The sequence below is a fragment of the Actinocrinis sp. genome (assembly GCF_035650855.1).
Classification (GTDB): domain Bacteria; phylum Actinomycetota; class Actinomycetes; order Streptomycetales; family Catenulisporaceae; genus Actinocrinis.
In genome coordinates this window covers 1-46,427 of sequence record NZ_DASRGV010000030.1, presented here as the reverse complement: position 1 = coordinate 46,427, position 46,427 = coordinate 1, and the positions used below count along the sequence as shown (strand labels likewise).

The 46,427-nt window shown below is 69.5% G+C and carries 40 protein-coding genes and 1 pseudogene; 20 read left to right on the top strand and 21 right to left on the bottom strand.

The genetic code is table 11. The features are described 5' to 3' along the window. The 6 genes from VFB40_RS02735 to VFB40_RS02710 all read left to right on the top strand — a co-directional run. Nucleotides 1-793: ATP-binding cassette domain-containing protein (locus tag VFB40_RS02735; RefSeq protein WP_324847654.1), on the top strand; the 793-nt coding region annotated here is incomplete at its 5' end. Then, nucleotides 790-2,040, top strand: a complete 1,251-nt coding sequence (locus VFB40_RS02730; protein WP_324847653.1) for an ABC transporter permease — start codon at nucleotides 790-792, stop codon at nucleotides 2,038-2,040. The genes VFB40_RS02735 and VFB40_RS02730, both read left to right, overlap by 4 nt. After that, nucleotides 2,037-3,335, top strand: a complete 1,299-nt coding sequence (locus VFB40_RS02725; RefSeq protein WP_324847652.1) for an ABC transporter permease — start codon at nucleotides 2,037-2,039, stop codon at nucleotides 3,333-3,335. The genes VFB40_RS02730 and VFB40_RS02725 overlap by 4 nt, the downstream gene beginning before the upstream one ends. A gap of 27 nt (nucleotides 3,336-3,362) precedes the next feature. Beyond that, entirely contained in the window at nucleotides 3,363-3,761 is a 399-nt protein-coding gene (locus VFB40_RS02720; protein WP_324847651.1) for a cytidine deaminase, read from the top strand. 56 nt (nucleotides 3,762-3,817) lie between these two features. Beyond that, nucleotides 3,818-5,128, top strand: coding sequence for a thymidine phosphorylase (locus tag VFB40_RS02715; RefSeq protein ID WP_324847650.1), 1,311 nt, complete (start codon nucleotides 3,818-3,820; stop codon nucleotides 5,126-5,128). A 10-nt stretch (nucleotides 5,129-5,138) separates the two neighbouring features. After that, a complete protein-coding gene (locus VFB40_RS02710; RefSeq protein WP_324847649.1) occupies nucleotides 5,139-6,245 on the top strand; it encodes an adenosine deaminase in 1,107 nt (368 codons plus the stop codon). A gap of 132 nt (nucleotides 6,246-6,377) precedes the next feature. Here VFB40_RS02710 and VFB40_RS02705 read toward each other — a convergent pair whose 3' ends face one another. From VFB40_RS02705 to VFB40_RS02695, 3 genes are read right to left on the bottom strand one after another with little or no spacing between them, the layout of a single operon-like run. Continuing rightward, nucleotides 6,378-7,004, bottom strand: a complete 627-nt coding sequence (locus VFB40_RS02705; RefSeq protein ID WP_324847648.1) for a hypothetical protein — start codon at nucleotides 7,002-7,004, stop codon at nucleotides 6,378-6,380. After that, a complete protein-coding gene (locus tag VFB40_RS02700; RefSeq protein ID WP_324847647.1) occupies nucleotides 7,001-8,593 on the bottom strand; it encodes an ATP-binding protein in 1,593 nt (530 codons plus the stop codon). Before VFB40_RS02700 ends, VFB40_RS02705 begins: the two co-directional genes overlap by 4 nt. A 7-nt stretch (nucleotides 8,594-8,600) precedes the next feature. Continuing rightward, a complete protein-coding gene (locus VFB40_RS02695) occupies nucleotides 8,601-9,287 on the bottom strand; it encodes a response regulator transcription factor (protein ID WP_324842364.1) in 687 nt (228 codons plus the stop codon). A gap of 257 nt (nucleotides 9,288-9,544) precedes the next feature. On the opposite strand from VFB40_RS02695, the gene VFB40_RS02690 reads away from it, so the two are divergent. From VFB40_RS02690 to VFB40_RS02680, 3 genes are all read left to right on the top strand, one after another. Beyond that, entirely contained in the window at nucleotides 9,545-10,183 is a 639-nt protein-coding gene (locus tag VFB40_RS02690; protein WP_324842365.1) for a SigE family RNA polymerase sigma factor, read from the top strand. Between the two features lie 213 nt (nucleotides 10,184-10,396). Next, nucleotides 10,397-11,518 carry a hypothetical protein gene (locus VFB40_RS02685; protein ID WP_324847646.1) on the top strand — a complete coding sequence of 374 codons (1,122 nt, stop codon included), beginning with the start codon at nucleotides 10,397-10,399 and terminating at the stop codon, nucleotides 11,516-11,518. A gap of 154 nt (nucleotides 11,519-11,672) precedes the next feature. Then, entirely contained in the window at nucleotides 11,673-12,311 is a 639-nt protein-coding gene (locus VFB40_RS02680) for a hypothetical protein (RefSeq protein WP_324847645.1), read from the top strand. Between the two features lie 188 nt (nucleotides 12,312-12,499). Here VFB40_RS02680 and VFB40_RS02675 read toward each other — a convergent pair whose 3' ends face one another. From VFB40_RS02675 to deoC, 3 genes are all read right to left on the bottom strand, one after another. Beyond that, entirely contained in the window at nucleotides 12,500-13,354 is an 855-nt protein-coding gene (locus tag VFB40_RS02675; protein ID WP_349261317.1) for an aldehyde dehydrogenase family protein, read from the bottom strand. A 385-nt stretch (nucleotides 13,355-13,739) separates the two neighbouring features. Further along, nucleotides 13,740-15,254 carry an aldehyde dehydrogenase family protein gene (locus VFB40_RS02670; RefSeq protein WP_324847643.1) on the bottom strand — a complete coding sequence of 505 codons (1,515 nt, stop codon included), beginning with the start codon at nucleotides 15,252-15,254 and terminating at the stop codon, nucleotides 13,740-13,742. A 4-nt stretch (nucleotides 15,255-15,258) separates the two neighbouring features. After that, a complete protein-coding gene (gene deoC / locus VFB40_RS02665) occupies nucleotides 15,259-16,203 on the bottom strand; it encodes a deoxyribose-phosphate aldolase (RefSeq protein ID WP_349261316.1) in 945 nt (314 codons plus the stop codon). Nucleotides 16,204-16,539: 336 nt separating this feature from the next. On the opposite strand from deoC, the gene VFB40_RS02660 reads away from it, so the two are divergent. Next, on the top strand, nucleotides 16,540-17,343 hold the full coding sequence (locus tag VFB40_RS02660; protein ID WP_324847640.1) for a PH domain-containing protein: 804 nt from the start codon (nucleotides 16,540-16,542) through the stop codon (nucleotides 17,341-17,343). 32 nt (nucleotides 17,344-17,375) lie between these two features. On the opposite strand, the gene VFB40_RS02655 is transcribed toward VFB40_RS02660, so the two are convergent. The 3 genes from VFB40_RS02655 to VFB40_RS02645 are packed head-to-tail and all read right to left on the bottom strand — an operon-like array spanning nucleotide 17,376 to nucleotide 21,262. Further along, nucleotides 17,376-19,037 (bottom strand): phospho-sugar mutase, encoded by a 1,662-nt coding sequence (locus tag VFB40_RS02655; RefSeq protein ID WP_324847639.1) that lies wholly within the window; start codon nucleotides 19,035-19,037, stop codon nucleotides 17,376-17,378. A 54-nt stretch (nucleotides 19,038-19,091) separates the two neighbouring features. Then, a complete protein-coding gene (locus VFB40_RS02650) occupies nucleotides 19,092-19,916 on the bottom strand; it encodes a purine-nucleoside phosphorylase (RefSeq protein ID WP_324847638.1) in 825 nt (274 codons plus the stop codon). Beyond that, entirely contained in the window at nucleotides 19,913-21,262 is a 1,350-nt protein-coding gene (locus VFB40_RS02645) for an MFS transporter (protein ID WP_324847637.1), read from the bottom strand. Before VFB40_RS02645 ends, VFB40_RS02650 begins: the two co-directional genes overlap by 4 nt. A 521-nt stretch (nucleotides 21,263-21,783) precedes the next feature. On the opposite strand from VFB40_RS02645, the gene VFB40_RS02640 reads away from it, so the two are divergent. After that, nucleotides 21,784-23,193, top strand: a complete 1,410-nt coding sequence (locus tag VFB40_RS02640) for an NAD(P)H-quinone dehydrogenase (protein ID WP_324847636.1) — start codon at nucleotides 21,784-21,786, stop codon at nucleotides 23,191-23,193. Nucleotides 23,194-23,332: 139 nt separating this feature from the next. Here VFB40_RS02640 and VFB40_RS02635 read toward each other — a convergent pair whose 3' ends face one another. After that, the gene (locus VFB40_RS02635) at nucleotides 23,333-25,093 is read right to left on the bottom strand and encodes an ATP-binding protein (RefSeq protein ID WP_349261315.1); all 1,761 of its coding nucleotides are present in this window, start codon (nucleotides 25,091-25,093) and stop codon (nucleotides 23,333-23,335) included. A gap of 274 nt (nucleotides 25,094-25,367) precedes the next feature. Between VFB40_RS02635 and VFB40_RS02630 the strand changes: the two genes are divergently transcribed. Both VFB40_RS02630 and VFB40_RS02625 read left to right on the top strand, forming a co-directional pair. Further along, nucleotides 25,368-26,042, top strand: a complete 675-nt coding sequence (locus VFB40_RS02630; RefSeq protein WP_324847634.1) for a rhomboid family intramembrane serine protease — start codon at nucleotides 25,368-25,370, stop codon at nucleotides 26,040-26,042. A gap of 48 nt (nucleotides 26,043-26,090) precedes the next feature. Further along, nucleotides 26,091-27,674: an Hcp family type VI secretion system effector gene (locus VFB40_RS02625; protein WP_324847633.1), complete on the top strand. Its 1,584-nt coding sequence runs from the start codon at nucleotides 26,091-26,093 to the stop codon at nucleotides 27,672-27,674. A gap of 22 nt (nucleotides 27,675-27,696) precedes the next feature. On the opposite strand, the gene VFB40_RS02620 is transcribed toward VFB40_RS02625, so the two are convergent. Continuing rightward, nucleotides 27,697-28,707 carry a YncE family protein gene (locus VFB40_RS02620; RefSeq protein ID WP_324847632.1) on the bottom strand — a complete coding sequence of 337 codons (1,011 nt, stop codon included), beginning with the start codon at nucleotides 28,705-28,707 and terminating at the stop codon, nucleotides 27,697-27,699. Between VFB40_RS02620 and VFB40_RS02615 the strand changes: the two genes are divergently transcribed. Continuing rightward, complete coding sequence (locus tag VFB40_RS02615) at nucleotides 28,706-28,912, top strand: hypothetical protein (protein WP_324847631.1); 207 nt, start codon at nucleotides 28,706-28,708, stop codon at nucleotides 28,910-28,912. The genes VFB40_RS02620 and VFB40_RS02615 overlap by 2 nt on opposite strands. Before the next feature lie 16 nt (nucleotides 28,913-28,928). Here the strand turns inward: VFB40_RS02615 and VFB40_RS02610 are convergent, their stop codons facing one another. The 4 genes from VFB40_RS02610 to VFB40_RS02595 form a co-directional block, all read right to left on the bottom strand. After that, nucleotides 28,929-29,768 carry a polysaccharide deacetylase family protein gene (locus VFB40_RS02610; RefSeq protein ID WP_324847630.1) on the bottom strand — a complete coding sequence of 280 codons (840 nt, stop codon included), beginning with the start codon at nucleotides 29,766-29,768 and terminating at the stop codon, nucleotides 28,929-28,931. A gap of 65 nt (nucleotides 29,769-29,833) precedes the next feature. Further along, entirely contained in the window at nucleotides 29,834-30,598 is a 765-nt protein-coding gene (locus VFB40_RS02605; protein WP_324847629.1) for a Maf family protein, read from the bottom strand. 55 nt (nucleotides 30,599-30,653) lie between these two features. Beyond that, complete coding sequence (locus VFB40_RS02600) at nucleotides 30,654-30,929, bottom strand: acyl-CoA carboxylase subunit epsilon (RefSeq protein ID WP_324847628.1); 276 nt, start codon at nucleotides 30,927-30,929, stop codon at nucleotides 30,654-30,656. Continuing rightward, nucleotides 30,926-32,503, bottom strand: a complete 1,578-nt coding sequence (locus VFB40_RS02595; protein ID WP_324847627.1) for an acyl-CoA carboxylase subunit beta — start codon at nucleotides 32,501-32,503, stop codon at nucleotides 30,926-30,928. Before VFB40_RS02595 ends, VFB40_RS02600 begins: the two co-directional genes overlap by 4 nt. A gap of 154 nt (nucleotides 32,504-32,657) precedes the next feature. On the opposite strand from VFB40_RS02595, the gene VFB40_RS02590 reads away from it, so the two are divergent. The 3 genes from VFB40_RS02590 (at nucleotide 32,658) to VFB40_RS02580 (ending at nucleotide 36,298) form a co-directional block, all read left to right on the top strand. Further along, nucleotides 32,658-33,611 (top strand): biotin--[acetyl-CoA-carboxylase] ligase, encoded by a 954-nt coding sequence (locus tag VFB40_RS02590; protein WP_324847626.1) that lies wholly within the window; start codon nucleotides 32,658-32,660, stop codon nucleotides 33,609-33,611. A gap of 112 nt (nucleotides 33,612-33,723) precedes the next feature. After that, the gene (locus VFB40_RS02585; RefSeq protein ID WP_324847625.1) at nucleotides 33,724-34,245 is read left to right on the top strand and encodes a PH domain-containing protein; all 522 of its coding nucleotides are present in this window, start codon (nucleotides 33,724-33,726) and stop codon (nucleotides 34,243-34,245) included. Nucleotides 34,246-34,561: 316 nt separating this feature from the next. After that, complete coding sequence (locus VFB40_RS02580) at nucleotides 34,562-36,298, top strand: GGDEF domain-containing protein (RefSeq protein ID WP_324847624.1); 1,737 nt, start codon at nucleotides 34,562-34,564, stop codon at nucleotides 36,296-36,298. Nucleotides 36,299-36,483: 185 nt separating this feature from the next. Here the strand turns inward: VFB40_RS02580 and VFB40_RS02575 are convergent, their stop codons facing one another. Beyond that, entirely contained in the window at nucleotides 36,484-37,671 is a 1,188-nt protein-coding gene (locus VFB40_RS02575; RefSeq protein ID WP_324847623.1) for an endo-1,4-beta-xylanase, read from the bottom strand. 225 nt (nucleotides 37,672-37,896) lie between these two features. After that, entirely contained in the window at nucleotides 37,897-38,409 is a 513-nt protein-coding gene (locus VFB40_RS02570) for a MarR family winged helix-turn-helix transcriptional regulator (protein WP_324842388.1), read from the bottom strand. Nucleotides 38,410-38,561: 152 nt separating this feature from the next. Between VFB40_RS02570 and VFB40_RS02565 the strand changes: the two genes are divergently transcribed. Continuing rightward, nucleotides 38,562-39,392, top strand: a complete 831-nt coding sequence (locus VFB40_RS02565; RefSeq protein ID WP_324847622.1) for a methyltransferase domain-containing protein — start codon at nucleotides 38,562-38,564, stop codon at nucleotides 39,390-39,392. Between the two features lie 43 nt (nucleotides 39,393-39,435). Here the strand turns inward: VFB40_RS02565 and VFB40_RS02560 are convergent, their stop codons facing one another. From VFB40_RS02560 to VFB40_RS02550, 3 genes are all read right to left on the bottom strand, one after another. Then, entirely contained in the window at nucleotides 39,436-40,110 is a 675-nt protein-coding gene (locus VFB40_RS02560; RefSeq protein WP_349261311.1) for a TetR family transcriptional regulator, read from the bottom strand. A gap of 7 nt (nucleotides 40,111-40,117) precedes the next feature. Then, nucleotides 40,118-41,095, bottom strand: coding sequence for an acyl-CoA desaturase (locus VFB40_RS02555; RefSeq protein WP_324847621.1), 978 nt, complete (start codon nucleotides 41,093-41,095; stop codon nucleotides 40,118-40,120). A gap of 179 nt (nucleotides 41,096-41,274) precedes the next feature. Next, the gene (locus VFB40_RS02550) at nucleotides 41,275-42,459 is read right to left on the bottom strand and encodes a winged helix-turn-helix domain-containing protein (RefSeq protein WP_324847620.1); all 1,185 of its coding nucleotides are present in this window, start codon (nucleotides 42,457-42,459) and stop codon (nucleotides 41,275-41,277) included. Nucleotides 42,460-42,866: 407 nt separating this feature from the next. Between VFB40_RS02550 and VFB40_RS02545 the strand changes: the two genes are divergently transcribed. Both VFB40_RS02545 and VFB40_RS02540 read left to right on the top strand, forming a co-directional pair. Beyond that, complete coding sequence (locus VFB40_RS02545) at nucleotides 42,867-44,297, top strand: NAD(P)/FAD-dependent oxidoreductase (protein WP_349261312.1); 1,431 nt, start codon at nucleotides 42,867-42,869, stop codon at nucleotides 44,295-44,297. Between the two features lie 162 nt (nucleotides 44,298-44,459). Continuing rightward, entirely contained in the window at nucleotides 44,460-45,752 is a 1,293-nt protein-coding gene (locus tag VFB40_RS02540; RefSeq protein WP_324847618.1) for a class I SAM-dependent methyltransferase, read from the top strand. On the opposite strand, the pseudogene VFB40_RS02535 reads toward VFB40_RS02540, so the two are convergent. Further along, a pseudogene (locus VFB40_RS02535) lies at nucleotides 45,736-46,427 on the bottom strand (hypothetical protein); the annotation flags it as partial. The gene VFB40_RS02540 and the pseudogene VFB40_RS02535 overlap by 17 nt on opposite strands.

The window sequence follows — 46,427 nt, the reverse complement described above, 5'->3', positions numbered from 1 at the left end:
CGCCGGCTCGATCACCCTGGACGGCAAGGAGCTGGTCGGAGCCGGGCCACGGCAGACCCTGGACGCCGGAGTCGGCTTCATCCCCGAGGACCGCTTGCACGACGGGCTGGTCGCGGGCTTCACCGTCGCCGAGAACCTGGTGCTGGACCTGTACAAGACCAAGCCCTTCGCCGGCACCTTCTCGCTGGACCTGGACGAGATCGAGAAGAACGCGAAGGCGCGGATCGAGGAGTTCGACATCCGGCCGACCGACCACACTCTGCCGGCGGGCAACCTTTCCGGAGGCAACCAGCAGAAGGTGGTCGTCGCTCGCGAGCTGTCCCGGCCGCTGCAACTTCTGGTCGCCTCGCAGCCGACCCGCGGCGTGGACGTCGGCGCGCAGGAGTTCATCCACAAGCGGATCGTGGCCGAGCGGGATCTGGGCCGGCCGGTGGTCATCGTGTCCACCGAGCTTGACGAGGTACTGGGGCTGGCCGACAAGGTCGCGGTGATGTACCGGGGCAAGATCGTCGGCGTGGTGTCGCCGGACACCTCGCGGGAGGAGATCGGCCTGCTGATGGCCGGCATCACGGATGGCACTACGGCGGGCGGAGACGGCGCGTCATCCGGTGCCACGTCGCAGGCCGAGCCGTCGGGCGGCGCCGCACCAGATGGCGCGTCAGTAGACGGCGCCTCGGCAGACGGCGCGTCAACGGGCACAGCACCAACGCAGGCCGCGCCGGACAGCGCTTCGGCAGCGGACGCGCCGTCGGCTGACGCCGCGGACGCGGGTCAGGAGGGGGCAGGCTCATGACCACCGAGACCACCGAGCAGGAGACACCGACCCCCGAACCGTTCGGCGGACTGGGGCAGGCCGCCCGCAACGTGTTCAACGCGGAGAACTCGGTGCTGGTGACCTTCCTCGCGGTCGCCCTCGCGCTGGTCGCCGGAGCGATCCTGATGGTCGTCTCGGACACGACCACACTGGACAAGGCGAGTTACTTCTTCGCCTCGCCGGGCGATTTCTTCTCCGGGGCCTGGCACGACATCTCCTCCGGCTACAGCGCGCTGTTCAAGGGCGCGATCTTCGACCCGGCGACCGTCAACGGCACCCCCTCGCAGTTCTTCGGCCCGATCACCAACACGCTGCTGATGGCCACCCCGCTGATCTTCGGCGGCCTGGCGGTCTCGCTGGCCTTCCGGGCCGGCCTGTTCAACATCGGTGGCCAGGGCCAGCTGATCATCGGCGCGATCTTCGCCGCCTACGTCAGCTTCGCCTGGCACCTGCCGATCGGGCTGCACGTGGTGGCCGCGGTGCTGGCCGGCGCGCTGGGCGGCATGCTCTACGGCGCGGTGGTCGGCTGGCTCAAGTCCTGGCGCGGCGCGCACGAGGTCATCGTCACGATCATGCTCAACTACGTGGCGTTCTACCTGCTCGGCTACCTGCTCAACGCCAACGGCTTCCACGACCCGACCAAAGCCGGCCAGGCGGTCTCCAAGCCGGCCGACCCGAACGCGCGGCTGCCGCACCTGTTCGGCGACTCGGTCAACACCGATGTCGGCCTGGTCATCGCGCTGGCCGCGACCTTCGCCACGGCCTGGCTGCTGCACCGCTCCAAGCTCGGCTTCGAGGTACGCGCACTCGGCATCAATCCGCGCGCCGCGCGGATCGCCGGCATCAACGTCGCGCGCACCCAGATCCTCGCGATGTCCTTTTCCGGCATGCTGTTCGGCCTGGTCGGGGTCACCCAGACGCTGGGCACCACCAACCCGAACAACAACTCGCTGAGCCCCAACATCGACGCGGGCCTCGGCTTCGACGCGATCACCGTGGCGCTGCTCGGCCGCAACCGGCCGTGGGGCATCGTCGCGGCGGCGCTGTTGTTCGGCGCGTTCAACGCGGGAGCCTCGGTGATGCAGGCGAACGCCGGACTGCCGGTGGACATCGTGAACGTCGTGAAGGCGGTAATCGTGATCTTCGTCGCGGCCCCGCGACTCGTACAGGAGATCTTCCGGCTGCGCGCCCGCCGCGCGTCCGTCGCCACGGGAGGCCAGGCGTGACCGCCACCACCGCCCCAGTCGCCGCGCCCGCCGTGCGCGGCTTGGACCGCAACCGGCTGATCCCCGGCCTTGCGCAGGCCGTCGTCGGCGCGTACGCCCTGTGGGCCTTCGGGCTCGGCACGCGCACCCAGCACAGTGCCGAGGCAGCCGTGGGCATGGCGCTCAACCCGAACGCCGCCGGGGCGCTGGGCATGCAGCACTTCCCGGCCGCTCCGGTCGCGATCGTGTTCAGCGTGCTGTGCATCGCCTGCGGCCTGGCTCGCGCCTTCGTCCCGATTGGCCTGGCCGGCCGGCGCTGGCTGACTGTCGGCTACGTCGTCTCGTTCATCATCGCGTTCCTGGTCTGGGCCTCGGCCGGGACCGCGCAACTCGGTGGTGTCAGCCTGCCCGGGGTTCTCGACAACACGCTGATCGTGTCCGTGCCGCTGATCCTCGGCGCGATGTGCGGCATCATCTGCGAGCGCTCCGGCGTGGTGAACGTCGCGATCGAGGGCCAGTTCCTGTTCGGCGCCTTCTCCTCGGCGATGGCGGCAACGATGTCCGGGTCGGTCTGGATCGGCCTGATCGTGGGCGCGCTCGCCGGAGGACTGCTCGGCTCGCTGCTCGCGGTGCTGGCGAACCGGTACCACATCGAGCAGGTCGTGCTCGGCGTCGTGCTGAACCTGTTCGCGCTCGGCCTGACCACCTTCCTGTACGACAAGCTGCTCTCGCCGAAGGCCGCGGAGTTCAACCAGCCGCCGGTCTTCCAGGCGATCCGCATCCCGGGCCTGGCCTCCATCCCGGTGGTCGGCGACGTGCTGTTCGACCAGAACATCCTGTTCTACCTGACCTTCGTGATCCTCGCGGTCGTGCAGGTGGCGCTGTTCCGCACCAGGTGGGGCCTGCGCACCCGCGCGGTCGGCGAGCACCCGAAGGCCGCGGACACGGTCGGCATCAAGGTGCTCGGGACCCGGTACCGCAACGTGATCATGGCCGGCCTGATCTCCGGGCTCGGCGGGGTGTGGCTGACGATCGGTCAGGTCGGCTCGTTCACCACGAACATGTCCGCGGGCAAGGGCTTCATCGCCCTCGCGGCGCTGATCGTCGGACGCTGGTCGCCGGTCGGCGCGCTCGGAGCGGCGCTGCTGTTCGGCTTCGCCGGTGGCCTCAACAACGCGCTGGCGCCGCTCGGCACCCCGATCCCCGGCCAGTTCCTGTCCATGGCGCCGTATCTGGCCACGGTGTTCGTGGTCGCGTCCCTCGGCGGCATCGTGCGCGCCCCGGCCGCGGAAAACCAGCCGTACATCAAGGGATGACGCGACTATGACCAGGCTTTTGATCTGATGGCCGAGATCGACTGGCAGGCCCTGCGCGAGCAGGCCGGCGCCGCGATGACCAAGGCGTACGCGCCGTACTCCAAGTACCCGGTCGGTGCGGCGGCGCAGGTTGACGACGGCCGGATCATCACCGGCTGCAACGTCGAGAACGCCTCCTACGGACTGACCCTGTGCGCGGAGTGCGGCCTGGTCTCCGCGCTGCACCTGACCGGCGGCGGCCGCCTCGTCGCCTTCGCCTGCGTGGACGGCCAGGGCAGGACGCTGATGCCGTGCGGTCGTTGCCGCCAACTGCTCTACGAGCACGGCGGACCGGACCTGCTGGTGGACACGCCCCTGGGCGTGCAGCCGATGTCCGAGGTCCTGCCGCAGGCCTTCGGTCCCGAGCACCTCGACAGCCGCAGCTAGCAGCCCGCAGCCAAAAGCCCGCACCGAGAAGCACCGCACCGAGAACAGAGAGCGCCATGAACGTCATCGACGTCATCCGGGCCAAGCGCGACGGCGCGCGGCTGACGGACCAGCAGATCGACTGGGTGATCCGGGCCTACACCGACGGGACCGTCGCCGACGAGCAGATGTCCGCGCTGGCGATGGCGATCCTGCTCAACGGCATGGACCGGGGCGAGATCAACCGGTGGACCGACGCGATGATCGGCACCGGGATCCGGATGGACTTCTCCGCGCTGGACCGGCCGACCGCGGACAAGCACTCCACCGGCGGCGTCGGCGACAAGATCACCCTGCCGCTGGCCCCGCTGGTTGCCGCGTGCGGTGCCGCGGTGCCGCAGCTGTCCGGGCGCGGCCTCGGCCACACCGGCGGCACGCTGGACAAGCTGGAATCGATCCCGGGCTGGCGGGCCAGGCTCTCCACCGAGGAGATGCTGACCGTGCTGCGCGAGGTCGGCGCCGTGGTCTGCGCGGCGAGCGACGAGCTCGCCCCGGCCGACCGCAAGCTGTACGCGCTGCGCGACGTGACCGGGACCGTCGAGTCGATCCCGCTGATCGCCTCCTCGATCATGTCCAAGAAGATCGCGGAGGGCACCGGCGCGCTGGTGCTCGACGTGAAGGTCGGCTCCGGCGCGTTCATGAAGGACCGTCAGCAGGCCCGGCAGCTCGCCGAGACGATGGTCGCGCTCGGCACCGACCACGGCGTGAAGACCGTGGCGCTGCTCACCGACATGCAGGTTCCGCTCGGGTTGACCGCCGGAAACGCCCTCGAGGTGCGCGAGTCGGTCGAGGTGCTGGCCGGCGGCGGCCCGGCCGACGTGGTCGAGCTGACCCTGGCGCTGGCCCGCGAGATGCTCGCCGCCGCCGGGATCGACGGCGTGGACCCGGCCGACAAGCTCGCCGACGGCTCCGCGATGGACGCCTGGCGGCGGATGATCCGCGCGCAGGGCGGCGATCCCGAGGCCGAGCTGCCGTGGGCCAAGGAGCGGCACGTGCTGGCCGCGCCCGCCTCCGGAACGCTGACCCGGCTCGACGCGCTCGCGGTCGGCGTCGCGGCCTGGCGGCTCGGCGCGGGCCGCACCCGCAAGGAGGATCCGGTGCAGGCCGGAGCGGGTATCGAGCTGCACGCGAAGCCCGGCGACCCGGTGACCGCCGGCGCGCCGCTGCTGACCCTGCACACCGACACGCCGGAGCGGTTCGAGGCCGCGCTCGACGATCTGGCCGGTGCATTCACCATCGGCGCCGACGACGCCGGTGCCGATGACTTCGGGGGCCGCGCTGAGGACTTCGCCCCGCGTCCGCTCATCCTCGAGCGAGTAAGCGCGTAGGGTACTGCGGGTGACTGAAACGACATCGCTCACCACGGACGAGATCAGACAGGCGCCCAAGGTGGCCCTGCACGACCACCTCGACGGCGGCCTCCGGCCGCAGACCGTCATCGAACTGGCCGACGCCTGCGGCTACACTGACCTGCCGAGCCGTGACGCCGCCAAGCTCGGCACCTGGTTCCGCGACGCCGCCGACTCCGGCTCGCTGCCGCGCTACCTGGAGACCTTCGACCACACGATCGCGGTCATGCAGACCGCGGACGCGCTGCGCCGGGTCGCCGCCGAGACCGTCGAGGACCTGGCCGCCGACGGCGTCGTCTACGCCGAGACCCGCTACGCCCCCGAGCAGCACCTGCGCAACGGCCTGAGCCTCGACGAGGTGGTCGAGGCGGTCAACGCCGGCTGCCGCGAGGGCGAGGAGCGCGCCGCCGCCGCGGGCCACTTCATCAAGGTCGGCACCCTGGTGACCGCGATGCGGCAGAACACCGAGCCCGGCCACAGCCTGAAGATCGCCGAGCTGGCGGTGCGGCACCGCGACTCCGGGGTGGCCGGCTTCGACATCGCGGGGCCCGAGCTCGGCTTCGGCCCGGACCTGCACGCCGACGCGTTCAAGTACCTGCGTGAGCAGTTCTTCCGCTTCACCATCCACGCCGGCGAGGCCGACGGCCCCTCCTCCATCGCCGCGGCGCTGCTCAACGGCGCGGACCGGCTCGGCCACGGGGTACGGATCATCGAGGACATCGAGTTCACCGAGGACGACGCGAAGCTCGGCCGGATCGCCGCGTACGTGCGGGACAAGCGGATCGCGCTGGAGGTGTGCCCGTCGTCGAACCTGCAGACCGGCATCGCCGAGACGATCGCGCAGCACCCGGTCCAGAAGCTGTACGAGCTCGACTTCAACGTGACCGTCAGCTGCGACAACCGGCTGATGAGCGGCACGTCGATGAGCCGCGAATTCGGGCTGCTGGCGGAGAACTTCGGCTGGGACCTCTCCGACCTGGAGCTGGTCGCGCTCAACGCGATCGACGCCGCGTTCCTGGCGCACGACGTGCGCGACGCCATCGCGGACCAGATCATCAACGGCTACGCCGACCTGCGCGGCGACGAGGACGACTGAGCGCGTAAGCGCCTAAGCGCCACGGGCAGGGGTCTGCGTCGCATCACCGGACGCAGGCCCCCGTTCGGTACCAGGCTCCGTTCCGCGAGTAACCGCAGTCTTGGTCCTAGCTCTAACCGTGGCCGTGGCTCGTCAGCCCGACGGCACTACCCCGACCGCGGAGCCGTCCCCAGGCATCGGAACGTAGTAGTCGACCATGTCTGCGCACGCGTTCCAAGTCGGCTTCTCCGCGCCCTTGATCTGAATGCCCACCGAGATCGACTGATCCCAGTACTGCATCGTGCACAAGAACTGCGCCTTCGCCTTGGTGGTCAACGGCTGGGTGACCATGTAAGCGTCAGCCTGGCCGCTCGCGCGGGGCACCGCTATCAGGCCGGTCGGCAGCGCCGTGGACATGCCCTGCGCCGCCTCCTCCTTCGTCGGTCCCTGAAGCATCGCGCCGAGCACGGTTTCCTCGTTGGTCGTGCTGTCGCTGTTGCGGTACGTCGGGGTCAGCCGGCCGTCCTGGTAGAAGAACAGCACGTACTGCGAGGAGCCGACCTGCTGCGCAAGCGCCCGCTGCGCGGCGCCGCCCGACACCGCCGGCGCCGGGCCGAGGCTGGTGATTCCGGTGGGCTGGATGCCGCAGCCCGAGGCCGCGGGCAGCACGAGCGCGGCCAGCAGCCCGCCGAGCTTCAACGCCCTGCGCCGCACTGCTCGCCGCCCCGTCTCGTCCCGCTGGATTCCGGTCGCCGCGCCGCTCGCCTGCCCGCTGGTCACACACTCACCCCCTGCGTCCGGCCGTAGGGTCCCGATCCCGACAGGCCCGAGCTGCGATCGTCGGCTCCGTCCGCTTCCGAGAGCACGCCAATCTGTTGTTCTTTCGGGAACCTGAGCGTGAAGACGGCTCCGCCTTCGCTGCGGTTGCGTGCCGACAGCTGACCGCCGTGCATGCGGGCATTCTCGAAGGCGATCGACAGGCCCAGGCCGCTGCCTTCGGAGCGGCCGCGCGCCTTGTCCGCCTTGTAGAACCGGTCGAAGATGTGCGGCAGCGCGTCGGCCGGAATGCCGGGACCGGAGTCGGCGACCTGGACGATCACGTACTGCCCGTCGTCGAACAGGCTCAGCGCCACCGGCTCGCCGCCGTGCTTGAGCGCGTTGCCGACCAGGTTCGCGACGACCACGTCCATGCGCCGCGCGTCGATCCGGGTCGCCAGCAGCGGCGGCGCGTCGACCGTCACCTTGCTCGTCCAGCCGCGGGTGGCCAGGGTCGCCTCGATCAGCTCCGGCAGGTTGATGTCCTCGATCCGCATCGCCGCGGTGCCCGCGTCGAACCGGGAGATCTCCATGAGGTCCTCGACCAGCCGGGCCAGCCGCTTGGTCTCGTTCGCGATCAGGTGCGCGGCGGAGACGGTGGTCGGATCGGCGTCCTCGACGTCCTCCAGCACCTCGGTCACCGCGGTCATCGCGGTCAGCGGGGTGCGCAGCTCGTGCGAGACGTCCGCGACGAAACGGCGGGAGGCGGCGTCCATCGCGCGCAGTTCGGCGATCGAACGGGCCAGCGCCTCGGCGGTCTCGTTGAAGGTGCGCGAGACGTCCGCGATCTCGTCCGTGCCCTTGACCTCTAGGCGGACGTCCAGGTCGCCCTGGCCGAGCATCCGCGCCGCGTGCCCGAGCCGGCGGATCGGCACGAGCACGTTGCGGGTGGCCAGCAGCGCCACGCCGCCCGCGCCGAGCAGCGCGAGACCGCCGGAGACCAGGCCGATCGTCATCAGCTCGGTGAGGATCGCCTGTTCCGACTCCAGCGAGGTGAACAGGTAGACCTCGGGACCGTTCGGGTTGATCCGAGTGCCCGTCACCACGTACGGCGTGCCGTCTATGATCTTGCGCTCCTGCACGACCTGGTCGTGCGCCGCGGTCTGGAACGCCTTGGTGATGTCCTGGTTGGTGAACTGCGAGTCGCTGGCGACCGGGCCGCGCGTGGTGATCAGCAGGATCACGCCGCCGCCGTTCTTCGCCATGAAGTCCGCGATCGTGGTGTCGGTCTGCGCGGAGTTGGACTGCTGAAGCTGCGCGCCGTTCGCGTCCACGTCGGCGAGCAGTTGCGAGTGCGCGTTGGTGGCCACGCGGGAGACCAGCGCGTCCCGGATGAGGAAGTACGACGCGCCGGTGATGATCGCCGCGGTGATGGCGGCGACCGCGACGAAGCCCATGAACAGCCGGGGACGGATTCCGGAGAGCCGCAGCCTGCGCCGATGCGCCCCGGACCGGCGGCGGCGCTGATCGCGCCCGACGACCTCCGCCGCGGCCGGAGGGGTCGGGTAGGGTGCGGGTCCGCCGCGCGGCGGACCCGGCGTTTTTCGGCTCACCGCGCGGTCACCTCGGCGGATCCAGGCGATAGCCGATGCCGCGTACGGTTCGTATCAGCTGCGGCTCGGAGGGCACGACTTCGACCTTCGCGCGAAGCCGCTGCACACAGGCGTCCACGAGGCGTGAGTCGCCGAGATAGTCGTGATCCCAGACCAGGCGCAGCAACTGCTGCCTGGAGAGGGCCTGGCCGGGGCGGCGGGACAGCTCGACCAGCAGCTTGAGCTCGGTAGGCGTGAGTGAGATCGGCTCGCCGGCCCGGGTCACCGTCATCGCCGCGCGGTCGACCACCAAGTCGCCGAACACGGCCGTGTCCCCGGCATCCGGGACGCCGTTGCCGTGCCGCCGCAGCACCGCGCGAATGCGCGCGTCCAGCACCCGCGGCTGCACCGGCTTGACCACGTAGTCGTCCGCGCCCGACTCAAGCCCGACCACGACATCGATGTCATCGCTGCGCGCAGTGAGCAGGATGATCGGAACCTGGTCGGTGCGGCGGATGCGGCGGCAGATCTCGAAGCCGTCGATGCCGGGCAGCATCACGTCGAGGACCACCAGCTCCGGCCGCTGGCTCTGCCACATCTCCAGCGCCTCCTCGCCGGTGGCCGCGGTCGCGACCTGGTGACCTTGACGGGTCAGCGCGATCTCGATGGCCATCCGGATGGACGGGTCGTCTTCGACGAGGAGAAGGCTCGGCACCTACCCATTCTTACCTAACTCACACGTCCATGGTCGATACCACCGGCGGCTTTAGCAGTCCTTCACACAATCGCGCATCAGCCGTGGTGAATATATGTTCGAATTGTGACGCTGCCGGGTGAGCAGGTAACCCTGCGTAGTCAGATTTCGTCGATTCCCGCTGGAAGAGGCTGCGTGGGAGGGGTCGCGAAGGCCTGTGGCAATTCTGTGACGCGAGGCGTACGCGACGATGAAATGCGGGGGCCAGGCTAATCACCATGAGCTTCCAGACTCTGGCAACACTTCCGGCCCCCGCTAGGAGATTCGACGCGGGTTCGTCCGCGTCCGGTTCCAAGCACACGGGTGCCACTACATCTGACGCACCTGCGGATTTCGCGGCGTACGTCGCGGAACGCCGCTCTTCTCTGCTGCGTACCGCGCACCAGGTCGCGGGTGACCGCACCGAGGCCGAGGACCTGCTGCAGGAGGGCCTGCTCAAGACCTATCAGGCCTGGCACCGGATCGAGGACAAGGCGGTCGTCGGCTCGTACCTGCGCCGCACCATGACGAACCACCAGATCTCGCAGTGGCGCAAGCGCAGGGTGGAGGAGTACCCCACCGACGAGCTGCCCGAGCACGGCTACGACGGCGAGTCGATGTCGCAGGTGGAGATGCGCGTCGCGGTGGCGCGGGCGCTGATGCGGCTTTCGGCGCGGGACCGCGAGGCTCTGTCGCTGCGGTACTACGGCTCGTACACGGATACTGAGATCGCCGAGCGCATGGGCGTGTCGGTCGGCACGGTCAAGTCGGCGCTGTGGCGCGCGCTGCGTAAGTTGCGCGACGACCCGGCGCTGCGCCCGCTGGCCGGGTACGTGTCGCAGAACAGCGAATGGCTCGTCGAATCGCAGGCCGCATAGCCGAAAACCGGGGTTGTGGCCGGGGCGCGGCAGCCGCCGCGGCCGCTACGGCCGGTCACGGGGGTGCCCGTTCGTGGGCTGATGTCATGCGCCGATCGCGCCTGACGGGGATGAGGCGGCGTCCGCCACTTCAATCACGCTCGGTAATGTGGAAGTCTTGCGCCGAAAGACAGTCGGAAGACAAGCGGACTGACACGGGAGCGTTGCACTGCCATGCCTGAGACGTTGAAGAAGCTGCGCGAGCCGGCGGCGTTGGCCGCCGTCGTGTTCGCGGGGCTCACCCTCCTTGTCGCAGTGATCAATCTGCTCGCGCCCCCGTCCTCGAACGGGTTCTCCGAGCCCTTCGCCAATCGCGCGCACGACCAGGTCGGCACCTTCCTCGACGTAGTCGTCGCGGCGGCTGCGGCCTTCGCGGTCTACCTGGCCAACCACGTCACCCCGGCGCTGGCCAAGGCGCGGCTGATCACGCTCGCCGCGCTGGTGGAGATGGGCGTCGCGCTGCTGTTCGGATTGGTGACCGCGCTGGCCCAGTTCGGGGCGGACGGCATCGGCGGCGAGGGCAAGTTCCTCACCTTCGTGATGGCGATCGGCGAGGGCGTCGTCGTCGTGGTCGCGGCCCTGTTCGTGTGGATGACCTGGCAGATCCTCAACCCGCAGACGGCCCGCCCGTCCGGCCAGGGCAGCCAGTACGGCGGCGGCTGGACGGCCGGCCCGGGAGCGGGCACCGGCGCGGGCCAGGGCGGCCAGCAGTACGCGCAGCCCGGACCGCCCCCCGGCGGCTTCGGCTGGACCCCGCAGCAGGGTGCCGGTCAGCCGGGCCAGCAGGCCGGGCAGCCCGGACCGGCCGGTTTCGGCCAGCAGCCCGGCCAGTCGGGCCCGACCGCGTTCGGTCAGCAGAGCCAAGGGCAGGGCCAGAGCGCCGGCGCGGCCGGAGCGCCGCAGCCGTTCGGTTCGGACCGCACGCAGCTGCTGCCGCCGGTTCAGGGTGGCCAGCCGCAGGGCCAGAGCCAGCCCGGCGGCTACGAGCAGCACCAGCAGTCGCAGCCGTTCGGACAAGCCGCTAGCCCCAGCGGCACAGGTTCCCACCAGCCGCAGCCGCAGCCGCAGCCGCCGGTCCCGCCGACGATGCAGGACTACGCCGCCGCGCAAAATCCCTGGTCTCCGAGTGGAGTCGGTGGCTCCACTCCGCAGCCCGGGGCGCAGAACCCGGCCCACGGGCAAGGACTCGGGCAAGGCCAGGCGCAAGGTCAGGGCCAGCAGATTCCGTCGGCCCGCGCGGACGAGGCGGAGCCGCGCCAGGGCCCGTTCCAGATCGGCGACTGGCGCTCCGAGTAGCGATTTGATCAAGGACTTATTAGGGCAAAACCCTACTTAAGGCCTATTGTCCGCCAGGAGGGTGAGGCGGCGTGACTTCGGACTGGTATCCGAGTTGCCTCGGGTACCAGTCCGTTTTGCGCGGATCTCTGACCTCTGTGAGGGACGTTTCAAGATGCGTCAGTCAAGGACAGCCGGGCGAATCCCGGGCAGCGCGCGCCGCCTGGCGCTCACCTCGCTCGGCGCGGGCTTGGCGGTCGCGGCGGCGGCTCCGATGGCTTCGGCCGCGACGACGGCGGCCGAAGCCGCGTCACCGGTCTCAGGAGACGTCGCCGACACTGCGGCGCTCGGCTCCACGACGACCAGTGCGGACGCCATTCCGGTGACCTCAGCTGCGACGCACCAGCAGGCGCAGCAGGTGCAAGTGCAGGGGCAGCAGCAGGCGCAGGCGCAGGCGCAGAAGCAGGACACGCCGATGACCGCTGCCGCACCGGAGGCGGCTCCCGCCCCCGACGCAGCACTCGCGCCTGCTTCGGCCACTGTTCCGGAAGCCGCACTTGCGCCCGAGGCTGCCTCTGCTCCCGAGATGGCGCCCGTTCCCGCTGCGGCCCCGGCTCCCAACTGGTCGCGGCTCGGCCAGCTCAAGCTCTACCCGCTTGCCGGCACTGGCGTCGACCCGCTGTCGAACGTCGTGGACACCAGCCTCGGCGGCATCCCGGTCTCGACCCAGCCGGTGAGCGACACCTTCGCCGACGGTCTCCCGGTCTCCGACCTGCCGTTGATCGGAACGCTGCTCGGCGGACCGCACACCTGACCGGTCCTCAGATCGCGTGCCTGACCACTTCGCGGATCGCACGCCAATAGCGAGTGGGCTGTCCAGTCCACTACACACGTCCGGCGCCGATCGGCGGCTTCACGAGAGCCTGCCGAACGGCGCCGGATTCATGCGTGTCCGCTCCTGACTTGGGCCCGTGCCGAACCAGTCCGTGCTGGCCCTGCCGGTCAGACTCCGACGGGGTGCCAGACCGTCTTGGTCTCCATGAAGGACACGATCCGATCGAGCCCGGGATCGGCCGTCCAGTCCGGCTCGGGCTCCGGCCGGCGCAGCCGCTTGAGGTTTTGCGCGCCAGCCCGCTCCAACTCGGTCGCCAGTTCGGGATCCGTCACGCCGGACAGATCCAGCGCATCCACGTCGAGGTGGCTCGCGAGCGGCATGCCGAGCTCGGCGATCCGTCCAGTCAGGATGTTGATCACACCGCCGGGCAGGTCGGAGGTCGCCAGCACCTCCGCGAGCGTGATCGCGGGCAGGGCCGTTGGACCGGGTGCGACGACGACCGCCGTGTTTCCGGAGACGATCACCGGAGCGAGTACCGAGACCAACCCGAACAGCGACGGTCGCTCGGGCGCGAACACCGCCACGACGCCGGTCGGCTCGGGGGAGGAGACGTTCCAGTACGGTCCGGCCACCGGGTTCACGGTCCCGCGCACCTGGCTGATCTTGTCGGACCAGCCCGCGTACCAGACCCAGCGGTCGATCGCGGCGTCGGCCTGCGCGAGCGCGGAATCACGGGTGACGCCCTCGGCAGCGGACACCTCGTCGGCGAACTGCTCGCGTCGGCCTTCGAGCATTTCGGCGATCCGGTAGAGGATCTGGCCACGGTTGTACGCGGTCGCGCCGGACCAGCCGCTGAACGCCGACCGGGCCGCCCTGACCGCGTCGCGGGCATCCTTGCGGGAGGCCAGGGCGGCGTTCGCGACGAACGCGCCTTGCGCAGAGGTCACCTCGTAGCTCCGTCCGCTCTCCGAACGCGGGAAGGCCCCGCCGATGTAGAGCTTGTAGGTCTTGCGCACGGCCAGCCGGGTTCGCGTGCTGGGCCGCTCGGCGCTTTGCGTCTCGACGGCAGTTGCGTTCGATTCGGCGGGGACGCTAGCGGTGGTGGTGGAGCCGTTGGACGCACTGGCATCAGCGGATGTTGGCGGGGCGGCTGTCGGCGCGCTCGTCTCGGTGGATGCTGTGGTGACGGCGCGCTTGGCGGTGCCCTTGCCTGCGGCCGCGCCGCTCACGGCAGGCACTGCGGCTGCGACGCTGGCCTCCCTCGGCGAGCCTTGTGCCGCTGCGGTTTTCTTGGCTGCCGTCTTCTTCGCTGCCGGGTTCTTCGTGGCTGTCTTCTTGGCAGTCACCGTTTTCGCAGCCGCCTTCTTTGCCACGGTGGTCTTCGCCTTGCTGTCGGCACCGGTCTTGTCAGACATCGAGGTACGCCTCCAGACCGTGTGCGCCGCCCTCGCGGCCGTAACCCGACTCGCGGTAGCCGCCGAACGGCGAGGAGGGGTCGAACTTGTTGAACGTGTTCGCCCACACCACCCCGGCGCGCAGCTTCTTCGCGATCGCCAGCATCCGCGAGCCCTTCTCCGTCCAGATCCCTGCGGACAGCCCGTACGGCGTGTTGTTCGCCTTCGCCACCGCCTCCTCAGGGGTGCGGAAGGTCAGCACCGACAGCACCGGCCCGAAGATCTCCTCGCGGGCGATCCGGTGCGTGGCCGAGACGTTCGTGAACACGGTCGGCGCGAACCAGTAGCCGGTGGACGGCAGCTCACACGCCGGGGACCAGCGCTCGGCGCCCTCCGCCTCGCCAGCCTCGGTCAGCTCGGTGATCCTCGCCAGCTGCGCCGCCGAGTTGATCGCGCCGACATCGGTGTTCTTGTCCAGCGGATCGCCGACCCGCAGCGTCTCCATCCGGCGGCGCAGCGCGTCCATCAGCTCCGGCTCGATCGACTCCTGCACCAGCAGCCGCGAGCCCGCGCAGCAGACCTGCCCCTGGTTGAAGAAGATCGAGTCGATCACGCCCTCGACGGCCTGGTCGATCGGCGCGTCGTCGAACACGATGTTCGCCGCCTTGCCGCCCAGCTCCAGGGTGACCTTCTTCCGGCTGCCCGCGACGGCGCGCGCGATGCCGCGGCCGACCTCGGTGGAGCCGGTGAACGCGACCTTGTCCACGTCCGGGTGTCCGACCAGCGCGGCCCCGGTCTCTCCCGCGCCGGTCACGATGTTGACCACGCCGGGCGGCAGGTCCGCCTGCCGGCAGATCTCCGCGAAGGCCAGCGCGGTCAGCGGCGTGGTCTCGGCGGGCTTGAGCACCACGGTGTTCCCGCAGGCCAGCGCCGGGGCGATCTTCCAGGCCAGCATCAGCAGCGGGAAGTTCCACGGGATGACCTGCGCCGCGACGCCCAGCGGCTTCGGATCGGGTCCGTAACCGGCGTAGGAGAGCTTGTCGGCCCAGCCCGCGTAGTGGAAGAAGTGCGCGGCGACCAGCGGCAGGTCCACGTCCCTGGTCTCGCGGATCGGCTTGCCGTTGTCGATCGACTCCAGCACGGCGAGCTCGCGCGAGCGCTCCTGGACGATCCGGGCGATGCGGAACAGGTACTTGGCCCGCTCCGAGCCGGGCATCCGCGACCAGACCCGGTCGTAGGCCGTGCGCGCGGCGGCCACCGCGCGGTCCACGTCGGCCGCCGACGCGACCCCGACCTCCGCGAGCACTTCCTCGGTGGCCGGATTCACCGTCTTGAGCGCGCCGCCGGTGGCCGGGACGAGTTCGCCGCCGATGAACAGGTCGTAGCTCGGATTGATCTTGACGATGGCCCGCGACTCCGGCGCCGGGGCGTACTCGAACAGCTTCGCCGCCGAGGCGGTCGAAGCCGTGCTCGGCGTGTCCGCTGCCGCGGTGTTCTCGGGCAGTCGTGAGGATTTCCGCTGTGCCATCGGGTCAGTCCACCGTCACGTAGTTGGGCCCGGAGTAATAGCCGGCGGCCTGCTTCTGACGCTGCATCAGCAGATCGTTGAGCAGCGAGGAGGCGCCGAACCTGAACCACTGCGGGTCGAGCCAGTCCGGGCCGCAGGTCTCGTTGACCGCGACCAGATGCTTGATCGCGTCCTTCGCGGTGCGGATGCCGCCGGCCGGCTTGAACCCGACCATCCGGCCGCTCGCCGCCCGGAAGTCACGCACCGCCTCCAGCATGACCAGCGACACCGGCAGCGTCGCCGCGGGGGAGACCTTGCCGGTGGAGGTCTTGATGAAATCGGCCCCGGCCAGCATCGCCAGCCACGAGGCGCGCCGCACGTTGTCATAGGTGACCAGCTCGCCGGTCTCCAGGATGACCTTCAGATGCGCGTCGCCGCAGGCTCCCTTCACCGCCACGATCTGCTCGAAGACCGCGCCGTAGTGTCCGGCGAGGAAGGCGCCGCGATCGATCACCATGTCGATCTCGTCCGCGCCCGCCGCCACGGCCATCCGGGTCTCGGCGAGCTTGACCTCGAGGGAGCTGCGGCCGGAGGGGAAGGCGGTGGCCACCGAGGCGACCTTGATCGCGGTGCCGCGCAGCTCGTGCTTGGCCACCTCGACCAGGTCCGGGTACACGCACACCGCGGCGACCGAGGGACAGGTCGGGTCGGACGGATCGGGCCTGCGCGCCTTCGCCGCCAGCGATCGCACCTTCCCGGGGGTGTCCGCCCCCTCCAGCGTGGTCAGGTCGATCATCCGGATCGCCAGGTCCAGCGCGAAGCCCTTGGCGGTGGTCTTGATCGACCGGGTGCCGAGCCGAGCGACCCGGGCTTCCGCGCCGACCTTGTCCACCCCCGGCAGCCCGTGCAGGAAGCCGCGCAGCGCCGCCTCGTTGCCGGTGGCCGCGCGCAGGTCGAGCCGGTCGGGCACGTGGTGCGTCCCGGCCGGGTCCACGCCGGTATCCCGAGCCGCGGCTATGTCACGGCTCGGTCCGTCGTCTGGTCTCAGGCCCGGTTCGCGGGCCGGATCGGTGTGCGGCCGTTGCGCCGCTTCGGTCGTGCTGGTCACACGATCCAGCGTAAACGGCGGGGGCGGGCGCCGCCGGACCCGTCGTCCAGGTTGTGGATAACTTGTGCGATCCGCGCGCCGGCGGCCGACCGGATATCACCCCTCGATCGGAATCACCCCGTTATGCTGCTGTGACATGCTTTGAAACCGGCCACCCTACATGGACCGCACCCAGCCCGTGAGGCAGAATCCAGGGTCATGACTCCGCTCGCCACCGAATCCCGCTCGACCGCAGAAAAACCGACCGTGTACCGCGGCCCCGCCGCGCTCATCGGCGGCGCGTTGGTCGTGCTGTTCTGCGGATTCGGCGCGATCGACCTGTTGATCGAGTCCGGCACCCAGGACCTGGTCGCCGCGAGCGTCCTCGCGCTGGTGGCCGTCCTGGCGGGGCTTTACGGCGTCTATCCGGCGGCGTTCGCGTGGAATGACCGGCTTGTCGTGCGCAATCCGTTTCGCACGATTGAGCTGCCCTGGGACGCGGTGACCGATCTCAGTGCCCGGCTTTCCTTCATCGCGCACACGGAAAGCCGCCGTTTCACCGTGTGGGCCATCCCGGTCTCGCTGCGGGAGCGCCGCCGATCCGAGCGGCACCGTCTCAGGGATCTGTCGCAGGCGCAGCGCCTGGCCAAGCGCGGAGTCCCGGCCGACATGCTGCAGTCACGCAACCGCCGCCCCTACGACCCGGTCGATCGGCTGTCCTTCGCCGACCAGGCGATCGAGGAGATGAACGCGCGGCGCGAGGCGTACGCGGTCCAGGCGCGGTTCAAGGCCAAGGAGGCGGAGCAGGCCGCTGCGGCAGAGACGCAGCCCGCTACCGCGTCGTCGAGCGTGGACGTGTCGACGAGTGCTGAGTCCTCAAGCGACGCCGCAGCCGCGCAGAAGGCCGCGTCCGCCGTCGAGATCGCACCGACCGACTCGGGCACGGTGCACTGGTCCGTCCTGTCGTTCGCACTGCTCAGCGCTAGCGTCGTGTTCCTCATCGTCGCGCTGAGCATCCGCTGACAAGCCGACGGGCTCCTGCCGCAGGCGTGCCCTCAGTCCGTCGCCTTGAGCCGTTCCGCCAGGGCACCCTTGAGCGCGTCTAGCAGTGCGGCCGCGTCAGCCGCCGAACCGTGCGTTACGACTTCGATGTAGCACTTGAGCTTCGGTTCGGTGCCTGAAGGACGCACCACCACGCGTGCGCCGCCGTCGAGCGAAAGCCGCAGTCCGTCGGTCGGCGGCAGGCCGGGCGAGCCGAGCGACAGGTCGTCGAGCAGCGTCACCGCCAGGCCGGCCAGCTCCTTCGGCGGAGCGGAGCGCAGCGCGGCCATCATGCGCGCGATCTGCTCCAACTCGTCGACCCGGACCGAGAGCTGGTCCGTGGCGTGCCGGCCGTACTCGGCGGCCAGCCGCTCGAGTTCGCTCTCGACGCTGCGGCCGTCCGCCTTCAGCGTCGCCGCCAGTTCGGCGATGAGCAGCGCGGCGCTAATCCCGTCCTTGTCGCGCACGCCGTCCGGATCGACGCAGTATCCGAGCGCTTCCTCATAGGCGTACGACAGGTCCTCGACCTTCGTCAGCCACTTGAACCCGGTCAGCGTCTCGCGGTAGTCGATGCCGTGCCGCTGCGCGATCTTTCCGAGCAGAGAGGAGGAAACGATCGTCGTGGCGAAGGTGCGCGCGCCGCCGCGTTCGGCGAGGTACGCACCAAGCAGCGCCCCGACCTCGTCGCCGCGCAGCATTCGCCAGCCGTCCTGGCCTGACGCGCCGTTAGCTGCGCCGAGCGGAATCGCCACAGCACAACGGTCCGCATCCGGATCGTTGGCGATCACCAAGTCGGCACCGGACTTTCGCGCCAGCGCCAGCGCGAGGTCGATCGCGCCGGGCTCTTCCGGATTCGGGAAGGCCACCGTGTGGAAGGTCGGGTCCGGCTCTTGCTGCTCAGGCACTGCGATCGGCGTACCGAACCCGGCGCGCTCGAAAGCAGCCGCGAGTACCGCACCGCCGACGCCGTGCAGCGCGGTCGACACAACCCGCAGGTCCCGTGGGCCCACCGGGCTGAGCACACGCACTGCGCGATCGAGATACGCATCGAGGATCGAGTCGTCCAGCGTCTCCCACTCCGTGCCGCGCGGAACCGTGGCCAGCGGCCCGACCGCCGCAATCGCCGCCGCGATCTGCTCATCCGCCGGGGGAGTGATCTGCGAACCGTCGCCGAGGTAGACCTTGTACCCGTTGTCGCGCGGCGGATTGTGACTCGCCGTCACCATGACGCCAGCGCACGCGCCCAAGTACCGGATCGCGAACGCGAGCACCGGCGTGGGCAGCGGCCTCGGCAACACCAGAGGCCGCAGGCCGACACCGCTGAGCACCTCGGCCGTGTCGCGCGCGAACACGTCGGAGTTCTTCCGTGCGTCGTAGCCGATGACGACGGCCTCTTCCACGTGCCCGTTGTCCAGCAGATAGCGCGCGAGGCCCGCTGCGGCGCGGCTGACCACCACGCGGTTCATCCGGTTCGGCCCGGCGCCCAGCTCACCGCGCAGCCCGGCGGTACCGAACTGGAGCGTGCCGGAGAAGCGGTCCGCGAGCTGGGTGCAGGTGTCGCAGGCACCCTCGTCGGCGTCGGCGCACTCCTCAATCAGCGCGCGCAACTCCTCGCGGGTCTCCGGGTCGGGATCCTCGTCAAGCCAGGCGCGGGCGAGTGAGAGCAGGCGTTCCACGGCGACTCCTTTCGAGCCTTTCCGTCTTGCTTGTCGCTATGGGCGCTATAGGTGCTACAGGCGACCGAGCACGTCGCGCAGCAGCACGCCCATACGCGCGGCCGATGCGTTACCGGTCTCGATGACTTCCTGAGCGCTAAGCGGCTGCCCCGTCATACCCGCCGCCATGTTGGTCACCAACGAGATGCCCAACAGCTCCGCCCCGGCCTCCCGCACCGCGATCGCCTCAAGCGCCGTCGACATGCCCACCAGATCAGCACCGAGCGTACGCACCATGCGGATCTCCGCAGGCGTCTCGTAGTGCGGGCCGGTCAGCTGGACGTACACGCCCTCGGCGAGCGACGGATCGACCTCCTTGCACAGCGCGCGCAGCCGCGACGAGTAGAGGTCCGTCAGGTCGACGAAGTTGGCGCCGACGATCGGCGAGGTCGCGGTCATGTTGATGTGATCGCTGATCAGCACCGGCTGACCCACCGAGTACTCCGGATTCACCCCGCCGCAGCCGTTGGTGAGGACCACCGTCGAGCATCCGGCGGCCACGGCCGTACGCACTCCGTGCACGACGCGCGCGACGCCGTGGCCCTCGTAGAAGTGCGTGCGGCCGAGGAACACCAGCGCCCGCTTGCCCGTGGAAGCCAAGCGGACCGACCGGATCCGCCCGGCATGGCCGATGGCCTCGGCCATGGTGAACCCGGGCAGCTCGGTGACCGGGAACTCGTGCTCGGGCTCGCCGAGCGCGTCGGCCGCCGGGACCCAGCCCGAACCGAGGACCAGCGCCACGTCGGGCGTGCCGCCGATCCTCGAGATCAGTGCCTTAGCGGCATCCTGTGCGCCCTGGTACGGGTCCGCGTTCGACTCTGCAATCGCCTGTGTCGTCACGCATCAGACGATATAGCGGCTGCCGATAGCCCGCTCTGTGCGGTCGTTGATGCGACGGGCACGTCGGCGATGTTCACGGCGACGGCGATGTCCGCCGCGGCCGCGGTACCGCCGGCGACCTCCGCCGGCCCGGCGACTTGTGCGCCCGATACCGGTGTGTCGGTGCTGCGCCGCGTGCGGATGTCACGCGAGAGCAGCGTCAGCAGGCTCACCGCGACGATCACGCCGGCCGCGGCGTACTGCGTGTTGGACACGCCGATCGCCGCGGCGATCGGACCGGCCAGCAGTGCACCGATCGGCATGGACATGACCGATCCGAGCGCGTCGTAGGCCGAGACCCGGGCCAGTTTGTCCGCGGGGATGTAACGCGCCATCACTACGAACCACTGCACCATCATCGTCTCGAGCGCGATGCCAACGCCGAAGCTGGTCGCGCAGATCAGCCACACCGGCCACAGCATCGCCAGGGCGAGCGAGGGCAGCGCGATCGTCGCGCCGATCATGGCGACGAACAGCATCGGCCGGCGCGGCGTGTACCGCAGCGCGATGAATCCGCCGACGATCAGACCGATCGATTCGAAGGCCATGATGGTGCCCCAGGCGGCCGGACCGCCCAAGTGCGCCTTGGCCACCGCGGGACCGAGCACGCTGAACGAGCCGTACCAGCACATCAGCACCGCGGAGTACTGCAGGACGATTCCCCACAGCCAGGTGTGCGACCGGAACTCGTCCCAGCCCTCGCGCAGCTCGCTGAAGACGCCCGGGTTGTGGGCGCGCTCGATGGCGCGCACCCGGATCAGCAGGTTCGGCGCGACCGACGCGGCCATCCCGATCGCGTCGATGATCAGGGCCCAGCCGGGGCCGGAGGCCGCGACGAGGAATCCGGCGATCGCGGCGCCGCCCATCATCGCCGCGTTCATGACCAGTCGGCTGATGGCGTTGGCCTGCTGGAGCTCGGATTCCGGCACCAGTTTGGGTAGCAAGCCCTGCGAGGCCGGGTAGAAGATCGCGATCGCGGTACCGGTGCCCGCTTCCAGTGCGATCATCTGCCAAAGGTGCGCCGAATGCGTGAGCACCAGCAGTCCGAGCGTGCCCTCGCACAGCGCGACCAGCAGGTTCGCGAACGCGATGACGTACTGCGGCGGTATCCGGTCGGCGATCACTCCGCCGAGCGGCCCGAACACCAGGTTCGGGGCGATCTGCGCGGCGAGCACGTAGGAGAGGTCCGCGGTCGATCCGGTGTTGGCCAGTACAGCGAAGGACACGCCGACGGCGGAGAACGCGAAGGCCGACGGCGCGACGAACCGGTCGATGAGTAAGTACCGGAAGTTGCGGTAGCGGAGCACGCCAAAGCGACTCGGCGTTGACGTTGACATGGTTATCCGCTCCCCGGACGCGCACCCTTGTGAGACTGCGCCCCTCTTAAGACACTGCGGCGCCCTTGTAAGACACTGCTTCCGAAGGTACCCAAGCCTTCCGACAGGGCGCCAACGTATTTCCTCTGACGCCGAAGTGGACTGCGTTATTCCGTCAGGTGAGGCGGACGGGGAGGGACTCCAGGGCGTTCATCAGGCTTGTGGGACGCCAGCGCAGCTCTTCCGGTGACACCGCGACCTCGACGGCCTCCGGGAGCCGTGACGGATCCTTGCGCAGCCGGGTCATCTCCTCCGGGTGCGCTCGGCGCGCTTTGTGGCGATCAGGTCGGTCAGGTAGGCGGCCAGCTGTTGGGTCACGCGGTCGGCCTGCCCGGGGTTCCCGTAGGCGATGACGTCGGCCGGAATCCACGCACCGGTCCGCTCACGGCGCTGGCCAGGCAGCCTGTGGACACGGCAACAGCGCTGGTACCTGGGGCAATTAGACTGAACCTGTGACACGAATTGCGATCATCGGTGGCGGACCCGGCGGTTACGAGGCGGCGCTGGTGGCCGCGCGGCTCGGCGCGGAGGTGACCATCGTCGACCGCGACGGCATCGGGGGCGCGGCGGTGCTGACCGACTGCGTCCCGTCCAAGACCCTCATCGCGACGGCCGACGTGATGACCACCTTCGAGGACGCCCCGGAGCTCGGCGTCCGGATCGGCGAGGATGCGGCGCACTGCGTCACGGGCGTGGATCTGGCCCGCGTCAACGCGCGGGTCAAGGCGCTAGCCGCGAAGCAGTCCGAGGACATCGCCGAGGGTCTGGCGAAGGCCGGGGTGACCGTCGTGCACGGTGCTGGACGGCTGGCCGACGGCGGCGCCACGGTCGAAGTGGTGACGCCCGGTGATGGCGCCGGTAAGGGCATCGTGGAGAAGGTCGCCGCCGATGCGGTAATCATCGCGACCGGCGCGCGTCCTCGCGAGCTGCCCTCGGGCCGGCCTGACGGTGAGCGGATCCTGACGTGGACTCAGCTCTACGACCTCGACGAGCTGCCCGAGGACCTGATCGTGGTCGGCTCGGGCGTGACCGGCGCCGAGTTCGCGGGCGCGTACCAGGCACTGGGCTCACAGGTGACGCTGGTCTCCTCGCGTGACCGGGTGCTGCCCGGCGAGGACGAGGACGCAGCGCGTGTCCTCGAGGAGGTCTTCCAGCGTCGCGGCATGAGGGTACTGAGCCGGTCCCGCGCGGCCTCTGCGGTACGCGAAGGCGACCGCGTCACGGTCACGCTCGAAGACGGCCGCACGGTACAGGGCACCCACTGCCTTATGGCCGTCGGTTCGCTGCCCAACACCGAGGACCTCGGCCTCGAGGCAGCAGGCGTGGAGCGGACGCCCTCCGGTCACATCCTGGTGGACCGCGTCTCGCGTACCACTGCCGCCGGCGTCTACGCAGCCGGTGACTGCACAGGCGTCCTCCCGCTCGCGTCGGTGGCTGCGATGCAGGGCCGCATCGCCGTGTACCACGCGCTCGGCGAAGCTGTGTGGCCGATCAACCTCAAGCGGGTTTCCTCGAACATCTTCACCGCGCCGGAGATCGCCACGGTCGGACGCACCACGTTCAACGCGGAGAGCGACGATCCGAAGTTCGACGTGGTCAAGCTGCCGCTGGACACGAACCCGCGGGCGAAGATGCTCGGCTTCCACGACGGTTTCGTGAAGCTCTATGCACGCCCCGGCTCCGGGACCATTCTCGGCGGCGTCATCGTTTCACCGCGCGCCAGCGAGCTGATTCACCCGGTTTCACTGGCGGTGGATCTGCACCTGACCGTGGATCAGGTCGCCGCGGTGTTCACGGTGTATCCGTCGCTGTCCGGGTCGATTGCGGAAGCGGCGCGCCGGCTGCACAAGGAAGAGGAATAGCCGCTACCGGCAATTTGGCACGTGAAAGTTTCGGGCCGGGGCGATAGGAATTCGCCCCGGCCTGTGCCGCTATCGGTATTCCGGTTCAGAGCAGGATTTCACATGCGGTTCTGCCCAGGCCGGGTTGTTTTGTGTGGGATTAGTCCTTGATTTCGCACAGGACCGCTCCGGCGGTGACACCGGTGCCGATCTGCGCGGTCAGCGAGACCACGGTGCCGGCCTTGTGCGCCAGCAGCGGCTGCTCCATCTTCATCGCCTCGAGCACCACGATCAGGTCCCCGGCGGCGACCTGCTGGCCCTCGGTCACGGCGACCTTGACGATGGTGCCCTGCATCGGGGAGGTCAGCGCGTCCCCGGTCACCGCGACCGCCGCCCGGCCACCGCCTGCGCGCTTGGGGGCTGCACGCCGCACCGCACCGGCGCCCGGAGCGGGGGCGAGTGTGGCGGGCAGGACCACCTCCAGACGCCGCCCGCCGACCTCCACCGTCACGCTCTGGCGCTCTTGAGCTTCCGGCGCCTCACCGATCTGCCCGTCGTAGGCGGGCAGCTCCAGCTGAGCCTCGGTCTCGATCCAGCGGGTGTGCACGCTGAACGGCTGCGCGGGGTCGGCGGGCGCGAACGCCGGATCGTCGAGCACCGCGCGGTGGAAGGGCAGCACCGTGGCCAGCCCGGCCACCTCGAACTCCGCCAGCGCGCGGCGGGCGCGGGCCAGGGCGTGCGCGCGGTCGCGGCCGGTGACGATCAGCTTGGCCAGCAGCGAGTCGAACGCCTGCCCCACCACGCTGCCGGTCTCGACCCCGGCGTCCACCCGCACCCCCGGGCCCTGCGGGGTGCGCCAGGTGGTGATCGTGCCGGGGGCGGGCAGGAAGGAGCGGCCCGGATCCTCCCCGTTGATGCGGAACTCGATGCTGTGCCCGCTCACCTGCGGGTCGTCGTACCCCAGCGGCTCGCCGGCGGCGATGCGCAGCTGCTCGACCACCAGATCCAGCCCGGTGACCTGCTCACTGACCGGGTGCTCAACCTGCAGGCGGGTGTTGACCTCCAGGAACGAGATCGTGCCGTCCTGGCCCACCAGGAACTCGCACGTGCCCGCCCCCACATACCCCGCCTCCTTGAGGATCGCCTTCGACGCCGAGTACAGCTGCTCGACTTGCGCGTCCGAGAGGAACGGGGCCGGGGCCTCCTCCACCAGCTTCTGATGCCGCCGCTGCAGCGAGCAGTCCCGCGTGGAGACCACCACCACGTTGCCGTGGGTGTCGGCCAGGCACTGGGTCTCCACATGCCGCGGTCGCTCCAGATACCGCTCGACGAAGCACTCGCCGCGCCCGAAGGCCGCGACCGCCTCGCGCACCGCGGAGTCGTACAGCTCCGGGATCTCCTCAAGCGTGCGGGCCACCTTCAGCCCCCGGCCGCCGCCGCCGAACGCCGCCTTGATCGCCACCGGCAAACCGTGCTCGCGCGCGAACGCCACTACCTCATCGGACCCGGAGACCGGCTCGCTGCTGCCGGCCACCAGCGGCGCCCCCACGCGCGCGGCGATGTGCCGTGCCGAGACCTTGTCCCCCAACGCCTCGATCGCCGAGGGCGGCGGACCGATCCACACCAGCCCCGCCTCGATCACCGCCTGAGCGAACGCCGCGTTCTCGGAGAGGAACCCGTACCCCGGATGTACCGCATCCGCCCCCGACGCACGGGCGGCCGCCAACAACTTCTCCACCGACAGATACGACTCCGCCGCGGTCTCGCCCCCCAACGCGAATGCCTCGTCCGCCACGCGCACATGCACCGCATCCCGATCCGGCGCCGCGTACACCGCCACCGAACCGATGCCTACATCCCGACACGCCCGCGCCACCCGTACCGCGATCTCCCCACGATTCGCGATCAGCACCTTGCGCACGTCAGGCTCCCTCATCCCAAAATCCGAGAAGACCCCTTGAGTGTAGGCAGGCGTGAGAAGCCGCCGCCCGGAGGGATCACTACTGAAGGTGCCGCCACTTGTTGTATGCGGCCCACAACCAATCCTGCTGCATTGCGCGTCTCCTTGTAATGAGGTGGGCGCTATGGTTCTTCTCACAGGGGACGTAAGGTGCGAAGCCGAATGACGTCCCGGTGCGGAAAGAGAAGACCGAAGCAGACGACGCGATCGACGCGTTAGGGGAGGGTGGCGGCGAGTGTCCATACCCGGCGGCTCGCTCGAGACGAGCAGGACGGACCGGCTCAAGGCGCAGGGCGCCTCGATGCTGGCCGAAATGCGCGTCGCGGCCGAGGTCACCGTCTTCGTCGTCGCCCTGATCTGGGTGGTGCAGGCGTTCAACGCCGCAGACGGATACCGCCTTGACGCTCAGTACGGCATCGTCGCGCGCAGCATCCCCTCGCTGCCGCACGTCATCACCGCGCCGTTCCTGCACCTCGGCCTCGATCACATCGAGAGCAACACGCCGCCGCTGGCGCTGCTGACCTTCCTAGCCGCGCTCGGCGGCATCAAACGGTTCGTGTACGCCGTCGCGATGATCATCGTGGTCGGCGGACTCGGCACCTGGCTGGTCTCGCCGTCGAACAGCGATACTGTCGGAGCGAGCGGTCTGATCTTCGGACTGCTCGGCTACGTCGCGGTGCGCGGCCTCTTCGCCCGCTCGCTGTGGCAGGGGGTCTGGCAGATCGCGGTGGGTGTCGCCGTGTTCGTCTACTACCAGTGGACGCTCGTTCTGCTGTACCCGTCCGCGACGGTCACTGCGATGCACATCTCCTGGCAAGGGCACCTGTGCGGCCTGCTTGCCGGAATCCTCGCCGCAGTGCTGATGTGGCGGCGCGGTAGACGACTCGACGACGAGCCGGAACCCGCCTGACCCACCGACCCAGTCCCGATTCAGTCCCGACCCGGAGTGGCGCCAGTCGTGCCGATACCCCCGAAGACCCCCTCGCGCGTGTTCCGCACCGCCCCCGCAAAGGCGGCGCTGGCGGTGGGCGGTGCCGCCGTCGCCGCCTGCGCCCTGCTGGCCTTCCCGGCGACGGCCTCGGCAGCGTCCGGCTCGGCGAACCTCCTCATCCGGCCGTCGCGTCCGTTTCCGAGCTTCAGCTTCCCGGGGCCGCCGCCGAGCACGCAGTTCCCGACCTCCGGCGGCACGACCATCGTCCCGGTGGGCGTGAAGAAGTCCAGCGCGCCGAAGCACTCGGACCAGCCCCAGTTCAGCTACGTCTCCACGTTCTCGCCACAGCCGGCGGCCTCCAGCGCACCCGCGAACACCGCGAGCGCGAGCTGTCTCGCGAACGGCCAGCCGGTCCCGGGCCCGCGCGGCGACCTGGACCTTCCGGGCATCAACGGCACGTCACAGGACGCCGGTCACACCGGCGCGCTGCCGATCGACACGCTCGGCCCGACCGCGATGCTGCCGCCGCAGATCGACTCGGCGAATCTCGGGCAGCTCAAGGTGACCCGGCCCGTGGACGCGACCTCGACGAACCTGTCGATGGTGGCCAGTTCCGGCTACCGGTTCCCGTGCGTGCACATCGAGGTCGGCCCGGGACAGGGCTTCGCGAACGCCGAGTACGCGCTCGTCAACGCGGGTCTGGTCGCGGACGACCGGTCGGGTTCGACGGAGACCCTGACGTGGACGTACTCGACGATCTTGTGGTCTTACACGCTGCCGGGCTCGACGACCCTGCACCAGGGCTCGGGTGAGATCAACGCGCAGCCTGACCGGACGACCACCTCGCTCGTGACGGACTCGAAGGCGGTAGCGGCGGGGACGATTGGGCTGACGCTCGTCGTCTCACTCGGGTTGATCGCGCTGTACATCGTCGGTAGGCGCCGCCACAAGGCGCGGTACCGCGCGCGCTACTACCGACGTGCGGCGATCCGTGCAGAGCGCGAGGGGATGCCTGCGGCGCCGGTCTTCGCGATGCAGGCGACTGGGCCGGGCGAGCAGGTTGAACCGGCTCAGTCGGCCGAGGCCTGGGAGCCGCAGCCGGGCGAAGCCGTGGATGTTGTGGAGGCTGCCGAGGTCGCCGAAGCTGGCGAGGTCGCGGAAGCTAGCGAGGCCGAGGCGGTTGAGGCCTCCGAGGCGGTCCCTGCATCGGAAGCCGTGGCTGAGACCGTATCGGAAGCCGTGGTCGAGCCTGAGGTCGTCGAGGAATCGGAGCTCACCGAAGAACCTGAGTTGGAATCGGCGGAGGCCGAACCGGAAGCTGAGCCGCTCGCGGTCGCGGAACCAGTCGAGGCGGAGAGCGAGCCGGAAGCCACCGAACCCGAGGCCGAGACGGAGCCGGGACGCGATGCCGAGATCGAGGCTGAAGTCGAGGCTCAGGAGCCCGCCGCACCCGAAGAGTCAGCCGAGCCCGAGGAACCGGCCGAAGCCGAAGCCTCCGCGTCGGCTGAGAAATCGGATCCGGAATCGGAGTCGGAGTCCTCACAGGAGCCGAGCGAGTCAGAAGCCGAACCGGTGCCGGGCGACGATCACGAACCGGCCGCTGCTCGCTGACTCACCGCCCGCCGACCGGCCGCTATCGGAAGATCCCGGTGTGCCCAAGCGAGTACCGGCCGGGCTGCGGATACACGCACAGACCATGCGGTCCGCTGCCCACCGGGATACGCGCGATGAGATGTCCGTCGATCGTCGAGATCGCGTACACCTCCGCGTTGTACCGCCCCGCCAGCCACAGCACCGTGCCGTCCGCTGACACGCCGCCCATATCCGGGCTCGCCTTACCCGGGATGCGCCACAGCGCCTTCACCGAGCGCGTCGCGAAGTCGAGCACCGAGACAGAGCCCTCGCCACGGTTCGACACGTAAAGCGACTTGGAATCCCGGCTCACGTACAAGCCATGCGCACCGAGCCCGGTGTGGATGAACCCGGTCACCTTGAAGTTGTCGCCGTCGAGCGTCCACAGCCCATTCGTCGCCATGTCCGCGACGTACCAGACTGAGCCGTCCGGAGCTATCTTCACGTCCTGCGGCATCGCGCCTGACTTCAGCGTGATGACCCCGAGCAGCTTGTGCGCTGCCGTGTCCACCTTGAGCAGTTGGCCGGAGAACTCGCACGACGCGATGAAGTACGTGCCATCCGGCGAGAAGTCCGCGTGGTTCACGCCCGCGCACGGCACCGGCAGTATGTCCTGGATCGCCATCGTGTGCGGGTCACGGAACACGATCTGCCGGTTCGCCTCCGCCATCACCATGGCCGACTTGCCGTCGGGGGTGAAGTAGAGGTTGTACGGGTCGTTTACCGGCACCGGTTTGCCGAACGCACCGGTGCGCGGGTTGATAGGTGTGAGCGAGTTACCGAGGTCGTTGTTCACCCAGAGCGTTTGCAGGTCCCAGCTCGGTACGACGTGCTGAGGCTGATGCCCTACCGGTACCGTCCGCACGACCTTGTACGTCGCCGGGTCGATGACTGAGACCGTGTCGGAATTGCTGTTCGGCACGTACACGTACGACGGCATGCCCTTCACCGCGTCGGACAGCTGATTCGGTCGATCGGCGGCGTAAAGGTCCTCAGGGTTGTATTCAGGCATGCCTGCGAGACCTGACCGCAGCTGGATCGTCGGAGACGGAGACAGTGACGTACCGCTTCCGGTCCTGTGCGGTGTGCCGACGGCCGCCGCGCCCTGTGTCGTGTGCGAGCTGGCAGCCGAGCCGTTCGTCCCCGAGCCGAACAGCGCGCAGCCGCCGACCACCGCACCTGTCGCCACGACGGCCGCGCTGCCGAACCAAGCCTGACGTCGGCTGAGACCGTTCACCGGTGTGCTACCTCCGAGATCGAGAGGGGCTGCGGGAAGAGCTCGGAAGCCGTGACGGCCTGCAAGCCGCGCGTGCGCAGGCCGTCCAGGATCGCCGGTAGCGCGGTGACGGTCCCGGCGTGGCCCAGATGCATGGAGACCACGTCGCCGGCGTGCACCGCCGATAGCACGTTGTGGACGACTGCGTCCGCGCCGGGGTCGGTGTAGTCGAGCGAGTCGAGGTCGTACGAGAGCACCGTCTGATAACCGGCGCGCACCGCTGCCGCGCGGACTGTAGCCGTCGCGTGCTGCGCTTGCGACGGGCGGAACCAGCGGCCGCGCGAGCCGGTCAACTTCTGCAGCCGCGTTGCGCAGTCCTCGATCTCTGCGTAGGCCGCGTCCGCGCTGAGCGCGTCGATGTCGATGTGATGCTCGGTGTGATTGCCGAGTTCGTGGCCGCCGTCGAGCACTCGGCGTGCCATCTGTGGATACGTGCCGAGCCACCGACCGACAGCTAGGACCGTGACACGCGCGCCGGCCCGCTCTGCCTCGGAGAGCAGTGCGGTAGCGAGTGACGGAGTGCCGTCGCCATGAAACGTAAGGGCGACGCCGTTAGCGACAGCGGCGCGCGGTACCGCACTCCCGGATGCGGAGACGGCGACCGGGGGACCCGTGCCTGACGCCGTGGAGGTTGCGGAAGGTCCCGGTTGCCTGGTGCTGCCTGCGTGGCCCCCTCCGCCCGCCGACGAGCAACCTTCCGTCGCCGCCGCGACCGCACAGGCCGTCCACGCGGCACGCAAGGCGTCCCTGCGTGACAAGGACAGGGTGCGCCACGGCTCGTCCTCCGGGACACTCACGCACCGACCCTATGTGAGGCGGAGTCAGCAGGTAATCGCCCCTTTCGGCTAACAGGGTGAAGCGATCAACCCTTCAGGGGATCTGGCCACAGATCGGCGACCGAGACGCCGAACTCGGCGAGCATCAGCCGCAGCAGCGGCAGCGAAAGACCGATCACGTTCGACGGATCGCCGCCGATCGACTCGACGAACGATCCGCCGATCCCGTCCAGCGTGAACGCACCGGCCACGTTCAGTGGCTCTCCGGTGGCGACATAAGCCTCGATCTCGGCGTCCGAGACGTCGGCGAACTGCACCAGGGTCGCGCCCGCGCGGGTGATCTCGCGCCAGTCGCCGCCTCGGTCGCCAGTACCGCTACCGGTACTGGTGCCGTCACTGCCGCCGGCCCCGGCGTGGCCGGTGTCGTCGCCTTCGGCCGCACTGGCATCTTCGGTAGACAAAGCAGCCCGGTCAGACGCGGTCTCCGCTTCCGAGACAGCGTCAGCATCCGTGGGCCGGGTGTCGATCAGGCAGTGTCCGGTGACGAGAATGCCCTCCCGACCCCGCATCGTCTTCCACCGCCGGATGGCGTCCTCCGGGTCGGTCGGCTTCCCGAGTGCGTTGCCGTCCAGGTCGAGCACCGAGTCACAGCCGATCACCAGCGCGCCCGGCTCCACCCGCCTGGCCACGGCGCGCGCCTTGGCACGCGCCAGGACCAGCGCCAACTCGACCGGGCTCGTGGCGTCGAAGGCGTCCTCGTCCACGCCGCTGACGATCGCCTCCGGCGAGAAGCCCGCGTTGCGCAACAGGGTCAGTCGAGCGGGCGACTGCGAGGCCAGTACGAGTCTCAAGATCGCTGCTTTCCGGTCGCCGGATAGTCAAATGGTCGGATGTGCGCCAGCGCAATCAACGCGGGAGTGCGGAGGCCCGCCAGCCGCCGGGGGACGGCCTGCCGGGCCAGCGCATGTTCCGCGAGCGGTCCGTCCAGCCGGAGACCTTCGGCGGCGCGGCCGGTTCGCCGGGCGCCCCGGCCGCCTGGCCCGCGATCACCGCGACCAGCGCCGCGAGCTCTTCCGGGCTCGGCTGGCCGCGCACGACCCTGAGCACCGCCGCGTCCTGCGTGCTCTCCGCGTCGTCGGCTTCCGAAGTCGCGTTCGTCACCATGGCCCCGATCGTCGTCACAGCGGGATGTTTCCGTGCTTCTTGGGCGGCAGTTGCGCGCGCTTGGTCCGCAGCGTACGCAGCGTCCGTGTCACGAACGCGCGAGTCTGCGAGGGCTCGATGACCGAGTCCACGTAACCACGCTCCGCCGCGATGTACGGGTTCATCAGCGTGTCCTCGTAGTCCGCAATCAGACCGGTGCGCATCGCCGCCCGATCCTCCGCCGCCGCGAGGTCACGCTTGTACAGCACGTCTACCGCACCGGATGCACCCATCACCGCGATTTGCGCCGTAGGCCACGCCACGTTGATGTCCGCACCAAGGTGCTTGGAACCCATCGCGTCGTACGCGCCGCCGTATGCCTTACGCGTGATGACCGTGATCATGGGCACAGTGGCCTCTGCGTACGCGTACAGCAGCTTCGCCCCGCGCCGGATGATGCCGTCCCACTCCTGGTCGGTACCGGGCACGAAGCCGGGCACGTCGACGAAGGTCAGGATCGGGATGTTGAACGCGTCACAGGTGCGGATGAACCGGGCCGCCTTCTCCGAGGCGTCGATGTCGAGGCATCCGGCCTTCATGATCGGCTGATTGGCCACGACGCCGACCGAGTGCCCCTCCACCCGTCCGAAGCCCACCACGATGTTCTGCGCGAACAGCGGCTGCACCTCGAGGAAGTCGCCTCCGTCGAGTACGTGCTCGATGACCCGGTGCATGTCGTAAGGCTGGTTCGCCGAGTCCGGGACCAGCGTGTTCAGCTCCAGGTCGAGCTCGCTCTCGGCCAGGTCGCCGTCCAGCTCGAAGACCGGCGGGTCCTCCAGGTTGTTCTGCGGCAGGAAGGAGAGCAGACCCTTGACGTACTCGATCGCGTCCTTCTCGTCCGCGGCCTGGTAATGCGCTACACCGGACTTGGTGTTGTGCGCGTGCGCCCCGCCGAGCTCCTCGTGGCCGACGTCCTCGCCGGTCACCGTCTTGATCACGTCCGGCCCGGTGATGTACATGTTCGAGGTCTTGTCGACCATGACGACGAAGTCGGTCAGCGCGGGGGAGTAGACCGCGCCACCCGCCGCGGGGCCCACGATCAGCGAGATCTGCGGGATGACGCCCGAGGCGTGCACGTTGCGCCGGAAGATCTCGCCGAAGGCGCCGAGGGAGACCACGCCCTCCTGGATGCGCGCGCCGCCGCCGTCGTTGAAGCCGACCAGCGGGCAGCCGATCTTCATCGCCAGGTCCATCAGCTTGGCGATCTTCTCGCCGTTCACCTCGCCGAGCGAACCGCCGTAGATCGTGAAGTCCTGCGAGAACACGCACACCGTGCGGCCGTCCACGGTGCCGTAGCCGGTGACCACGCCGTCGGTGTACGGCCGGTTCTTCTCGATGCCGAAGTTGGTCGACCGGTGCCGGGCCAGCTCGTCCAGCTCCTGAAACGAACCCTCGTCGAGCAGCAGCTCGATGCGCTCACGTGCGGTCAGCTTGCCCTTGGCGTGCTGCTTCTCTACGGCACGCTCGGAACCGGCGTGTACCGCCTCATCGAGATGCGTACGCAGTAGGGCGAGCTTGCCTGCGGTCGTGTGGATGTCGATCTCTTCGGCCATCGTCGCTCGTCACTCCCTGAACGGTCGGTACCTCCCGGTCGAGCAGGTCGCTCCGGGGGCTGGAGACAATCTATATGAGCGCTTCGCGCACGCACCGGACACGTTCCGGCACGCTCGAAGCGACAATGTATATGCCGCGCTCTAGGCTGCGACCATGGCCTCCGTCTACAGCGATCTCAATCGCCCGCCGTTGAACGAGCACAGCCTGCAACGCGCCCTGATGGTGCCCGGCATCGCGTTCGGCGGGCACAGCATCGCGGCGCTGCGCCTGCTTCCGGAGGTCGATTCCACCAACACCGCGCTGCTCGCCGCCGCAGCGGACGGCGCTCCGCACGGCTCGGTCGTCATCGCGGAGTCGCAGACCGCTGGCAAGGGGCGCCTCGGCCGGTCCTGGATCGCCCCGCCGCGCTCCGGCCTGTTCTTGTCCATCCTGCTGCGGCCCGAGGTGTCCCCGGCGCACTGGGGCTGGCTGCCTCTGCTCGCCGGCGTCGCCGCGCGCTCGGCGATCTCCCGGGTTGCGGAACTCGACGTGTGGCTCAAGTGGCCCAACGACCTCATCCTCGCCGAGCCGGCTGACAGCTCATCAGGCGCCACGGAATCAGGCAGCGCCAGATCAGGCGCCACCGAATCAGGCAGCGCCGAATCAGACAGCAGCGTCACGGATTCCGGTTACGGCGTCGGGCGAAAGCTCGGCGGCATCCTCGCCGAACAGGGTGGTACCGCAGCGCAGCCGTGCGTGGTCATCGGCATCGGTATCAACATCACGCTGCGCGCTGACGAACTGCCCGCACCGCACGCGACCTCGCTTCTGCTCGCAGGCGCTAAGGTCACCGACCGCGACACGATCCTGCGTGCGTTGCTGCGTAGCTTCGGGTCCTGGTACACCGACTGGGCCGAATCCGGGGGAGACGCCGAACGCTGTGGTCTGACAGCCGCCTACCGGGCCGGTTGCGCGACGCTTGGTCGCGAGGTGCGTGCCGAATTGCCAGGTGGCAGCGCGGTTTCCGGCCAGGCGATCGACCTCGACCAGGACGGCAGGCTCCTCGTCCGCGACGCGAGTGGCGCTTCGACGCCAATTGGCGCCGGAGATGTTGTGCACTTGCGATAAGCGCAGTAATAGCGCACCGTCCCGATCGCATGCCAGGATTCGCCCATACACAAGCGCGGTGGAATCGGCGCCGGTCCGAACGGCCGCACACTAAGAGGGGACAAGGACGGTCATGGGGTACCCACAGCGGCTGCTCGCCGAGGGAGAGCGGATCGACCTGCAGCTGCGTCCGCACTGGAAGGCTCTCGTGCTGCCGGTGATCACGCTCATCCTCACCTTCGGCATCGGCGGCTTCCTCGTGGCCATAGCGCCCAAGCACGGCACGGGGGCCCAAGCCAGCTGGATCGCCATCGGCGTCGTCGCGCTCGGCATTCTCGTCTGGTTCGCCCTGCGCCCCTGGGTCATCTGGCTGAACAGCAACTACGTGATCACCAACCGCCGGCTGATCATCCGCCTCGGCTGGATCCACCGGGTCGGCCGGGACATCCCGCTGGAGAAGATCAACGACGTCTCCTTCCGGCACGACTCGCTGCTGGACCGGATGCTCGGCTGCGGCACGCTCGTGGTCGAGTCGGCCGGCGAGCACGGCCAGGTCGAGCTCGACGACATCCCGCACGTGGAGGAGACCCAGCGGGAGATGGCCACGCTCATCTCCGGCGACCCGGCGCCCCAGGCCCGGCAGAACCAGAACTGACGCATCCGCCGCACCGGCGCGCCCCCTGCACGCGTCTAAGTCCGAGACGGCCCGCGCTCGGCGGCGCGAAGCAAGCGCTCGGCGCGCCGGTGATTCGCGGCGCTCGTCGCGGGGCGAATCAGGGAACGGCCCGATCGCGTGCGGCGGTCCGGGCCGGGTTCCTTGGTCGCTCCAAATCACCTTAGAGCGGTATCGTTGCAGTCCGTACGCCTCCGGATGCGGCCGGCGGCTCAATAGACGCCTACCGGGACCGACCAGGACATTTCCGTCCCGATCGGCCACCCCGCCAACCCCATCCCCTCTCTATTGCGAGTAGGTGAGTCAGGTCACCGGAGCGCACGACGTCACCAGGCCGCGGCCGGGTTCGGAAGCCCATGCCGCCGCGCGGTTGCGCGCGCTGACCGGTTTCGCGAAGTCGATGGCCGCGGCGCACTCGGTCGAGGACGTCATCCGCATCGCCGCCCGCGAAGCCCAGCGCGATCTGCGCGCGGCGGTCGCCTCCATCTCCATGTGGGAACGGCAGACCGGCCGGCTGCGGGTGCTGGCCAACCACGGCAAGCTCGCCACCGGCGAGTCCGCATTCCCGAAGGACGAGTCCTACCCGGTCTCCGACTTCCCCGAGATCCTGCTGAGCGAGGACGACCTCGGCCCGTGGATCCAGGTCGCCGACGACGAGTACGGCGACCCCAAGCGCGTCTCGATGCTGCGCCGCCGCGGCCGGCACTGCGCGCTGATCGCCCCCATCGTTTACAACGGCCGCGCGTGGGGCGAGCTGTTCGCCGCCCGCACCGTCGACCAGCCGATCTACGACCGCGAGGACGTCGACTTCGCCGCGGCGCTGACCGCGCAGATCGCCGCCGGCCTGGCCAAGGCGGATCACGTACGCCAGATCGAGCGTCTCGCCTACACCGACCAGCTCACCGGCCTGGCCAACCGGCGCTCGTTCGACGCGCGGCTGGACGCGGCGATCGACCGGCACGCCAGCGACGGCACCGTGGTCTCCCTCATCGTGTGCGACGTCAACGGCCTCAAGCGGATGAACGACGGACACGGCCACGACCACGGCGACGCCCTGCTCGTGCAGCTCGCCGGCGTCATGTCCGCGGCGGCGGCGCTGCTGCCCGGCTCGCTCGCGGCGCGGCTCGGCGGTGACGAGTTCTGCGTGCTGATCGAAGGCTACGGCGCCGACGATGCGGTACGCGTCGCGGAAGAGCTATGCACCCTGGCGCTGACCGTACGCGGCGGTGAAGGCGTTGCGTGCGGCGTGGCGTCCACCGGTGACCGAATCGGCGACGTCATCACGCGCGACCGTCTGTTCCGTCTGGCGGACGCGGCTCAGTACCGCGCGAAGCGTTCCCGCTCCCTGCACCCAGTGGTCGCAGGACGCGGACAGCCGCCGGACGCTGCGGTCTTCGCCCTGCCGTCCCCACGTGCCGTCCCGCCTACGCCGGGTGCTCCGGTACCGGACCGGCGCGTGTACCGGGGCCGCACCGGTATTGCGATCGAGTCGCTGCTTACCGAGGCGTTCTCTGCGTTGGACGAAGAGGCGCGTCGTACCGCCTCTGCGGTACCGATCGTCGACCGCGTCGAAGTAGTCGCAGACGTCGTAGCGCGCGGGCTAGACGCAGCGTCCTGGTACGTCTACAGCAAGCCAGGGCCCGTCGAACCACTCTCCGTCGTGCGCTACTCGGTATACCGCACTCCGGCCGAGCCGGGATTGGGAGACGAGAGCCTCGTCTCCGCAGCGCAGCCGGTCGGCCCGGAGCACTTCATGGGCATTGAGGATCTGCTGCTCAGCGGAGGCGAATTCCTAGAGCTGACCGACGGCGCCTTCGACAGCGAGCCGGGCAACGGTTACGGCTACGCGCCGGAGCCGCCGCCGGGCGCGGCCAAGCTCGCGGCCGCCGGATACACCGGGGCGGTGACCATCGGCTCGCCCGCGCCCGACCGCTCGCAGTGGATGGTCGCGGTGCTGTTGGATTCGATCTCCAAGCAGCCTGCTCCGGCTGTGCCGCTGCTGCGTGCGTTGCTGGCCGCCGCGTTGCTGCGTTAACAAGACGGCGCTGCCCAAGGCGGCGCCAGGTAAGGAAGAACGGCCCGGGTCCCGATCCGCGGAAGTACACCGACATACTTCTGCGAACCGGGACCCGGAGTGTTACGCGGCCGCGATCGCTATAACGGCTGTACGGCTATCGCATCGTGCAGGCGGTGCAGGTAGCGCTAGCGGTGCCGGCAGCGCTAGTGGTTCATGCGCGTCGGGACGCGCCGCGGCGCGCCGTATGCCGCCAGCTTGAGGTCCTGCTGCAGGTCGAAGTAGGCCGGCTTCGGCTGGAGGTTGACGTCGTAGATGTTGGCGAAGCCCTCGCCCTTGAAGAAGCCGGGGACCCAGGAGTCCTTGTCGCCGAAGCCCCAGACGGTGAACGAGATGCACTCGGGGACGGAGAGCGCGGCCTTGAGCATCTGCGAGTACTCATACGGGTGCGCGAAGGTGGCCAGGTGGTCGGTCGGCACCTGCGTGTCCGGGCCGTCGACGAAGGTGCGCACGTCGGCCTCGGTGATGGCCACCTTCAGCCCCAGGCCGGCGAAGCGCTTGAGGTTGTCGGCCATCTTCGTCGGGAAGCCGTACTGCGTGTCCAGGTGGCCCTGGTCGCCGACGCCGTGGATAGGCACGCCCTGCGCCAGCATCTGCTTGAGCCAGGCGTACGCCGCGTCGCTCTTGGCGTTCGTCCCGTCCTCGCCCGCGATGTTGTAGTCGTTGTAGAACAGCAGCGCGTGCGGGTCGGCCTCGTGGGCCCAGCGGAAGGCCTGCGGGATGATGTCCGGCCCGAGGTTGACGATCCACCAGTTGGTCGGGTCCAGCTTGGACGGGTTCGAGTCGGTGAAGAACTCGTTGGCCACGTCCCACTGCCAGATCCGGCCGCGGTAGCGGGTCACCTCGGTGAAGATGTGCTGCTTGAGCAGCGAGGCCAGCTCGGTCTTGCTGATCGTGCCGTTCGCCACGCCGGCGGTCAGCCAGTCGGGCAGCTGGTTGTGCCACAGCAGCGTGTGGCCGCGCACCAGTTGGCCGTGTTGTTCGGCGAACTTGACCAGCCGGTCCGCGCCCGACCAGTCGTAGACCCCCTGCTGCGGTTCGACCACCTGCCACTTCATCTCGTTGCCCGGGGTGACCACGGAGAACTGCTCGGCCAGCACGGCCGCGTAGTCCGGGGTGTCGAGGTCGAACGGGATGACCGCGGTGCCGAAGCGCAGGCCTATCCGCGCGGCCAGGTCACGCAGTGACTGTGATCCTTCGTTCTGGGATGAGCCGTCCGAATCGCCGCCGGGCCGGGCGGACCCGGTGGTGGCGGCGCTGGCGGCGGGGGTGGCAAGACCGGGCACCGCGAGCGCCCCGGCCGCACCCATCGCGAGGAAACTCCGTCGTCTCATTGCGATTGCCTCCTCTTAAGGCCAAAGAGCCGCTTCGCCCGATCCGAAAGTTTCGGAGTGGCGGACGTAAGGGCTAGGCAAAAGTATGCGTGCCAGATTTCCGTGTCAACGGTCGAAACGCTTCGACATCGCGCCGAGTTGCGAGCACGGCGCAGGTACAGGTGAGAGCCTCAGCGTCGAGAAACTATCGAAACTTTCGAACCTTGAATGATAAGCAGCCAGAGGCTAGTCGCCCTGAGCGGCGTCGAACGGCAGCGTCAGCGTCCGCAGGAGGTCGGCGAGCTCGTCGAGTCGGTCGCCCGGCAAGGCGGCGAGCAGTTCCCGCTCGTTCTTGAGCAGCCCGGCCAGCGCCGAGTCCGCCATCTCCCGCCCCGCCGCGGTCAGCCGCACGAGCACGCCGCGCCGGTCCGCGGGGTCGGGGCCGCGCACGACCAGCTCCCGCGCCGCGAGCCGGTCGATGCGGTTCGTCATGGTGCCGGAGGTGACGAGGGTCTGGGTGAGCAACTGGCCGGGGGAGAGCTGGTAGGGAGCGCCGGCCCGGCGCAGCGCGGAGAGTACGTCGAACTCCCACGGCTCGAGCCCGTGCTCCGCGAACGCGGTACGCCGCGCCCGGTCCAGGTGCCGGGCCAGCCTGGTGATCCGGCTGAGCACTTCAAGCGGCTGGACGTCCAGGTCGGGGCGCTCCCGGCGCCAGGCAGCGACCAGTCGATCGACCTCGTCCCGCGCCGCTTCCGTCATGCTGTGCCTCCACCCTCTGCCCACTGGCCCCCGCTGCCCGCCGGTTCGCGATCAGTCTATCAAGACACTTGACGCCAAGCATCTTGACATCGAGATATATGCGCTGCCAGGATTCCGGAGTATCTTGATGTCGAGATAATCGGAGGGGCGTCATGCCGACCCGCAGCCAGTCGACCGCCTGGGATCCCGCACGCTACCTGCGCTACGCCGACCAGCGCGGCAGGCCCTTCCAGGACCTGCTCGGCCGCGTGCCCGCCGAGCAGCCGCGCCGCGTCGCCGACCTCGGCTGTGGACCGGGCAACGTCACCGCGCTGCTGTGCCGGCGCTGGCCGCAAGCGGCTGTCGTCGGCGTCGACAGCTCCGCGGAGATGATCGAGGCGGCGACGGCCGGCGCCGAGGAAGAGCTCACCGCCTCCGGGCGCCTCAGCTTCGAACGCGGAGACGTACGCGAGTGGCAGCCCGCTGAGCCGGTCGACGTCCTGATCACGAACGCCACGCTCCAGTGGGTCCCCGGCCACCTCGGCCTGCTGCCCTCGCTTCTCGGCCGCGTCGCTCCCGGCGGCTGGTTCGCCATGGGCGTGCCCGGCAACTTCGGCGCGCCCTCGCACACGCTGCTCGCAGACCTTCAGCGCGACAGCCGCTGGGCAAACCAGATCACCGGTGAGCAGTTCCGCCCTACCTCTCACGAGCCTGCTGAGTACCTGCGTGCCCTGACTGAGGCCGGCGCGGAAGCCGAGGTGTGGGAGACCACGTACTACTACGTGCTGCCGGGCGTGAACGGCGTGCTCGACTTCGTCTCCTCCACGGCGCTGCGTCCTGTGCTTACCGAACTCGGTGGACCGGGTACAGACGCCGCTCACGCATTCACCGAGGCGTACGCGGACGCTCTGCGTACCGCCTACCCGCCCGAAATGCTCGGCGGTCGTACCGTGCAGGTGCTCCCATACCGCAGGCTGTTCGCCATCGCGCACGTCCCGGCGTAACGCGCCGTTCGCGGCCGCGGCGCTAGCCGCAGCGTGCTTGCGGTCAGCCCCGCCGTCGCGTCAGCAGGCGCGGATGGTGTTCCAGTCCGGAGAGCCCGTTCCAGGACAGGTTCACCAAATGCGCGACCACCTCGTCCTTGGTCGGGTGGCGCTCGTCCAGCCACCACTGCCCGGTGAGCGCCACCATGCCGACCAACATTTGCGAGTACATCGCGCCGAAGGCCGGGTCATAGCCGCGGTTGGAGAACTCCACGCCCAGGATGTGCTCGACGCGCGTGGCGATGTCGCTGATCAGCGAGGCGAAGTTGCCGGTCGAGGCGGCCACCGGCGAGTCGCGCACCAGGATGCGGAACCCGTCGCTGTGCGACTCCACGTAGTTCAGCAGCGCGAAGGCCGCCTGCTCGAGCAGCTCGCGCGGATGCCCGGCGGTCAGCGCGGAGGTCACCATGTCCAGCAGGGTGCGCATCTCGCGGTCGACCACGACCGCGTAGAGCCCCTCCTTGCCACCGAAGTGCTCGTAGACCACCGGCTTGGAGACACCGGCCTTCGCCGCGATCTCCTCCACGCTGGTGGCGTCGAAGCCGCGCTCGGCGAACAGCGCCCGCCCGATCTCCAGCAGCTGCTCGCGCCGCTCCTTGCCGCTCATCCGGACCCGGTGCGCACCCTGCCCCTGTTGTGCCCCCGGTGCCTGGTGCGCAGCGTGGCCTTGACTCGTCACACGGTCATCATGCCGTACGGCGCGCCGCCACCCGGGCCGCGCTCGGCCAGCGGACATCGCGCGCCCAGCCGAACTTCTCGAACAGCCAGATGATCCGGGCGCTGGAGTCCACCTGCCCGCGCAGCACGCCGTGCCGGGCCGCGGTCGGGTCGGCGTGGTGCAGGTTGTGCCAGGACTCGCCCATCGAGAGCACGGCCAGCCACCAGACGTTGCCGGACTTGTCCCGGGACTTGAACGGCCGCTCGCCGACCGCGTGGCAGATCGAGTTGATCGACCAGGTCACGTGGTGCAGCAGGCCGATGCGCACGAGGGTGCCCCAGAAGAGCGCGGTCACCGCGCCCTGCCACGACCACGACCACAGGCCGCCGGCCAGCGGGGGAGCGAGCACCGAGGCGACCACGAGCCACGGGAACGCCCGGGACACCTTCACGATCGCCCGATCCTTGAGCAGGTCGGGGGCGTACTGCTTCTGGTCGGTCTGCTCGACGTCGAACATCCACCCGATGTGCGCGAACGCCAGGCCCTTCATCAGGGCCGGGATCGTGGAGCCGTAGCGCCACGGCGAGTGCGGGTCGCCGTCCTTGTCGGAGAACCGGTGGTGCCGGCGGTGGTCGGCCACCCAGCGGATCACCGGGCCCTCGACGGCCAGTGAGCCGGCAACCGCGAGCACCACCCGCAGCGCCTTGACGGCCTTGAACGAGCTGTGCGTGAAGTACCGGTGGAAGCCGACGGTCACGCCGTGACCGGAGATCGCGTACATGACGGCCGCGATGACCACGTCGTGCCAGCCCAGGCCCCAGCCCCAGGCGAACGGGATCGCGGCGAGCACGGCCAGGAACGGGATGCCGATGAACAGGGCGATGGCCACCCGTTCCTTGGTGGACTGGCGCAGCCCGCTGATCGTGCCGGCGCTCCCGCCTTCCTCGGCGACACCGGCGGAGACAGTTGCGGGGCTGGTGACACGAGCCGTGGTGAACGCAGTCATCGGCGTATCTGATCCCTTTCAGGCACAACGTATTCGCGGGCCGGTTAAGACCCCTACGCTTCCGTAAGTTACGGAAGCGTAGGTCTTCCGGCAAGTACAGGTGACTGACGGGGTATCAGGTGCCAGCCGCGGCGCAAGCGGCGTCAGATCCTCGCGAGATGGTCGGCAGCGCCCTGGCGTCACCCCTCGGCCGCGATCGCCGCGTGCAGGACCGGGGCCAGCTCAGCGGGCGTGACCACCTCGGCGCGCACCGCATCGCAACCGACCCACTGCGCCGCCTCGTGCAGCGCCTTCGCCATCGGCACGGCGGCCTTCGCGGAGGCCAGCGAGACCTGACGCCCGATCAGCGTTCCGCCTTCGCGCGCCGGGTCCGCCCGCCCGATCAGCTTGCCGCCGTGCAGCAGCGGCATCGCGTAGTAGCCGTGCACCCGCTTCGGCTTCGGCACGTAGGCCTCCAACCGGTGCGAAAAGCCGAAGATCCGCTCCGTGCGCCGCCGCTCCCAGATCAACGAGTCGAACGGCGAGAGCAGCGTGGTGCGGTGCCGCCCGGCCGCCCCGGACTCCAGCGCGGCCAATGCCGCCGGGTCGGCCCAGGCGTCCCGCCCCCAGCCCTCCACTTCGACCGGCACCAGGCCCGCCTCCTCGGCCAGCGCCACGAAGTCCTGCTGCGGCTTGAGGCGGTAGTAGTCGAGCAGGTCGATCTGCGTCGCCACCCCCATGGCCCGCCCTGCCAGCGCGATCATGCGCACCACGCAGGCGTGGTCGTCGAGGTCGTCGTGCAGCAGGTGCGGCGGTATGGCCCGCTCCGGAAGGTCGTAGACGCGCCGCCAGCCGCGCCGCTCGACGCACACCACCTCACCGGTGGCCAGCAACCGCTCCACCGCGACCTTCACCTCCGACCAGTCCCACCAGCCCGGAGTCTTGCGGGCGCCGCCGAGCTCGGTCGTGGTCAACGGCCCCTCCGCGGCCAGCCGCCCGGTGATCTCCGCCAGGGTGGCCTCGGAAATCACCTCATTTCCCCATACGCTGCCCCGCTCCCGGTAGTGCCTGCGGCGCAGCGCCATCATCGGCCACTCCTCGACCGGTAGCACGCAGGCCGCGTGCGACCAGTACTCGAAGGTGCGCGCCTCCCCGCGCTCGTGCGACCAGTACGCGGTGTGGATCGCCTCGCGCCCGATCGGCCCGAGCCTGGCGAAGGGAACCAGCTCCTGCGAGCGCGCCAGCACCGAAATCGTGTCCAGCTGTACCGCGCCGAGCAGCCGCAGCACGCCGGGTACTCCAGCGCGCCGGTCGATCGCGCCGAGCAGGCCCTGTGCGCGCAACGCGGCGCGGCGAGCCTCGTCGGCGGTAAGCATCGTTCCCATGCCGCGACCCTAGCGGGCGGCTCCGACAAAACAGAGTTCGTCATTAACCGGAATCGTGACCGGGCGATCACAAGGCGTATTGACTCGCCGCTTTCGACCGGGCCCCGATCGGCGCCCGACTTGCGCACCCGACACCTGCTTGACACTGTGTGTTTGTTGACGTTCGGCCAGGTACATCGCGCAAACGCCCCCCGGTGTCGAGCACTGTGCCGCACGTCATATAATCGAAACGTAAAGAGGTACAGATTTTCGCGTGGGGAGCTGGAGACACGCTTCTCACGTCCGCGACCGAAGCCCCATCGCCGTGGCAATGCGTCGAGGATCGCAGCTAATGCCACCCTCCGCTCGATGGCGAGCGATGGACGAGCCAAGTAGGACGCGTCGAAGGAACCGTGAGCGAGCCCACCATGACTAATGCGCTGACTCCTGCCGCCACAGCCTCCAACATCCCGCCGCGAATCCTGGTCATCGGCGGGGGATACGTGGGGATGTTTACGGCCCAGCGAATCCTTAAGCACCTCAAGCGCGGCGAGGCGACCGTGACCGTGGTCGACCCCCGCCCCTACATGACCTACCAGCCCTTCCTGCCGGAAGCGGCCGCGGGCTCGATCGCCCCGCGCAACCTGGTCGCGCCGCTGCGCCGGGTTCTCAAGGGCCCGAACGCCGAGGTCATCACCGGCCGCGTGATCTCGGTCGACCACACCCGCAAGTCCGCCACCATCGCCCCGAACACCGGCGAGGCCTACGAGCTGTCCTTCGACGACCTGGTCGTCGCGGTCGGCTCGGTGCCGCGCACCCTGCCGATCCCCGGCCTGGCCGAGCACGGCATCGGCTTCAAGCAGGTCGAAGAGGCCGTCAGCCTGCGCAACCACGTGATCGGGCAGATCGACCTGGCCGACTCCATCAAGGACCCGGCGCTCCGGCGCAAGGCCCTGACCTTCGTCTTCGTCGGCGGCGGCTTCGCCGGCGTCGAGGCGATCGCCGAGATGGAGGACATGGCCCGCGACGTGTCCAAGTGGTACGCGAACGTCGAGCCCGAGGACATGCGCTGGCTGCTGGTCGAGGCCGCGGACCGGATCCTGCCCGAGGTCGGCCCCGAGCTGGGCGTGTGGACCGCCGAGGAACTGCGCAAGCGCGGCATCCAGGTCAAGATGAAGACCTTCCTCAACTCCTGCGTGGACAACCACGTGGTGCTCTCCGACGGCACCGAGATGGACGCCTCCACGATCGTGTGGACCGCGGGCGTCAAGCCGAACCCGGTCGTCGAGCAGCTGGGCATCCCGCTCGGCCCCAAGGGTCACGTGGACACGCAGGCGAGCCTGCGCGTCGTCGGTTACGACCACGTCTGGGCCGCCGGCGACTGCGCCCAGGTGCCCGACCTGTCCAAGGGCCCGGGCAACTGGTGCTCCCCGTCCGCGCAGCACGCGGTGCGTCAGGCCAAGCGCCTGGCGGACAACATCGTCTCGGCGCTGCGCGGTAAGGCCGTCCAGGACTACGTACACAAGCACGTCGGTTCGGTAGCCGGCCTCGGCATCGGCAAGGGCGTCGCGAACGTGTACGGCATGAAGCTGCGCGGCTGGCCCGCCTGGCTCATGCACCGCGCGTACCACGTCAGCCGGGTGCCCACTTTCAACCGCAAGGTGCGGGTGTGCATGGACTGGGTGCTCGCCGGGTTCTTCCGCCGCGAGGCCGTCTCGCTGACCTCCTTCGAGAACCCGCGCGAGGAGTTCGCGGTGGTCGCCGTCCCGGCGGCGCTGCCGAAGCAGGCCGTGCCCGCCGCGATCGAGAGTGTGAACGGCAAGGCGCGCGACGAGCAGGTCGAAACCGCAGGAGTTTGAGCTCACGCATCGCGGCTGAGCATCTGGCAGCTACGTTTACGCGGTCGGCGCGTGCGTTAACCAACGCACGCGCCGGCCGCGTCGTGTTCGGCAGCTAAACAACACCCGGATGTTCGGGCGCATTTTGCTGCAACTGACCGCTTCGCGCCGCAGAATGGTCATGTGACTGTTGTGGAATCCGGGCCTGCGTTCGCGGTCGACCCGCAGCGCTGGCCTGACCTCGCCCAGGTGCCGCCCATCGGCGTGAAGGCCAGGCTGGCACGCAAGATCTTCGCCCAGGCCGTGGCACGCCTGCCCGTGCGTGTCGTGGGCCCCGGCGGCCGGCGGCTCGGCGGGGGCGGCGACGAGCGCTCCGCGGTCATGACCCTGAACCGGCCGCGCGAGTTCTTCGCCAGGATCGGCGCGCACGGCCTCATCGGCTTCGGCGAGTCGTACCAGACCGGAGCCTGGGACGCCGACGACCTCGCGGCCGTGCTCGGCGCGTTCGCCCGCAGAGTCGCCGACCTGGTTCCGCGTCCGCTGCAGAAGCTGCGCGGCGTGTACGTCGCGCATTTCCCGTCCGAGGAGGACGGCACGCCGGTCAACGCGCGCCGCAACATCGAGCGGCACTACGACTTGTCCAATGATCTGTTCGAACTATTCCTCGACGAGTCCATGACCTACTCCAGCGCGCTCTACGGCGGCGTGCAGGCAGCGGTCGACTACGAGCCGGACGACGAGGCCAGCGCGCTGCACCAGGCCCAGCTGCGCAAGATCGACACGATTCTCGACGCGGCCGGCGTGCGTGAGGGCTCGAAGGTGCTGGAGATCGGTTCCGGCTGGGGCGCGCTGGCGATGCGCGCGGCCGGCGAGCGCGGCGCCTACGTCACGACCCTGACGCTCTCCAAGGAGCAGAAGGCGCTGGCGGAGGAGCGGATCGCGGCGGCGGGTCTGAGCGACCGGATCGAGGTGCGGCTGGCCGACTACCGCGAGGTGGGTCCGCCGCAGGGCGCCTCGGGCTACGACGCGATCGTTTCGGTGGAGATGATCGAGGCCGTCGGCGAGCGCTACTGGCCGGAGTACTTCGAGACGATCGACCGGTTGCTCGCCCCGGGCGGGCGCGCCGCGGTGCAGTCGATCACCATGGCCCACCAGCGGATGCTGGCCACCCGCAAGACGTACACGTGGATCCACAAGTACATCTTCCCGGGCGGCCTGATTCCCTCGGTCACGGCGATCGAGCAGTCCTTGCGCGCCCGCACCCGGTTGCGCCTGGTGCGCCGGCTCGACTTCGGCGAGGACTACGCACGCACCCTGCGCACCTGGCGGGACCGGTTCGAGGCGCACTGGCCGGCGGTCAGCGCGCTGGGTTTCGACGAGGTCTTCCATCGCACCTGGCGGTTCTACCTCGCCTACTGCGAGGCTGGATTCGCGTCCGGCTACCTCGGCGTCTCGCAGCTCACTTTCGCACGCTGACCGGCGACACCTGCGGATGCAGCATCATCGGCGGCGGCAGGACGCACATGCCCGGGTCGCCGTTGACGAGCGTGACCACGAGCGTCTGCAGGTTCTGTTTCGCGGCCGGCTGTGGGTTGGCCTGGTAGACGACGATGTTCAGCACCGAGCCGGCGGGCATCGCTGAGCGGTCGATGTTCACGACCTGATCGCCGGTGTCCTTGTTCGGGGCGTGCACGGTGAAGACCTGCCGCACGAGCTCGAAGGTGGCCGGCCCGCTCGGGCACTTGGTGCTCCAGGTGTTCGGCGCGATGCTGCGCACCACCGCGGGCACGCCCGCCTGCTCCAGCACGCGCTGCAGGCCGGCCGGATCGCTGAAGACCTGATGCAGCGTCACGCTGACCGCCGAGCTCGCCGTGGTGTGCACCGACCATCCGGCCATGTCCACGTTCACCGTGCGCCCGTCTGCGCTGAGCGTCTGTCCGCTGCCGCCCGCGCTGGGCGTCTGTCCGCTGCCGTCCGCGCTGGGCAGCGACAACACCACCGCGAGGCCCACCCCGAGTACTCCGGCCACCGCGCTGCCGGTGACCGCCCTGCGCCGCTTGCGCAGCCCGCGACCCCGCGCCGCGATCTCGTCGAGCGGTCGCTGCATGCTGACCGCGTTCAGTGAACGGGCGACAGCCTCGAGTACGTCGT

What these genes read in the sequence shown, in the direction of transcription:
- VFB40_RS02730 (WP_324847653.1), top strand. Translation starts at nt 790, where the DNA reads ATGACCACCGAGACCACCGAGCAGGAGACACCGACCCCCGAACCGTTC.
- VFB40_RS02720 (WP_324847651.1), top strand. Translation starts at nt 3,363, where the DNA reads ATGGCCGAGATCGACTGGCAGGCCCTGCGCGAGCAGGCCGGCGCCGCG.
- VFB40_RS02715 (WP_324847650.1), top strand. Translation starts at nt 3,818, where the DNA reads ATGAACGTCATCGACGTCATCCGGGCCAAGCGCGACGGCGCGCGGCTG.
- VFB40_RS02690 (WP_324842365.1), top strand. Translation starts at nt 9,545, where the DNA reads ATGAGCTTCCAGACTCTGGCAACACTTCCGGCCCCCGCTAGGAGATTC.
- VFB40_RS02685 (WP_324847646.1), top strand. Translation starts at nt 10,397, where the DNA reads ATGCCTGAGACGTTGAAGAAGCTGCGCGAGCCGGCGGCGTTGGCCGCC.
- VFB40_RS02680 (WP_324847645.1), top strand. Translation starts at nt 11,673, where the DNA reads ATGCGTCAGTCAAGGACAGCCGGGCGAATCCCGGGCAGCGCGCGCCGC.
- VFB40_RS02670 (WP_324847643.1), bottom strand. Translation starts at nt 15,254, where the DNA reads ATGGCACAGCGGAAATCCTCACGACTGCCCGAGAACACCGCGGCAGCG.
- VFB40_RS02660 (WP_324847640.1), top strand. Translation starts at nt 16,540, where the DNA reads ATGACTCCGCTCGCCACCGAATCCCGCTCGACCGCAGAAAAACCGACC.
- VFB40_RS02615 (WP_324847631.1), top strand. Translation starts at nt 28,706, where the DNA reads ATGCCTGCGAGACCTGACCGCAGCTGGATCGTCGGAGACGGAGACAGT.
- VFB40_RS02620 (WP_324847632.1), bottom strand. Translation starts at nt 28,707, where the DNA reads ATGCCTGAATACAACCCTGAGGACCTTTACGCCGCCGATCGACCGAAT.
- VFB40_RS02595 (WP_324847627.1), bottom strand. Translation starts at nt 32,503, where the DNA reads ATGGCCGAAGAGATCGACATCCACACGACCGCAGGCAAGCTCGCCCTA.
- VFB40_RS02590 (WP_324847626.1), top strand. Translation starts at nt 32,658, where the DNA reads ATGGCCTCCGTCTACAGCGATCTCAATCGCCCGCCGTTGAACGAGCAC.
- VFB40_RS02585 (WP_324847625.1), top strand. Translation starts at nt 33,724, where the DNA reads ATGGGGTACCCACAGCGGCTGCTCGCCGAGGGAGAGCGGATCGACCTG.
- VFB40_RS02575 (WP_324847623.1), bottom strand. Translation starts at nt 37,671, where the DNA reads ATGAGACGACGGAGTTTCCTCGCGATGGGTGCGGCCGGGGCGCTCGCG.
- VFB40_RS02570 (WP_324842388.1), bottom strand. Translation starts at nt 38,409, where the DNA reads ATGACGGAAGCGGCGCGGGACGAGGTCGATCGACTGGTCGCTGCCTGG.
- VFB40_RS02565 (WP_324847622.1), top strand. Translation starts at nt 38,562, where the DNA reads ATGCCGACCCGCAGCCAGTCGACCGCCTGGGATCCCGCACGCTACCTG.
- VFB40_RS02555 (WP_324847621.1), bottom strand. Translation starts at nt 41,095, where the DNA reads ATGACTGCGTTCACCACGGCTCGTGTCACCAGCCCCGCAACTGTCTCC.
- VFB40_RS02550 (WP_324847620.1), bottom strand. Translation starts at nt 42,459, where the DNA reads ATGGGAACGATGCTTACCGCCGACGAGGCTCGCCGCGCCGCGTTGCGC.
- VFB40_RS02545 (WP_349261312.1), top strand. Translation starts at nt 42,867, where the DNA reads ATGACTAATGCGCTGACTCCTGCCGCCACAGCCTCCAACATCCCGCCG.